This window comes from Nocardia abscessus, assembly GCF_015477775.1.
GTDB lineage: Bacteria > Actinomycetota > Actinomycetes > Mycobacteriales > Mycobacteriaceae > Nocardia > Nocardia abscessus_A.
In genome coordinates, this window is record NZ_JADLQO010000009.1 from 1 (window position 1) to 56,724 (window position 56,724).

Annotated in this window: 54 protein-coding genes (1 of these 54 only partly in view); 34 read left to right on the plus strand and 20 right to left on the minus strand. The window is 68.7% G+C overall.

What is annotated here, in order from left to right:
• On the plus strand, positions 1-350 hold a 350-nt coding region (locus tag IU450_RS22150), incomplete at its 5' end, for an alpha/beta hydrolase-fold protein (protein ID WP_267470585.1).
• Positions 351-443: 93 nt separating this feature from the next.
• Here the strand turns inward: IU450_RS22150 and IU450_RS22155 are convergent.
• On the minus strand, positions 444-929 hold the full coding sequence (locus tag IU450_RS22155; RefSeq protein ID WP_195151663.1) for a DUF2505 domain-containing protein: 486 nt from the start codon (positions 927-929) through the stop codon (positions 444-446).
• A gap of 195 nt (positions 930-1,124) precedes the next feature.
• Positions 1,125-1,331: a hypothetical protein gene (locus tag IU450_RS22160; RefSeq protein WP_195151664.1), complete on the minus strand. Its 207-nt coding sequence runs from the start codon at positions 1,329-1,331 to the stop codon at positions 1,125-1,127.
• A 189-nt stretch (positions 1,332-1,520) separates the two neighbouring features.
• Between IU450_RS22160 and IU450_RS22165 the strand changes: the two genes are divergently transcribed.
• Positions 1,521-2,189 (plus strand): cyclase family protein, encoded by a 669-nt coding sequence (locus IU450_RS22165; RefSeq protein ID WP_195151665.1) that lies wholly within the window; start codon positions 1,521-1,523, stop codon positions 2,187-2,189.
• Positions 2,190-2,308: 119 nt separating this feature from the next.
• Here the strand turns inward: IU450_RS22165 and IU450_RS22170 are convergent, their stop codons facing one another.
• Positions 2,309-2,503 (minus strand): hypothetical protein, encoded by a 195-nt coding sequence (locus IU450_RS22170; protein WP_195151666.1) that lies wholly within the window; start codon positions 2,501-2,503, stop codon positions 2,309-2,311.
• Positions 2,504-2,718: 215 nt separating this feature from the next.
• Here IU450_RS22170 and IU450_RS22175 point away from each other — a divergent pair, with 215 nt between their 5' ends.
• From IU450_RS22175 to IU450_RS22215, 9 genes are read left to right on the plus strand one after another with little or no spacing between them, the layout of a single operon-like run.
• On the plus strand, positions 2,719-3,696 hold the full coding sequence (locus IU450_RS22175) for an acyl-CoA desaturase (RefSeq protein ID WP_228834954.1): 978 nt from the start codon (positions 2,719-2,721) through the stop codon (positions 3,694-3,696).
• Positions 3,697-3,699: 3 nt separating this feature from the next.
• Positions 3,700-3,966 (plus strand): acyl carrier protein, encoded by a 267-nt coding sequence (locus tag IU450_RS22180; protein ID WP_043702863.1) that lies wholly within the window; start codon positions 3,700-3,702, stop codon positions 3,964-3,966.
• A 2-nt stretch (positions 3,967-3,968) separates the two neighbouring features.
• Positions 3,969-4,871 (plus strand): class I SAM-dependent methyltransferase, encoded by a 903-nt coding sequence (locus IU450_RS22185; RefSeq protein ID WP_195151668.1) that lies wholly within the window; start codon positions 3,969-3,971, stop codon positions 4,869-4,871.
• The gene (locus tag IU450_RS22190) at positions 4,868-6,127 is read left to right on the plus strand and encodes a cytochrome P450 (protein WP_195151669.1); all 1,260 of its coding nucleotides are present in this window, start codon (positions 4,868-4,870) and stop codon (positions 6,125-6,127) included. The genes IU450_RS22185 and IU450_RS22190 overlap by 4 nt, the downstream gene beginning before the upstream one ends.
• Complete coding sequence (locus tag IU450_RS22195) at positions 6,124-6,858, plus strand: thioesterase II family protein (RefSeq protein ID WP_228834955.1); 735 nt, start codon at positions 6,124-6,126, stop codon at positions 6,856-6,858. The genes IU450_RS22190 and IU450_RS22195 overlap by 4 nt, the downstream gene beginning before the upstream one ends.
• Before the next feature lie 9 nt (positions 6,859-6,867).
• Complete coding sequence (locus IU450_RS22200; RefSeq protein WP_195151671.1) at positions 6,868-8,601, plus strand: fatty acyl-AMP ligase; 1,734 nt, start codon at positions 6,868-6,870, stop codon at positions 8,599-8,601.
• 4 nt (positions 8,602-8,605) lie between these two features.
• Entirely contained in the window at positions 8,606-9,070 is a 465-nt protein-coding gene (locus IU450_RS22205; RefSeq protein WP_195151672.1) for a PaaI family thioesterase, read from the plus strand.
• Positions 9,067-10,275 (plus strand): cytochrome P450, encoded by a 1,209-nt coding sequence (locus tag IU450_RS22210; protein ID WP_195151673.1) that lies wholly within the window; start codon positions 9,067-9,069, stop codon positions 10,273-10,275. Before IU450_RS22205 ends, IU450_RS22210 begins: the two co-directional genes overlap by 4 nt.
• 16 nt (positions 10,276-10,291) lie before the next feature.
• Positions 10,292-11,116 (plus strand): alpha/beta fold hydrolase, encoded by an 825-nt coding sequence (locus IU450_RS22215; protein WP_195151674.1) that lies wholly within the window; start codon positions 10,292-10,294, stop codon positions 11,114-11,116.
• A gap of 48 nt (positions 11,117-11,164) precedes the next feature.
• Here IU450_RS22215 and IU450_RS22220 read toward each other — a convergent pair whose 3' ends face one another.
• On the minus strand, positions 11,165-12,016 hold the full coding sequence (locus tag IU450_RS22220) for a crotonase/enoyl-CoA hydratase family protein (RefSeq protein ID WP_195151675.1): 852 nt from the start codon (positions 12,014-12,016) through the stop codon (positions 11,165-11,167).
• A 239-nt stretch (positions 12,017-12,255) separates the two neighbouring features.
• Here IU450_RS22220 and IU450_RS22225 point away from each other — a divergent pair, with 239 nt between their 5' ends.
• Complete coding sequence (locus tag IU450_RS22225) at positions 12,256-13,017, plus strand: 3-hydroxyacyl-CoA dehydrogenase (RefSeq protein ID WP_195151676.1); 762 nt, start codon at positions 12,256-12,258, stop codon at positions 13,015-13,017.
• A gap of 206 nt (positions 13,018-13,223) precedes the next feature.
• On the opposite strand, the gene IU450_RS22230 is transcribed toward IU450_RS22225, so the two are convergent.
• Both IU450_RS22230 and IU450_RS22235 read right to left on the minus strand, forming a co-directional pair.
• Positions 13,224-14,108, minus strand: a complete 885-nt coding sequence (locus IU450_RS22230; protein ID WP_195151677.1) for a hypothetical protein — start codon at positions 14,106-14,108, stop codon at positions 13,224-13,226.
• Positions 14,109-14,205: 97 nt separating this feature from the next.
• Entirely contained in the window at positions 14,206-14,967 is a 762-nt protein-coding gene (locus tag IU450_RS22235) for a DUF4239 domain-containing protein (protein ID WP_195151678.1), read from the minus strand.
• 381 nt (positions 14,968-15,348) lie between these two features.
• On the opposite strand from IU450_RS22235, the gene IU450_RS22240 reads away from it, so the two are divergent.
• Positions 15,349-15,714: a hypothetical protein gene (locus IU450_RS22240; RefSeq protein WP_195151679.1), complete on the plus strand. Its 366-nt coding sequence runs from the start codon at positions 15,349-15,351 to the stop codon at positions 15,712-15,714.
• A gap of 189 nt (positions 15,715-15,903) precedes the next feature.
• Here IU450_RS22240 and IU450_RS22245 read toward each other — a convergent pair whose 3' ends face one another.
• Positions 15,904-16,389: a hypothetical protein gene (locus IU450_RS22245; protein ID WP_195151680.1), complete on the minus strand. Its 486-nt coding sequence runs from the start codon at positions 16,387-16,389 to the stop codon at positions 15,904-15,906.
• A 1-nt stretch (position 16,390) separates the two neighbouring features.
• Between IU450_RS22245 and IU450_RS22250 the strand changes: the two genes are divergently transcribed.
• The 5 genes from IU450_RS22250 (at position 16,391) to IU450_RS22270 (ending at position 21,435) form a co-directional block, all read left to right on the plus strand.
• Positions 16,391-16,987 carry a hypothetical protein gene (locus tag IU450_RS22250; RefSeq protein ID WP_195151681.1) on the plus strand — a complete coding sequence of 199 codons (597 nt, stop codon included), beginning with the start codon at positions 16,391-16,393 and terminating at the stop codon, positions 16,985-16,987.
• Positions 16,984-17,646, plus strand: coding sequence for a hypothetical protein (locus IU450_RS22255; protein ID WP_195151682.1), 663 nt, complete (start codon positions 16,984-16,986; stop codon positions 17,644-17,646). The genes IU450_RS22250 and IU450_RS22255 overlap by 4 nt, the downstream gene beginning before the upstream one ends.
• Before the next feature lie 347 nt (positions 17,647-17,993).
• The gene (locus IU450_RS22260; RefSeq protein ID WP_195151683.1) at positions 17,994-19,109 is read left to right on the plus strand and encodes a hypothetical protein; all 1,116 of its coding nucleotides are present in this window, start codon (positions 17,994-17,996) and stop codon (positions 19,107-19,109) included.
• Between the two features lie 250 nt (positions 19,110-19,359).
• The gene (locus IU450_RS22265; RefSeq protein ID WP_195151684.1) at positions 19,360-20,631 is read left to right on the plus strand and encodes a cytochrome P450; all 1,272 of its coding nucleotides are present in this window, start codon (positions 19,360-19,362) and stop codon (positions 20,629-20,631) included.
• Positions 20,632-21,054: 423 nt separating this feature from the next.
• A complete protein-coding gene (locus IU450_RS22270; protein WP_195151685.1) occupies positions 21,055-21,435 on the plus strand; it encodes a VOC family protein in 381 nt (126 codons plus the stop codon).
• 102 nt (positions 21,436-21,537) lie between these two features.
• Here IU450_RS22270 and IU450_RS22275 read toward each other — a convergent pair whose 3' ends face one another.
• The 3 genes from IU450_RS22275 to IU450_RS22285 all read right to left on the minus strand — a co-directional run bounded on the left by IU450_RS22275 (position 21,538) and on the right by IU450_RS22285 (position 25,582).
• Complete coding sequence (locus IU450_RS22275) at positions 21,538-21,972, minus strand: hypothetical protein (RefSeq protein WP_195151686.1); 435 nt, start codon at positions 21,970-21,972, stop codon at positions 21,538-21,540.
• 130 nt (positions 21,973-22,102) lie between these two features.
• A complete protein-coding gene (locus IU450_RS22280) occupies positions 22,103-23,674 on the minus strand; it encodes a serine hydrolase (RefSeq protein ID WP_195151912.1) in 1,572 nt (523 codons plus the stop codon).
• Between the two features lie 186 nt (positions 23,675-23,860).
• On the minus strand, positions 23,861-25,582 hold the full coding sequence (locus IU450_RS22285; protein WP_195151687.1) for a GMC oxidoreductase: 1,722 nt from the start codon (positions 25,580-25,582) through the stop codon (positions 23,861-23,863).
• A gap of 183 nt (positions 25,583-25,765) precedes the next feature.
• Here IU450_RS22285 and IU450_RS22290 point away from each other — a divergent pair, with 183 nt between their 5' ends.
• Entirely contained in the window at positions 25,766-26,464 is a 699-nt protein-coding gene (locus IU450_RS22290; protein WP_195151688.1) for a TetR/AcrR family transcriptional regulator, read from the plus strand.
• A 61-nt stretch (positions 26,465-26,525) separates the two neighbouring features.
• The gene (locus IU450_RS22295) at positions 26,526-27,512 is read left to right on the plus strand and encodes a nitronate monooxygenase (RefSeq protein WP_324197768.1); all 987 of its coding nucleotides are present in this window, start codon (positions 26,526-26,528) and stop codon (positions 27,510-27,512) included.
• Positions 27,513-27,515: 3 nt separating this feature from the next.
• Here the strand turns inward: IU450_RS22295 and IU450_RS22300 are convergent, their stop codons facing one another.
• Positions 27,516-27,710, minus strand: coding sequence for a hypothetical protein (locus tag IU450_RS22300; protein ID WP_195151690.1), 195 nt, complete (start codon positions 27,708-27,710; stop codon positions 27,516-27,518).
• A gap of 40 nt (positions 27,711-27,750) precedes the next feature.
• Entirely contained in the window at positions 27,751-29,067 is a 1,317-nt protein-coding gene (locus IU450_RS22305) for a family 1 glycosylhydrolase (protein ID WP_195151691.1), read from the minus strand.
• Positions 29,068-29,470: 403 nt separating this feature from the next.
• Between IU450_RS22305 and IU450_RS22310 the strand changes: the two genes are divergently transcribed.
• Positions 29,471-29,953: a nitroreductase family deazaflavin-dependent oxidoreductase gene (locus tag IU450_RS22310; protein ID WP_195151692.1), complete on the plus strand. Its 483-nt coding sequence runs from the start codon at positions 29,471-29,473 to the stop codon at positions 29,951-29,953.
• Between the two features lie 63 nt (positions 29,954-30,016).
• Complete coding sequence (locus IU450_RS22315) at positions 30,017-32,311, plus strand: molybdopterin-dependent oxidoreductase (RefSeq protein ID WP_195151693.1); 2,295 nt, start codon at positions 30,017-30,019, stop codon at positions 32,309-32,311.
• On the opposite strand, the gene dnaE is transcribed toward IU450_RS22315, so the two are convergent.
• Complete coding sequence (gene dnaE, locus IU450_RS22320) at positions 32,242-35,874, minus strand: DNA polymerase III subunit alpha (protein ID WP_195151694.1); 3,633 nt, start codon at positions 35,872-35,874, stop codon at positions 32,242-32,244. The genes IU450_RS22315 and dnaE overlap by 70 nt on opposite strands.
• 170 nt (positions 35,875-36,044) lie before the next feature.
• On the opposite strand from dnaE, the gene IU450_RS22325 reads away from it, so the two are divergent.
• The 8 genes from IU450_RS22325 to IU450_RS22360 all read left to right on the plus strand — a co-directional run bounded on the left by IU450_RS22325 (position 36,045) and on the right by IU450_RS22360 (position 43,408).
• Complete coding sequence (locus tag IU450_RS22325) at positions 36,045-37,043, plus strand: LysR family transcriptional regulator (protein WP_195151695.1); 999 nt, start codon at positions 36,045-36,047, stop codon at positions 37,041-37,043.
• A complete protein-coding gene (lexA, locus tag IU450_RS22330; protein ID WP_195151696.1) occupies positions 37,040-37,702 on the plus strand; it encodes a transcriptional repressor LexA in 663 nt (220 codons plus the stop codon). Before IU450_RS22325 ends, lexA begins: the two co-directional genes overlap by 4 nt.
• 71 nt (positions 37,703-37,773) lie before the next feature.
• Positions 37,774-38,745, plus strand: a complete 972-nt coding sequence (locus IU450_RS22335) for an NAD-dependent protein deacetylase (RefSeq protein ID WP_195151697.1) — start codon at positions 37,774-37,776, stop codon at positions 38,743-38,745.
• 145 nt (positions 38,746-38,890) lie between these two features.
• Entirely contained in the window at positions 38,891-39,733 is an 843-nt protein-coding gene (locus IU450_RS22340) for an ABC transporter permease (RefSeq protein WP_195151698.1), read from the plus strand.
• Complete coding sequence (locus tag IU450_RS22345) at positions 39,734-40,462, plus strand: ABC transporter ATP-binding protein (RefSeq protein ID WP_195151699.1); 729 nt, start codon at positions 39,734-39,736, stop codon at positions 40,460-40,462.
• Positions 40,459-42,048 carry an FAD-dependent oxidoreductase gene (locus IU450_RS22350; protein ID WP_195151700.1) on the plus strand — a complete coding sequence of 530 codons (1,590 nt, stop codon included), beginning with the start codon at positions 40,459-40,461 and terminating at the stop codon, positions 42,046-42,048. The genes IU450_RS22345 and IU450_RS22350 overlap by 4 nt, the downstream gene beginning before the upstream one ends.
• Positions 42,048-42,389 (plus strand): 4Fe-4S dicluster domain-containing protein, encoded by a 342-nt coding sequence (locus IU450_RS22355; protein WP_195151701.1) that lies wholly within the window; start codon positions 42,048-42,050, stop codon positions 42,387-42,389. Before IU450_RS22350 ends, IU450_RS22355 begins: the two co-directional genes overlap by 1 nt.
• Positions 42,390-42,406: 17 nt before the next feature.
• Positions 42,407-43,408 carry an ABC transporter substrate-binding protein gene (locus IU450_RS22360; RefSeq protein ID WP_195151702.1) on the plus strand — a complete coding sequence of 334 codons (1,002 nt, stop codon included), beginning with the start codon at positions 42,407-42,409 and terminating at the stop codon, positions 43,406-43,408.
• 8 nt (positions 43,409-43,416) lie between these two features.
• Here the strand turns inward: IU450_RS22360 and IU450_RS22365 are convergent, their stop codons facing one another.
• Complete coding sequence (locus IU450_RS22365; RefSeq protein ID WP_195151703.1) at positions 43,417-44,274, minus strand: aminoglycoside 6-adenylyltransferase; 858 nt, start codon at positions 44,272-44,274, stop codon at positions 43,417-43,419.
• Positions 44,275-44,391: 117 nt separating this feature from the next.
• Here IU450_RS22365 and IU450_RS22370 point away from each other — a divergent pair, with 117 nt between their 5' ends.
• Positions 44,392-45,162, plus strand: a complete 771-nt coding sequence (locus tag IU450_RS22370; RefSeq protein WP_324197769.1) for a 2-phosphosulfolactate phosphatase — start codon at positions 44,392-44,394, stop codon at positions 45,160-45,162.
• An 18-nt stretch (positions 45,163-45,180) separates the two neighbouring features.
• On the opposite strand, the gene IU450_RS22375 is transcribed toward IU450_RS22370, so the two are convergent.
• The 6 genes from IU450_RS22375 to thrS form a co-directional block, all read right to left on the minus strand.
• The gene (locus IU450_RS22375) at positions 45,181-45,798 is read right to left on the minus strand and encodes a TetR/AcrR family transcriptional regulator (protein ID WP_324197770.1); all 618 of its coding nucleotides are present in this window, start codon (positions 45,796-45,798) and stop codon (positions 45,181-45,183) included.
• An 83-nt stretch (positions 45,799-45,881) separates the two neighbouring features.
• The gene (locus tag IU450_RS22380; RefSeq protein ID WP_195151705.1) at positions 45,882-47,399 is read right to left on the minus strand and encodes a flavin-containing monooxygenase; all 1,518 of its coding nucleotides are present in this window, start codon (positions 47,397-47,399) and stop codon (positions 45,882-45,884) included.
• Positions 47,396-48,253 (minus strand): SDR family NAD(P)-dependent oxidoreductase, encoded by an 858-nt coding sequence (locus IU450_RS22385; protein ID WP_195151706.1) that lies wholly within the window; start codon positions 48,251-48,253, stop codon positions 47,396-47,398. Before IU450_RS22385 ends, IU450_RS22380 begins: the two co-directional genes overlap by 4 nt.
• Positions 48,237-49,142, minus strand: coding sequence for an alpha/beta fold hydrolase (locus IU450_RS22390; RefSeq protein WP_195151707.1), 906 nt, complete (start codon positions 49,140-49,142; stop codon positions 48,237-48,239). The genes IU450_RS22385 and IU450_RS22390 overlap by 17 nt, the downstream gene beginning before the upstream one ends.
• Entirely contained in the window at positions 49,139-50,482 is a 1,344-nt protein-coding gene (locus tag IU450_RS22395; protein WP_195151708.1) for a cytochrome P450, read from the minus strand. Before IU450_RS22395 ends, IU450_RS22390 begins: the two co-directional genes overlap by 4 nt.
• A gap of 73 nt (positions 50,483-50,555) precedes the next feature.
• Positions 50,556-51,794 (minus strand): threonine--tRNA ligase, encoded by a 1,239-nt coding sequence (thrS, locus tag IU450_RS22400; protein ID WP_195151709.1) that lies wholly within the window; start codon positions 51,792-51,794, stop codon positions 50,556-50,558.
• 285 nt (positions 51,795-52,079) lie between these two features.
• On the opposite strand from thrS, the gene IU450_RS22405 reads away from it, so the two are divergent.
• The 3 genes in view from IU450_RS22405 to IU450_RS22415 are tightly spaced (at most 49 nt apart) and all read left to right on the plus strand, a layout consistent with a single transcriptional unit that may run on beyond the window.
• Positions 52,080-53,369, plus strand: coding sequence for an ABC transporter substrate-binding protein (locus IU450_RS22405; RefSeq protein ID WP_228834956.1), 1,290 nt, complete (start codon positions 52,080-52,082; stop codon positions 53,367-53,369).
• Entirely contained in the window at positions 53,366-55,180 is a 1,815-nt protein-coding gene (locus tag IU450_RS22410) for a carbohydrate ABC transporter permease (RefSeq protein ID WP_195151710.1), read from the plus strand. The genes IU450_RS22405 and IU450_RS22410 overlap by 4 nt, the downstream gene beginning before the upstream one ends.
• A 49-nt stretch (positions 55,181-55,229) precedes the next feature.
• Positions 55,230-56,724: the 5' portion of a tetratricopeptide repeat protein gene (locus IU450_RS22415; RefSeq protein ID WP_195151711.1), read on the plus strand. Its footprint extends 194 nt past the window's final position; only the first 1,495 of its 1,689 coding nucleotides appear in the window; its start codon is at positions 55,230-55,232; its stop codon lies beyond the right edge, outside the window.

Consider the following 56,724-nt stretch of genomic DNA (forward strand, 5'->3'; position numbering starts at 1 on the left):
GTCCGCCGACGGATCCGGCGTGGGCGGCCAACGACCCGTATCTGCACGCGGACAAGTTGCGGGGTACCGCGATCTACGTCTCGACCGGTAGCGGGGCACCGGGACCACACGACACACTCCACGGCGCGAACGGCTCCGGGATACAACTGGCCTATCAGCTGATCTTCGGCGCACCGCTGGAAGCGGTCACCAATGTGTGCACTCGCCAGCTCCGGGATCGCCTGCGTGATTTGGCCGTACCGGCAACCTTCGTGCTACGTCCGACCGGAACCCATTCCTGGGGATACTGGCAAGACGACCTGCACGGTTCGTGGGAGACGATCGGCGCCGCCCTTGCCGAGGACCGGTGAGCGGCTCGGGGCGGTTCATCGGCGACGGGAAGCCTCCGAACGTAGCCGCTCTGACTGTGACGAGCGGCTGGCCGGGCGTCTGCCGGCACGGGATCAGTGATCGGTGATCCAGGTGTCGGTGAATTCCGCCTCCACCGCGAGCATCTCCAGCAGCCGGGCCACGACGGCGGCTTCGATCTTCTTGCCGAACAACGGGATGGCGACCTCCGCCGAACCTTCCACGACCGCCACCGTCGCGTTGTCGCCCTCGGTGAGCCGGACGGTGCCGCTCACCTGGGCGGGCACACCCTCGACGCGGGCGTGGAAGCTGCCGCCCTCGCGGGTATAGGTCTCGGTGCGTGCGATGACCAGACCCTCGGGTCGCACGGCGGTGACGGCGCTGGGCAATTCCGCCGCCGGAAGGGTCTGCACCAGCCGCACCTGCAAGCAGTCTTCGGCGGCGTCGATCTCGACGAGCTGGGCATCGACCCCACCGACCTCCTCGATGCGGTCTTTCCAGTACTGCTCGTCGGCGAGCGCGGCTCGAAGCGCGTCGGCCGAATGGGAATAGGTGGCCGTGTACGCCAAGGGGGTCGCCATACCGCCACACGCTACCTGCTGTCACGCTGATCGCAGGCGGCGAATCGCCGACACCCGCAACCCGGACTCCCTGAATCATGCTGGGGAACAACGGATTCGGTGGCGATGCGTGCGCAACCGCGACCCACGGGGGGAGAGAACCGATCGGCGCGGTGGCAGCTCGCGTGGTGCGGCGCATCCGAGGACGGCGGGCCGTCAGGGAAGACGCATCAGCTGCCGGGAGAGGCCGAACAGGCGGCGGGCGAGCTTCACGATGGGAATGCCCAGCGGAAGCAGGAGGATCGTCACGCACAGCACCGCGCCCACCAGCCACAGCACGGCCGCCAGGATTCCCAGCACCGTGCCGAGCACGGATGTGACAATTCCCAGCACTACGCCGAGCAAGCCTTTCAACAGTCGCATGATGACCTTTCCGATTCCATTCTGCGCCCCTTCGAGGCCACGCGCACGTGCCATTTCGCCGGAATTCTCCCCGGCGCGTCCGCACCTCACCTGCAGGTTTGCCGCCGTAGTACGGACGAGGTGGCTCGCCCGGCCGACTGGACGGCATGGGACTGCCCGTCCGGCGGACCGGCCGGTACGGTCCCAGGCATGAGCCGAGCGATTGTGGAGCTATCTCATCCGATCTCGGACGGTATGCTCACCTGCCCGGGACTGCCCGGACCGCGCATTACCGCGGAGACCTCGCATGAGCAGTGGTCGCTGATCGATATGACCTGCGACATCGCGCGCGTGGACATGGTCGGTGCTACCGGCACCTACATCGACGCGCCTTCCCAGTTCCACCCCGGCGGCGCCGACGTCGCCGAACTGCCCGTCGAGCGGTTGTGCAATGTGCCGATCGTGGTGATCCGCGCACCGGGGCTCCGCGCGGTGGGACCGGATGTGCTCGGCGATCCGGCGCGCCTGTGGGGCAAGGCGATCCTCGTGCACACCGGTTGGTCGGCCAAGTGGGGTTCGCCGGCCTACCGGGGCCCCGGGCATCCGTTCCTGGTCGGCGAGGTCGCCGAGGCGCTGGTCGCCGCCAACGTCGCGCTGGTGGGTATCGATTCGCTCGACATCGACGACACGTCCCTGCCGACACGGCCGTGCCACCACACGCTGCTCGGTGCGGGAATCCCCGTCATCGAGCAGATGACGAATCTGGACGCGGTCCCCGACACCGGCGCCAGGCTGATCGCACTGCCCGCCCCGATGCGCGGAATGGGATCGTTTCCGCTGCGTGCCGTGGCGTGGATCGAGTACCACGGTGGCAGATAACCGCTGAACGATGTCTTCCTCGGTTCAGTATCCGTCGGCGGGGACCGCGTTCGGGATCTCGATGACTCGGCCGGTGTGGGTGGTGACGTAGACGCTGCCCGCGGCGAACCCGGACCGGTTCACACCGAGGGTGATCCCGGCCGGGAGGGCGAGCCCGGTGGCGAGAGCGCACAGTGTGCCGTCGGTGTCGATACGCGGTACCAGCCGCGGGGCACCATGCCGTCGGGATCGACGCGATCGAGCGCGGGTACGAGGTCGTTGGAGGTGTACACGGTGCCGTCGGGAGCGAGGGCGACGCCGTTGCCCAGGGACAACCCGCCCGCGTAGGGGGCGAGCTCCCCGGTGGCGGGATCAGCTGCCGGTGGTCCCGGCGCGGGCTCGGACCCGAGGCACGGGCCCGCATGATCAGCGTTTTCGATCTTGCGATCGGCAGCTTCGGCTCGTCCGGCGTTCGCCCGGACACCGAGGTTACGGTCGGGAAGTCCCGCTGGCGAAATCCGGTCCCGGACCGATGAGGTGTTGTCGAGTGATGGCCGAATACAGTGATCCGAACGGTGCGAACCAGCAGCCGCGCCGGAAGACGATCAACAGTCCCTATATTCATCGGCTGCAGCGCAGGCATTTCCTGCTGTTCGATGTCCTGCCGATTCTCGGCACGGCGGGCGCTTTCGCGTTCCTCGCGGTACACCCCTTCGGAATGACGGAATTCGTGCTGCTGTTCTCGATGTGGCTGGTCACCGGCCTCGGAGTGACCGTCGGCTATCACCGGCTGTTCACCCATCGCACGTTCAAGGCGGCGCCGTGGGTGGCCGGGGTGCTGGCGGTCCTCGGCTCGATGGCCGGACAGGGCGGGGTCGTGTCGTGGGTGGCGCTGCATCGGCGGCATCACGAGTACAGCGATCGGGCAGGAGATCCGCACTCGCCGAACCTTTCCGGCGGTGGTCTCCGCGGCACGCTCCGGGGCCTGGCCCATTCGCATTTCCTGTGGATGCGCCGCCACGAGTACCCCAACGTCGTGTACTACGCGCCCGACCTCGTCAAGGATCGCGGCCTGGTGCGGATCGCCCGCCTCTACTACTACTGGGTGGGACTTGGACTGCTCATCCCGACGGTGATCGGCGGACTGGTTTCGCTGAGCTGGACCGGGGCGGTGAGCGGGTTGCTGTGGGGCGGGCTGGTGCGGATCTTCGTCCTCGAACACATCGTCTGGGCGATCAATTCGTTCCTGCACATGTTCGGTACCCGCCGCTACGCGTCGCGGGAGAACAGCCACAACGGTGGGATATTCGCCTTGGTGACGCTGGGGGAGTCGTGGCACAACAACCACCACGCGTTTCCCGAGTCGCCGTCCTTCGGTCTGGCCTGGTACCGGCTCGATCCCGGTTTCTGGCTCATCAAGACGCTCGAGAAATGCGGTCTCGCCTGGGATCTGAAAACTCCGTCCGCAGCGCGGATGGCCGCCAAACGTATTTCCGGAAAATCCGACCCGGTCGTCAACGCAGCGTGAGGAATGCTCAACGTGGATACGAGTAGAGAAGCCATCGTCCGGTGGTGCAGGGAATATCTCGGAAACTTGCTGGAGATTCCGGCGGACGCGGTGGACCCCGCCGCGGACTTCGACCGGTTGGGTGTGGACTCCGCTCTCGCCGTCGCGTTGCTGATCGAGGTGGAGGAGCGGTACGGCGTCGATCTCGCGCCGGAGGATCTCTTCGACAACCCGAATATCAACGCGGTGGCCGGCTATCTGCACGAGCAGAGCCGGCGGAGCGTGGCGTAGCCGTGTCCGCACCGACCGGCGCCGAGCGGGCCGCCGCGGCGGCGGCCGCGATCCGGCACCATTACGACGCGGGCAACGACTTCTACCGGCTGTGGCTCGATTCGTCGTTGAGTTACTCCTGCGCCTTGCGCGCGAGCGGCGACGATACGTTGGAAACGGCTCAGGAACGGAAACTGCGGTTCCATCTGGACGCGATCGGCGCCGAGAGCGCCGCGGCGGTGCTGGACATCGGCTGCGGGTGGGGCGCGATCTTGCAACGCCTGTCGCGGCAGCACGCGGTCGAGCGGTCGGTGGGGCTGACCCTCAGCCCCGAGCAGGCCGAGTTCGTGCGGACGCTCGATCTCCCGGGTGTCGAAGTGCTGCTGGAGAACTGGACGCACTTCGAACCGGACACCCGTTTCGACGGCATCATCTCCATCGGCGCTTTCGAACACTTCGCCCGGCCCGAGGATTCCCCTGCCGAGAAGATCCGGATCTATCGCGAGTTCTTCACCCGCTGCCGCGGCTGGCTGACCGACGACGGCCTGCTGTCGCTGCAGACGATCGCCTACGCGAACATGGGACGCGAGCAGGCGAGCACGTTCATGCAGCGGGAGATCTTCCCCGATGCGGACCTGCCGACGCTCGCGGAAATCGCGGCCGCGGCCGAAGGGATCTTCGAGATCCGCTCGCTCACCAACGGCCGTCTCGACTACGCCTGGACCTGCGAGCAATGGGCGCGCAGACTCCGGGCGAACCGTGCCGAAGCCGTCGGGATCGTCGGCGCCGACGTCGTCGCCCGCTACGAGCGTTACCTCAAGCTGTCCGCGTTCGGCTTCCGGATGGGCAAGATCGGCCTGCTGCGACTCGTGCTGGCCCCGTACGGCGACCGGTTCTTGGCCCGCCGAGGAGTACGAGCGGGATGACGGTGCAGACACGCGAGCAGGCGCACCCGGCTCCGGCGCGGGTGCGATTCAACCCCTTCAGCGCGGAGTTCCGCCGCGATCCCTATCCGCTCTACCGGCAGCTTCGCCAAGCGCAACCGGTGCACAAGACGCTGGGCATGTGGGTGCTCACCCGGCACGCCGATGTGCGCGGCGTCCTGCACGACCGCTCGTTCAGCGCCGGTCTGATCCCGCGCCTGGTCGGCGAGCGGGCCGAGCGATTCGGGCAGCGCGATGTCGCGCGCGTCGAGCGGCTGGGCCGCAAATCGTTGGTGTTCACCGACAATCCGGACCATGCGCGACTGCGCGGACTGGTGAATCGGGTGTTCACCTCCCGGGCTGTCGCTGACCTGCGCCCTCTGGTGACCGAGGTCGTCGAGGGGCTCATGCGGCGAGCCTGGCATGCGGGCGGCTTGGATGTGATCTCGCAGTTGGCCGTACCCTTGCCGATCACGGTGCTGTGCGAGTGGATGGCACTACCCGGCGACCTGCGCGACCAGGTCGGTCCCTGGACCCACGACATCCGGTTCCTGCTGGAGCCCGGGCTGATGAAGGCGGGCGACTTCGCGCGCGTATGCGCGGTGGTCGAGGAGTTCGCCACCGCCCTGGACGCGGTGCTGGTCGAGCGCCGATCCCGGCCCGGCGCCGACCTGATCAGCCGACTGCTCGCCGCGCGCACGGCGGGTGGCGACATGCTCAGCGACGAGGAGCTCGTCTTCGTCTGCATCATGTGCTTCGTCGCGGGCAACGAAACGACGAAATCCCTGATCGGCAACGGTGTGCTGGCGTTGCTGCGCCATCCGGACCAGGCCGCGCTGCTGCGGGACAAGCCGACGGCGGTCAGGCCCGCCGTCGGCGAGGCGCTGCGATACGACAGTCCTCTCCAGCTGACCAAGCGCCTGGCCACCCGCGATGCCGAGATCGACGGGAAACGGATATCGGCCGGCGACCAAGTGCTGGTGTGCCTGGGCGCCGCCAACCGTGACCCCGCCGTTTTCGACCGCCCAGACGAGTTCGACCTCACCCGCAGCACCGCGGGCCATCTCGCTTTCGGCCACGGCATGCACGGTTGCCTGGGCGGGCTGCTCGCCGAGCTCCAGGCGGAGGTGGCTTTCGACTACCTCTTCCGGCACTCGGCGGACATGCGGATGCCGGATGGCGAACTCGAATGGCAGGACCACAGCTTCATCGTCCGCGGGTTGAACCATCTGCCGGTCACACTGCGGAGCGTGCGATGACACGGGCAGCGACGAAGACGTGGCTGCGGTACGAGCGCGACGAAGCGCCCGTGCGGCTGCTCTGCATTCCGCACGCCGGTGCCGGCGCGTCATCGTTCAACCGCTGGCCGGACTTGTTTCCAGCGGACATCGCCGCGGTCCGGGTCCAATTGCCCGGCCGGGAGGATCTGTCCGGTGCGCAGGCGCTGCGCCGCGTGGGCGACGCGGTGGCGGGACTGCTGCCGCAGATCGAGCAGTGGGCCGGCGTGCGAGTCGCGATCTACGGCCACAGCATGGGCGCGTTGGTGGCGTTCGAGCTGGCCCGCGCGCTCGCCGCGGCGGGCACACCCACGGCGCACCTGTTCGTTTCCGGCCGCCGCGCCCCGCAGCTGTCCGCGAGCCGCACGCCGATCCATCACTTGCCCGACGACGATTTCGCGGCCGCGCTCGCCGCGCTGAACGCCTGGGGTCCGGCGGGACGCAGCCGCACCTTCCTGCGCTACGCACTGCCACTGACCCGCGCGGATCTGGAACTCTCCGAGGAGTACCGCTACCAGCCGATGCCCCGGCTGGGCTGCTCGATCACGGCGTTCTACGGCACCGAAGACCCGGTGGTCGACCATGCCGAGATCGCGGCTTGGCGCGCGTTGAGCGATGACGGCTTCGCGATCCACGAATTCCCCGGTGACCACCTCTTCCACCATCGGCATCGAGTAGCCATCGCCGCGGCGATGACCGCCGCGTTGCAGTGAGGACCCGACGTGCCGCCCACCATCCTGCTTCCCGACATCCTCGAGCGCCGCGCCGCCAGTGAGCCCGATCGGACCGCCTACCTGTTCCTGGACGAGAAAGGCTCGGAGACAACGACGCTGACCTACCGCGAACTGCGCGAGCGGGCGCTGGTGGTGGCGCGGGAACTCGGCAGCAGGTGTGCGCGGGGCGACCGCGCGCTGCTGATATTTCCCCAGAGCCCGGAATTCCTCGTCGCGTACTTCGGGTGCCTCTACGCGGGGGTCGTCGCGGTGCCGGTGAATCCGCCGCGCCGCGGCAAGGTGCAGGACGCGACCCGATCCATCGCCGCCGATTGCGGGCCCGTCGCGGTGCTGACGCTCGATGCGTTGCTCGAGACATTGCGACCTGCGCTGGAGCCGATCTGCGCGGCCCCGCAGTGGATCGCCGTCGACGGCATGCCCGCGACGGGCGCGGATGGCACCCCTGCCGCCGCCGGCCTCGACTCCATCGCGTTCTTGCAGTACACGTCCGGTTCCACTGCGGCTCCCAAAGGGGTCATGGTCACGCACCGGAACCTGATGGCGAACGAGGAGATGATCCGGCAGGCATTCGGGCACGACCGGCGCTCGACCGTGGTGGGTTGGGCGCCCTTCTTCCACGACCAGGGTCTGATCGGCAATGTGCTGCAACCGCTGTACGTGGGAGCGACGAGCATCCTGATGTCGCCGGCGACATTCGTTCGCAGGCCGCTGCTGTGGCTGGAAGCCATCTCCCGGTATCGCGCGCACACCAGCGGCGGCCCCAACTTCGCCTTCGACGCCTGCGTGGCGCGCGCGGCCACCGGGCAGGTGCCCGCGCTGGACCTGAGCAGCTGGAAGGTGGCGTTCAACGGAGCCGAACCGATCCGTGCCGAGACGATGACCCGGTTCGCGGAAACCTTCGCACCCTACGGGTTCGACGCGCGGGCGCTGTATCCGTGCTACGGCCTCGCCGAAGCCACGCTCTTGGTCGCGGGCAGCGCGAAAGGGCGTGGCCCGGTGACGCTGGACGTGGACACCGAAGCGCTCGAGCGCGGGTACTACGCCGAGGTCGTAACCGATCGGGTCCGCACCCTTGCCGGATCGGGACGGGTGCTGCGGAAGGAACACCTGCGCATCGTGGATCCCGATACCGGGCAGCTCTGCCCGCCGGACCGGATCGGCGAGATCTGGGTATCCGGAGAGCATGTCGCACAAGGCTATTGGCGAAATTCCGAGGCGACCGCCGCGACCTTCCATGCGCGATGCGCCGACGATTCCGGACGAACTTACTTGCGCACCGGCGATCTCGGCGTTCTGGTGGACGGTGAGCTGTACGTGGTCGGGCGACTCAAAGATGTCGTCATCGTCCGCGGCCGGAACTATTACCCGCAGGACATAGAGCACACTGCCCAGGGCGCGCATCCCGCGCTCCGGGCCGGTGGCGGCGCGGCGTTCTCGGTGCCCGGGCGCGACGGCGAGAAACTCGTCGTGGTCCAGGAGGTCAAGCGCGAGCATGCGCCGGAGACCGACACCGCCGACATCGTGGGCGCGATCAAGGCGGCGGTCCTGCAGGAGCACGAACTCGCCATCAGCGACGTGGTGCTGACCCCGGCAGGGCAGGTCCAGAAGACCAGCAGCGGAAAGACCATGCGGGCGGCGGCCCGGAAACGGTATCTGGCGGGCGGATTCGAGATCTGGTCGCCGCGCACGGAAGAACCCATCGAACTTCGTACGAGGAGCTGAGCGCATGCAGGCCTGGCAAGCGGAAAACCCGGACTTCGAAGCGGCGGTGACGGGCGCGGTGCTCAGTATGCCCGCCGCCGAGCACTTGGGCTTCGGGTTCGGCCGGGTGGCTCCCGGCAAAGCCGAGATCATTCAGCCCTATCGCACGGAATTGACCCAGCACGACGGGTTCTTCCAGGGCGGGGTGCTCGGCTCCCTCGCCGATTTCGCCGCCGGTTCCGCGGCGGGAACCCTGCTGCAGCCGGGATGGGTGAACATGACGATCGACTACACGGTGAAGATCCTCGCTCCGGCGAAAGGCCCGACGGTCGTCGCCCGGGGCCGGGTGATCAAGCCGGGAGCCCTCATCACGATCGCCGCGGCGGAGGTCTTCTCGGTCGACGGCAACGACGAAAAACTCTGTGCCACAGCACTTGTCACGATGCGCAACGTGAAGCTGTTCAGCGCGGACCGAGAGGCGCGGCCATGACTGCCGACGCATTCGTGTTCGACCCGTTCGCGGCGGGCTTCGCCGAGGACCCGTACCCGCACTACGCCCGGTTGCGCGCCGCCGCTCCCACGCACGAGCATCCGCTCGGGTTCTGGATCCTGTCGAAGTACGAGGATGTCGCCGGGCTCCAGCGCTCGACGCAGTCCGTCGACGAGCAGCACCTGACCCGGCTGCCGTCGTGGAAGAGCGACAGCGACCGGCTGGGCAAGGAAAACCGGATGATGCGGGGACTGTCCATGCTGGACCGGGACCCGCCCGATCACACCCGCCTGCGTCGTCTCGTCACCAAAGCGTTCACCCCGAGGGCGATCGAGGCGTTGCAGCCGAGGGTCGATGCCCTCGTCGGGGCGGCGCTGGATCGTATAGCGGAGTCCGGCACCGCGGATGTCGTCGCGGAACTGGCCTTTCCGGTGCCGTTCGGGGTCATCTCGGAAATGCTGGGCGTCCCGGTGGTGGAGCACACGCGGCTGCGTGAGCTCACCGCGATTCTCGTGCTAGCGCTGGAACCTCTCGCCGATCCTGCCCTGCAGGCCGCGATCCGGTCGGCGAACCAGGAACTGTTCGCCATGGTGGGCGAACTGGTCCGCTGGAAGCGCGCCGCTCCCGGTGACGATCTGCTGACCAGGCTGATCACCGCGGAACACGAGGGCGATGTCTTGAGCGAGGACGAGTTGGTCGCCCAGGTCATGCTTCTCTACATCGCGGGTCACGAGACCACCGTGAATCACCTCGCGGGCGGGATCCTCGCCCTGCTGCGCCATCCCGATCAGGCGCGACGGCTCCGAGAGGACCCGCGACTGGCCGACAACGCCGTCGCGGAACTGCTCCGATACGACACCCCGGTGCAACTGATGCGCCGGATCACCGTCGAACCCGTGCCGATCGGCGGGTCGGAGATCCCGTCCGGCAGTTTGGTGCTGGCTTGTGTCGCCGCCGCCAATCGCGATCCGCAGTTCTGGGGCGCGGACGGCGACGAGTTGCGCCTGGACCGGCCGAACGCGCAGCAGCACCTCTCGTTCGGCGCGGGCATCCACCACTGCCTGGGCGCGGCGCTGGTGCGGCTGGAAGCCCGAGTCGCCTTCTCCCGCTTCGTACAGCGGTTTCCCGACGCCGCCATCGAGACCTTGCGCTGGAACGGGCGGATCAATGTGCGTGGCCCCGCTGAACTGTCGATCTCGGTGTAATGCAGGAGGCGGACGAATGCCGACGATAACGGTCGATGGGGCGCCGATCGCCTACACCGACACCGGAGTCCCGCTCGGCCGGCCGGCGGCGCCGAGCGTGGTGTTCGGGCACGGACTGCTGTTCGGCGGATGGATGTTCCGGCCACAGATCGAAGTCCTGCGCGAGCACTACCGCTGTATCACGATCGACTGGCGTGGACAGGGCGCGACCGCGGCGACCGCCCGCGGTTACGACATGGACACCCTCACCGGTGACGCCGCCGCGGTGATCCGGCGTCTCGGGGTCGCCCCGGTGCATTGGGTCGGCCTGTCCATGGGCGGCTTCGTCGGGCAGCGAATCGCGGCGCGTCACGGTGTGCTGCTGCGCTCGTTGACGTTGCTGGACAGCAGCGCCGAACCGGAAGACCCCGGCAAGATCGGCGAGTACAAGCGGCTCGCGCTCGCGCTGCGACTCTTCGGAGCCGGACCGATCCTCGGCCGGATCGAACCACACCTGTTCGGCTCGCGCTTTCGCGCCGACCCCGCGAATCGACCCCTCATCGACGAGTGGGCCGCGCGCCTGCGGCGCTGTGATCGTGTGGCTGTGCGCAAGGCGGTTCTCGGCGTCGCGGACCGGGTGTCGGTGGAGCATGAGATCACCGCCGTCACGATCCCGACGCTCGTCGTCGTCGGCGCCGACGACACGGCGACGCCGCCTGCGCGATCCGAGCGCATCGCCGAGCTGATCCCCGCCGCTCGGCTGCACACCGTCGCGGATTGTGGGCATTCCAGCAGTTTGGAACAGCCCGCGACGATCACCGCCCTGCTACAGGAGTTCCTCGCCGCCGTCGACGGAGCCTGACCGGCCGGCTTCGTCGCGAACGACTCGGGTGTGCCGACCGCCGTGAACTCAGGGCCAGAACGGCGGGACCGTGAGATCGCCGCCGAAGATGTCCGGAAGGTCGCGCTGCACACTGTCCGGGAATCGGGCGGGCCGCTTCTCCAGGAAGGCCGTCACGCCCTCGCGGGCGTCCTCGCTCGTGCCCCGGTGGTAGATGCCGCGGGATTCGACGCGATGCGCGATCATCGGATGCTCGGACCCGAGATTGCGCCACAGCATCTGCCGGGACAGCGCCACCGAAACGGGTGCGGAATGCTCGGTGACGCGGCGGGCCAGCGCATACGCCTCGTCGAGCAGGTTGCCGGCCGGATGCAGCGCGTAGAACAAACCCGCTTCGCGCGCTTCGCTCGCGTCCACGAGACGGCCCGAATACACCCAGTCCAATGCGGTCTGCATCGGTACCAGACGCGGCAGGAACCAACTCGAGCAGGACTCGGGAACGATGCCGCGCCGATTGAAGACGAACCCGATGCGGGCGTCGTCGACCGCGAGCCGGAAGTCCGCGGCGAGCGTCATGGTGATGCCGACTCCGACGGCGGGCCCATTGACGGCGGCGATGATGGGCTTGCGGGATTCGAACATACGCAAGACGACTTCGCCGCCGCTGTCGCGGAACGACGCCGGGGCGTCCTGGTCGTCCGCGGCGAACGTCTCCGCGCCCGCCGACAAGTCCGCCCCGGCGCAGAATGCGCGTCCGGCGCCCGTGATCACCACCGCTCGGATGCGATCGTCGCGGTCACAGGTGTCGAACGCCTCGATCAGTTCGCGTCCCATCGCGGTGGTGAACGCGTTGAGCCGCTCGGGGCGGTCGAGGGTGAGGGTGGCGATGGCGTCGGAGACGTCCAGGCGAATATCGGCCATAACCCGACAGCTTGCCACCACGCCGATATCGCCGCTCTTGCAGGGGGTTCGCGCGGGCTCGAGTAACCGTGCGCCGCATTCGAAGAAGAATGGCTGTTTACTTAGTCTGCACTGGACGGTTAGCCTGTCGCCGTGTCTCGATTGGTCACGACACCTGACTCCCCGCCCAGGGGTGGCAGCGCAAACCCGTCGGCCGGCGTCTCGCGCCGTCGGTCGGCAACCCGGAGAGAAGGAGTGGGATGGAGATCAGCAACGCGGTCGCGGCGGTGACCGGTGGCGCGTCGGGACTCGGTTTGGCGACCGTGCGGGAACTGCACGGCAAAGGTGCGAAGGTCGTAATCATCGACCTGCCGTCGTCCTCCGGCGAGGCCGTCGCCAAAGAGCTCGGCGACGGCGCGGTCTTCGCGGCGGCCGACGTCACGAACGAGGACCAGGTCACCGCTGCCCTCGATGCCGCGCAGGAACTGGGCGAGCTGCGGATCGCGGTGAACTGCGCGGGCATCGGCAATGCCATCAAGACCGTGGGCAAGAACGGGGCGTTCCCGCTCGCGGACTTCACCCGGGTGGTCAACGTCAACCTGATCGGCACCTTCAACGTGATCCGGTTGGCCGCCGAACGGATCTCCCGAGCCGAGCCGGTCGGCGAAGAGCGGGGCGTCATCATCAACACCGCGTCTGTGGCGGCGTTCGACGGCCAGGTCGGGCAGGCGGCCTATTCGGCATCCAAGGGCGGAATCGTGGGCCTGACGCTGCCGGTGGCCCGCGACCTCGCGGGGCTGAAGATCCGCGTGGTGACCATCGCCCCCGGGCTGTTCCACACTCCGCTGTTCGCCACCTTGCCCGACGAGGCCATCGCATCGCTGGGCGCGCAGGTGCCGCATCCCTCGCGACTCGGCGACCCCGCCGAATACGCCGCGCTCGCCCGTCACATCGTCGAGAACCCGATGCTCAACGGCGAGACCATCCGGCTCGACGGCGCGATCCGGATGGCGCCGCGCTGAGCCGGTCGCAGTTCAGAGCGGCGCCGCGGTCACGTCTCCGCTGGTCGATCCAGCACCTCGAGTGCGCGGCGGGTGCGCGCAACTCGAAGCGAACCCCGCTCGATGCGGGCAACACGATCGCGGCGATGCCGGAGCGCAATCGACCGACCACATGCGGGATGCGCCGCGGCGACGAGATCGCGGGGCGGAGTGGGGCTGCACCCCGGTCAGCGGATTCGTCTCGGGCCGGTCGAGGAACGCACGCCCACGACAGTGATGACCGTGACCACCAATACCGTCATCAGCTTCATGAGGTTCCAGGCATCCGGGTCCGGAATCGGTTCGGCGACTTGCAGGTCCCTTACCCGTGGGCGGTTCTGCGCGGGCGGGCGGAACTCGGTGCGGGGCTGCACCGCGAGGGTCTGTAGCGGCGTGGTGACCAACGGAGCGAGCGTCACGACGGGGAATTCGGGGGCGGGCGGGCCGAGCTGGAGGGGGCTCATCGGCACGGGCGGCGGTGCGGTGGGGAGCAGGAGTAAGCAGGTCAGCACTGCGCTGCCGGTAGCGGCACTGCCCACGGCGGCGCTGCCGAGGCCGGATCCACTAGATCCCGGGCCGATCAGGCCCGGCACGAGGGAGCCGAAGCCGCTACCGGTCGCCAGGCCGAGCAGCAGCAGAGCGCTACCCGTCGCCGCGCTGCCGGAACACGCCGATTGGACACTGCCCGTGTCGAGCTTCGGTGCCGCGCCTGGGCTATCCGCGGTGACGTTGGAGTCGGCTGGTTCGTTTGCTGGGCTGGGCGAATCACCGTCGAGTTCCCCATGGCCGGTGGCGCGAAGGCCGCTGCCGGGCCTGTCGGTGGGCCGGTAACCGAGATCGGCGCTACCGGAAGGGATTCGAATCGGCCCCAAGCTCAAAGACCCGCCCTCGGCGGCAGGATCCGCGGCGCTGCCGGAGGGACCGAGGCTCGAACCACTGCCCGGGAAAGCGTCCGCTCCGCCTGCGCCCGAACTCCCGGTGGCGAGGTCGCCGAGCGGCAGCCATGGCGGCGCCTCCGCGGATGCTTCCAGGGGCCGGGCCGCGAGCGTCGCTATGGTCAGGGGGAGCAGCACGGTGGCGAATCCTCGGGTCAGCCTTCGTGTTCGAATCTCGCCTCGGTTGCGTTGCATGGACAGTCGCCTCGTCGTTGTCGAAACTGGGCCGGAACGGTCAGGTCGTGTGCTGGTAGCGGGAGAGCGCGAGTTCGAAGGCGTCCTTCGGCACCAGGTTCCCGCCGGAGAACGGTTCGTCGAGGTTGTAGATCGCCCGGATCACCACGCCGACGATGGCGCCGAGCAGCGCTGTCGTCACCACACTGCGTTTGCTGACCTGGACGCCGGAGAGGACCACGCTGAGCAGCAGCAGGACCGTGCAGATCCACATGGCCAGGTAGAGGAAGCCGGGTACGCGGTAACCGGCGTCCAGCGCACGGTCGGCCCGCGCCTGGGCGACCGCGTCCAGGCTGGTCAGCGCGTTGCTCCGGAGCGTGTCGACCTCGGGGTCCGCCGCGTTCACCGCGGCAACCGCGTCACGCAGCGTGTCGAGGGTGTCCTGGGTGGACTGGCTGAGCCTGCTGTGGTCGGCCATGACCGTCCATTCCTCGTTGAGGACCTGCTCGGTGTAGTCGCGTACCAGGCCCTGGATACGGGCGTGGTCGGGCTCGGGCATCCCGTGCGCGGCCCAGTAGGTATCGATGAGCGCCTTGGCTTCGGCGATGGTGTGATTGCGGGCGTTGTCGTACTGCTGCCAGGCGATCACCACGATGAACGCGACCACCGCCATGAAGATCGTGTTGATCAGGTTGAGCACCAATGAGCCGACCGTGTCGTCGTCGGTGTGCCGCCACGCTTTCGGATGCAGGCGATCCCCGGCCACGAAGACGACTACCGCGACGAGCGCGGTCAGAGCAGGCACGAGAAATTCCAAGGCCATGCGGGGACTCCGTTCTGTCCGGATGGTTCTCGATCGCGGTCTCGGCGACAGACCGCTGGGCGGTCGCACGCACTACGGGTGCTGGTCGCAGGGATCGCTCGGCGCGCGCCATCCCGAGTCGAGCAATTCTTCGATCTTCGATCGCGCTGTAGCGGTACGGATTTCACGATCCGTCCCGGATCCGGAACGGCTCTCCGGGAGACGGCGCAGCTGGTCGAGAACCGTGGGTGCCGACTTGCGTCGAGCCGAGATCAGCGGCCCACGACGCCTCTCAACACAAGTCGATGCGGTTACCGTGGTGCCGGTTCGGTAGCCGTTGTGAGCCGAGACGTAGTCCCGGGTACGCCGGCGCTGTCCGGACGGGCATTTCGTTGGTCATGCGTGGTCCTCACCCCCGAGATGAATGCCGAGACGGTCGACGATTGCGCTGTCGACAGCCTGCGTTGTTCGGATCTGATCAGTGGTGCACAGCAAATCGGTACGCGACGCGCCTGTGCGAACCAGGCGCTGTTGAATCGTCCTGGACGGCAAGCCGATCTGGACGACACCGATAGTAGACCGCGAATCCGCCTGCACGTGGCGAAATTTCGGATTGTGCTGCCGAAATGGGTCGACGCGGTCGGTCGGGCATCGTCGCGGCGCGAAGATGTTCGCCTCTCGCCATCGCGTGCTGCCCACAGCGCACCGGCCGATCAGGCAACCGTTCGGTCCGGGCGATCGCAAGGAACTCTGATGGATGCCGCTTGATTGCTGGTTGGGCGACATCGGCGGGTGGCCCCAGGGCGATGCTGTGGTCCATCGGAGGTTCGTACGGGGGACATGATCGTTGAAAGATCACTGAGCTGCTCGAAGGGGCAATTTCCGGCCGGGGTCATCCCTAGTGCCTCGACAATTTCGAGTGCCCACACGGCCGAAACGAGTAGTTAGCTACTCGCGTCACAAGGTCGGGGGCGACGCACACTCGACTGGATCCCCGGGAATTGCGATCTCGGAGGAGGTGATCATGAGAAACGACTCGCGAGCATTCCTTGTCTCGGCGGCCATCGCTGGACTGCTCGGCGCCATATCGGTACCGATCGCGGCGACGGAGCCGGCTACCACCGTGCCTGCCCCGCCGGCAGGCACGTCGGAACCGGTGTGGCCGACTCCCGCGCCGCCGAAGGTCTCGACGACCACGACGACGTCCCCGGTGTCGACGACTTCGGCGAGAGTGCCTGTCGCGACGAGCGCCACGACGCCACCCGCCCCGACGACGCCGCCACCGATCTCGACCACGACGCCGCCCCCGATCTCGACCACGCTGCCCCCGATCTCGACGACTACACCGCCACCGAGCTCCCGTCCGTCCCCGGTGACACCCGAGAGTTCTGCCCCGCTTCCCGCGCCCACTCTCGACGCGCCTGGCACCGCCCAACGTGGCACCGTGATCACGGTGCGCGGCGAGAACTGGCCCTGCGACTCGGTGCGGGCCTTCCCGGACTGGTCGGAATCGGTGACCGCCCAGGTGCAGAGCGGCTCCTTCGACGCCCGCGTCGGTGTGCCCGCCGGAGCCGAACCGGGCCCGCACTCCCTTCTCGTCGCCTGCCTCGGAACATCCCAGCGAATTGCCGCGAGAGCCTCCATCGAGATCGTGTCCGCGCCGGTCGTCACGACCACCACGGACGAACCCACGACCAGCGCGGACGCTCCCGCGACCCCCGCGCCGACCGGTGGGCGTCCGACCACGGCGCAACAAGTCGACGACCGATCTCAGGAGACCGGAGTCGGGGATATGGTCGGCCTGGGCGGCTTCCTTCTCGCCCTCGCCGTGGCACTGCTTCTGCTGCGCGGCCTGCGCAAGAGTCCGGGCGGCAGGTCGCACCCGCCCGACGGTGATCCGCACCCGCCGCAAGTACACGTGCAGGTGGTCGCGGACTCCGCCCCAACGATCCACATTCGCCAGGTCGCTCGCGCGCCCGCCGTTCGGGTTCGGCTGCGCGCCGGCGAGCCGTGGCTGCACGTCGAGGAGGTGCTCGGATGACAAGTCCGGCGTCGATCAGGGCTCGGGCCGTACTGTTCCAGAACGCTCCGCACGAGGTCGGTGTGGGCGAGCTGGCCGAGCGCCTGCATGAGAGAGGTGTCGAACACTTGGCCCTGCGCCGAGTGCCGGGCGCCGCCGCGATACTGCGGTCCGCGGCGCTGCACGAGGTGGCCGAGACGATCGATGGGCTGCTCGAGGTCGACCTCGGCAGTGTCGCGATCGGGGGTTGGCGCCGCTACGACCGGCTGCGCAGAGCGGCGATACGTACCCGCTCGGGCGGAGTCGAGCAAGTCACGCTGTTCGAACACGAGATCACCCAGACCTACCGGCCGTGCCTCGATGTCACCGTCGACGGCAACCCGGTCGGTGAGTTCACGGTAGAGCTCTGCGTGGCGATGCTGCTTCAGCCGCTGGCCGCAACGGTCCGCACCGGCATGCTGGTGGCAGTGGGCCCCGGCGACTGCACCGTGACGGTATCGATCGGCGCGCCGGAACTCGGCCCGATCCTGAAGCGCGAACGCACACTGCACACCGCGACCATGATCGACCTCCGGTGGCCCATACCTCTGGTCGAGCAACCTCCGGTTCCGCCTCCCCCCTTGCCGTCCGGTCGCGTGCGCGGACCACGGCCGCCCGAATCGCGGTGGACCGGTGGGTGAGGGCGAGCCGGGCGCCGGACCCGGCACCGTCGAGCGGGCACGGCAGGGTTCGTCGGACACGGCGGCTTCGGACGATGCCTCGGCTCTGCTCCGGTGTGAGGGTGTTCCACTAAGCCGTTGGCGGACAACAGCTCTGGCCGATACACGCGGTGAAAGGCAGTCGGCCAGCGTTCGTCCAGCGCCTGCGGACGGGTCCGCTGGGAACCTCCGTCCGCTTCCTCGATAGCGTGGGAACATCAGGGGTGCCGGATCGCAGCGTGCCGTTGTACGCTTGCACAGCTACCGATCGGCGTAATGGGAATGCCCTGGATCGCGAAACCCGCGTCCAGACAACAGAAGAGCCACATATGACCAGACACGCGCATTATGTCGGCACCCTGCCCGCGGAACTGACGACGGGCGATCGCGCCGTCATGCAGTGGTTCACCGACCGCAGCGAGGGATGGCCGGTCACTGCCGTGCCGTGCGACCTCGACCCGCACTGGATTCTCGACTATCTGCGCACGCGCAAGCACCATACCGACGTCTTCGAGGTCGTCCGGGCAGGCGAGTACGCCGACTACGGCGATTTCCCCAGCTATGGTCTGCGAGCGGGCCGCACGTTGCAGCCGCGGCACGTATCGATGAATCGGACCGAGCGAATCGGCCGAGTCGTGGACGCGTTCGAGTCGCTCCGGAGCGAGCGGCCGGAGCTGGCGGAGACGAAAGTCCAGATCAGTCAACCCAACCCGCTGGATCTGGCGATGTTCGTCTTCGCAGGTGCCGCGGTCTCGGGTGGGCTTCCCGTCGGGCCCGCTCTGCGTCGCTTCGGTGTCGTTGTGGACGCGATCCGGCAGCTACCGGTGTTCACCGAAGCGGTGGTGCAAGAGATGACCGAGATCGTCGACCGGTACGGCGACCGGGTCGTCTGGCAGCTGGAGTCGCCCATCGCGCTGTTGAGTATGGTCAAAGCCGACCAACTGTGGTCGCAGTGGGCGCTCGCCCCGCTCGTGGCACGGCAGCTCGCCGGGTTCATCGGGCGGATGCACGAGATCGGAGCCGAGGTCATCGTGCACCTGTGTTACGGCGACTACCAGCACAAGAGCCTGCTGACGCCACGCAGTCTCGCCCCTGCGGTGAAACTGCTCGGCCGCACCGCGCGGCTGCTGAACAAGCAGGGGACGCCATTGCCTCCGGTACATATTCCCTGCGCTTACGGGGCCGAACCTGCTCCGCTGCACCCGCGATTCTATGCACCGTTGCGCAAGCTCGATCCGGAGTGGAGAGTGATCGCCGGTGTCGTGTCTCCGGACTCCGGTGAGGGCAGTGCCGGTGCGCTTGCTCTCTTCGAACAAGCGGCCGGTCGCGAGGCGTACGGTGTCGCCACCGCGTGCGGGCTCGGCCGATGCACTGTCGACGATGCGCAGCGGGCGGTCGCGACCACGGTCTCGACAGCCGCCGCTGGTGCCGGTCGCGAACCGTAGTCTGCCCTACGTCGGTCGGTGGCGATCCGGCGGAGGGCGAATTGCCTTGCCCGGACCCTTCTCTCGTGCCGAGGACGTCGCCGCCTAGGTCGGCACCACTATCGGAGCGTTGCTATGTTGCTAGCGTAAGCGGGTCGCCAAGCTCTGGACGACAGGACTTGGAAGGCACGTGTACCCGCTCACCGACCCGTATCCGCCGAATCCTGTTCCAGCACTTGGAGTCACATCCTTGACCAGACCACAGTCCCCGATGTCCGCGCCACACGCCACTGGATCCGGAGCGTGCCCCGTCCAGCACGGATCTCCCGCTGATGTGGATGTCCTACGAGTTCTGCTGTACACGAAGGAATTCGTCGCCGACCCGCATCACGCATACCGCGAGATGCGTCGCCAGTACGGCTCGCTCGTGCCGATCGAGCTGGCGCCCGGTGTGCCGGCCACCCTCGTGATCGGCTACCAGACCGCGGTGCGAATCCTCAGTGACCCCGACCACTTCCCAGCCGATCCGCGAACGTGGCAGAAGTCCATCCCCCCGGACTCTCCGGTTCGGCCGATGATGGAGTGGTATCCGGCCGCACGGTACAACACCGGACTCGCGCACGATCGCTATCGGAGCGCCTCCGTCGACGCCATCGACGGGATCGACTTGTTCGACGTGCCCTCCATGGTCGAGCAGATCGCTGTCCCGCTGATCAATGCCTTCTGCGAAGCCGGATCCGCCGACCTGGTGACGCAGTACGCGTTTCCGCTCGTCCTCGAGGTCCTCAACCAGATGGTCGGCTGCCCGGCCGAGATCGGTGAGCGGGTCGCGACCGGTATGGCCGCGCGCTTCGACACGGTCCGGGGGCCCGAGGGCATGAAGATGGTCAAAGAGGCGTTGATGCAGCTGATCCGGATCAAGCGCCAACAGCCCGGCAACGATGTCACCTCGCGTCTGGCGCATCACTCGACAGACCTCGACGACGTCGAGATCTTCGCCCAGCTCATGAGCTTCTACGGGGCGGGCTTCGAAGCGCAGCGCAATCTGATCACCAATGCCTTGCTGCTGATGATCACCGACGACAGGTTCCGCTTCGGCGATGTCCTCGGGCGGAATCTGTCCACCACCGACGCGCTCGACGAAGTCCTGTTCAACGACCCGCCGATGGCGAACTTCTGCACGACGTACCCGCGCCAGCCGATCATGGTGGACGGTGTCTGGTTGCCCGCGGACCAGCCGGTCGTCATCAGTCTCGCCGGCTGCAACAACGACCCGCAGATCCGCGGAAGCGACGAACCCGGCGGCAGCCGGATCGGCAACCGCTCCCATCTGGCCTGGAGCGCGGGCCCGCACGCCTGCCCGGCGAAGTCCGTCGCATACATGACGGTGCAGAACGCCATCGACCAGTTGCTCGATGCCCTGCCCGAAATACAGTTGGCCAAGCCACTGGCCGAACTGCAGTGGCGGCCGGGGCCGTTCCATCGGGCGCTGATGGCTTTTCCGGTCGTATTCCCCAAGTCCCCACCGGTGACCATCCGATAGGAGCCGCCCGGCGATTCGTGGCCATCGAAGCGGCGGCACCGATCCGGGCGGCCGTCGGTACGGCGTGGCTGCCGGAAACTACCCGCGCGGGCGCCTACCATGATCACGCTGTGTGACGTGGCGGCGCCGCACAGCGAACGGGGAAGCGGCCCGCTCGGCGTAATCCAACGCCGGGCGGGCCGTTGCATTCGAGCCTCCCGACCTGTCTGCCCCGTGAGTCACCGCGCGTTCAGCCCGTCGTAGCGGCCTCCCGGACCGCGCGGATATTTCCGGCGCCCGTCATCGAGCCGCAGTAGGCGGCACGAAAGACCGCGGATCGTCGCCGCAACAGGAATCCTTGTCGCGCAACAGGTGTGCTGAAGTGTTTGTCGTCGAGCGGCGCGGGTAGGCAACGACGAATGGCGTATGTCAGGAGGTCGGAGTATGGCAGCGAACAATAGGGTCGGGCAGTTGCGCAGTGTGGTGCTGGACTGCCCCGAACCGCGCAAACTCGCCACGTTCTATCGCGAGCTGCTCGGGGGAGACCTGCTCGAGGACGATGACGACGACTGGGTGGTGCTGGTCGAAACCTCCGGTAGGCGCATCGCGTTTCAGACAGCGCCGCAATACAAACCGCCGCGATTCCCCGACCCGGAGGCGTCCCAGCAGATCCATTTCGACGTGCTGGTGGACGACATCGCGAAAGCCGAGCCCGCGGCGCTCGCCCTGGGTGCGACGCTCGTGCAAGCCGAAACCGACGGTGCGTTCCGCGTTTACGCCGATCCGGTAGGACACACCTTCTGTTTGGTATGGCTGCCGGAGTGAGTTCAGCCCGGTCCGTCACCCGCCCGGCGATCGCGCCGGATCCGCGCGATTGCCGGACGGGGTGATGACGGGCCGGGCTACGGCGGGTAACGGCCGATCAGCTCATTCGGGCGGGGCCGGTCGACGGATCTCGTCGGCCACCGAACCGCCCGCGATGTCGGCCGCGACGCCGATCTCCTCTTCGTAGCGGTGGGCGACCTGCACCCCGTCGCTGTCGCAGGTGATGTCCTCGAGCCTCTCGGTCCTACTGGGCCGGGTCTGGTCGGTCTCCGGCGCTCGGTCCGGATCGACGTCGGGCTCCTCTTCGGCGAGCCGCTCTCCGATCGGCCGAGGATGAGCTTGCTCCCACGCCGTCACGCCGTACTTCGTGGCCCCGGTCCAGTGTTCCGGCGGGTCCATGCCTGCCTCGAGCGGGTCGGAGCGCAGCCGGTCCTCATCGAGGTCCTCGGCGCTGCTCAGGGCCGCCGGATCGGTTTCGACCGAGTCGGGCGCGCCCGTGTCCTGGGGCGGGTCGTAGGTCTCGTTCGGTTCGGTCATCGCCGCCTCCTTTCGGTGCACTCAGCGACTTCCCGCAACTCCCCTCGGCAAACCCTCGGGAAATGGGTGCGGCGACGGGCTGCGATCATCGACCGGAAGTGGGGCCGCGTGACCGGTACGGCGGAGATGGTCACTTCCGAGTGAATACGCCGAGGTGCTCGGTGTCGTAGTACTCGAGGATGAGCTTGTCGCCCTCGAAGGTCGCTTGTGAGACCGAACCCTGATTGGCGTTCTCGCCCGGGGGAGTGAAGACGAAAGTGTCGCCGTTCCAGTGTTTCAGAGGGAAGGTCATATTGTGCGGGCCCAGGCTGAGTGTCAGCGAATTACCGGTGGCGCTGACTGTCGCCGGTCCGTAGTAGGCGTTGTCGTAGGTGCCCGCATATGACGCGGAAGGTCGTGCGGGAGCCGGGTCGGCGGGCGGCTGTTCGCCGGCCAGTGCGCCCGCCGGCGCGCCGAGGGGCTCGAACGCCGTGCGATACAGCGAGCGCCAGTCCTGCTGGATCTTTCCGAACTGGACCAAGTCGGCGAACTCCGCATTGAGCGTTTCGGGCACCCCGATCGGCGCCGCGTTGGTCAGTGTCACGATGCCGACGTCCGCCGAGGGGATCAGGGTGAACGCCGTACCCGCACCGAGGCCGAACGCGCCCGAGTGACCGAGGACGACGCGGCCCGACGCGGAATCGGTCACGTTGAAGCCGAATCCGTAGAAGCCGGCTCGCGCGTCGGGCGTTGTCGGCGGCGACGACATGGCTTGCGGGGAGATGGCGGGCAGCAGATCCTCCGGTGGCACCAGGACGGAGCCATCTGCCGAGCCGTTCGCGAGCACCATCGTCATCCATTTGGTCATGTCCGCCACCGAGGAACTGACCCCTCCCGCCGGTGACTGCGCGTCCGGTTGTCGCTGCGGGTTCGCCACCTCGTACGTCCCGTCGATCAGGACGTGCCCCTCGGCCCGGTTGGGACGGGACGCGAAGTCGGCGTAGCGGGAACTGGTCGATTTCATGCCGAGCGGGCCGTAGATCGTTCGCTCGGACAACGTCTCCCAGTCGGTCCCGGCCGCGGCGGCCACGGCGACGGCGGCCGCGGTCAGTCCGAAGTTGGTGTACTCGTAGGAGTCCCGGAAGGCGTCCAGCGGCAACAGCCGAAGCCGGTCGAGTACCTGCTGACGGTCGTAACCGAGATCCTCCAGGAGGTCGCCCGCGTGATCGGGCAGCCCGGAGCGGTGCGCGTACAGGTCGCCGACTGTGACGTGCTCGGTGACGTAGGGATCGGCGAGCGCGAAAGAGGGCAGCAGCCGGCGCACCGGGGTGTCCCATTCGACGCCTCCGGCGGCGATCCGGCGAGCGACGACGGTCGCTCCGATCGGCTTGGAGACCGACGCCAGCTGGAAGACCGTATCCGGGTCGACCTTCTCCTTGGTCACGACGCTGCGGACGCCGAAGCCCCGGCTGTACACGACCTTTCCGCCGTGCACGACGGCGACCGCCATACCGGGGATGCCGGAGGAGGCGAGCAGGTCTTCGGCCAGTTGGTCCAGTTCGCCCACGGCGTCATCGATTCGTCCGTCCGGGATGGGCACACCCGCGACCTGATTGGGCATCATCGCGGAACTGGAGGGCGACCCGGCTCCGGCGGGGTCCGGCTCGCCGCCGCCGCACCCCGTCACGGCGAGAATGGTGGCCGTCGCCATCGCCATCGCCATCGGACCGAGCAGTGCGCGCCGCAGTGTGCTCACGGGTCGCCTCCTGGCTGTCGTAGCGACAAAAGACCAGATAAAGGCTAGTTCAGATGAGATTGCTGGGTGCAGGTTCGGTGGTCTTCGGTGTGTGGCGGGCGAGGCGTGGACGCGCTCGCCCGCCGTCGAATCAGGGCGACGCTCGGCCGGGAGCTACCCGGCGGCGGGCGTCTTGCGGATCTCCACGATCGGAAGCACCAGTGCGGCAGGCGAACCTGCCGGAACGGCCGGATGCACGGGCGCGATCGGAGCAATGCGCCGGTATCCCGTACCGACCGGCGGCCGGGTGTCCACTTCGCCTTTGTTCGGCCAGTACGCCGCCGCCCGCTCGGCCTGCGCGGTGATCGTCAGCGAGGGGTTGACGCCGAGGTTGGCCGAGACCGCCGCACCGTCGACGACGCTGAGGGTGGGATAGCCGTACACCCGGTGGTAGGCGTCGATCACCCCGTGCTCGGCGTCGGCTCCGATCGCCGCCCCGCCCAGGAAGTGGGCAGTGAGCGGGATGTTGAAGATCTCGCCCCAGCTGCCGCCCGCGATGCCGCCGATCCGCTGCGCGACCCGCCTGGTCACGTCGTTGCCCACCGGGATCCAGGTCGGATTGGGCTGGCCGTGGCCTTGTTTGCTGGTGAGTTTGCGGCCGAAGAGGCCTCGCTTGGTGTACGTGGTGATCGAGTTGTCCAAGTGCTGCATGACCAGCGAGATGATGGTTCGTTCGCTCCAGTTCTTGGTGCTCAGGAAGCTGAGCAGATCCATCGGATGCCGCAGCACCATGCCGAGGAAGCGCAGCCAGCGCGGAATCCGGCCACCGCCGTCGACCATGAGCGTTTGGAGCAGGCCCATGGCATTGGAGCCCTTGCCGTAGCGGACCGGCTCGATGTGCGTGTCCGGGGTGGGATGGATGGACGAGGTGATCGCGACGCCCTTGGTGAAGTCGACGCCCGGGCCCACCTTCTTGGTGGCCGCGCCGACGATCGATTCCGAGTTGGTGCGCGTCAGCACGCCGAGTCGGTCGGACAGATCGGGCAGCACGCCCTTGTCTCGCATGGCGAACAGCAGCTTCTGGGTTCCGCGGGTGCCCGCGGCGAGCACGACGTGCCCGGCGGTGAGCGTCCGCGGCTGCTTGCGTATCCAAGCGCCGGTGCGGGCGGTGGACACGTCCCAGGTGCCGTCGGGGTGCGGACGCAGTTCGGTGACGGTCGTCATCGGAATGACCTCGACGCCGGCCTGCTCGGCCAAGTAGAGGTAGTTCTTCACGAGGGTGTTCTTCGCGCCGTACTTGCAACCGACCATGCAGTCGCCGCACTCGACGCAACCGGTCCGCTCGGGCCCCACACCGCCGAAGTACGGGTCCGGCACGGTCTTCCCCGGCTCGCCGAAGAACACGCCGACCGGAGTCTGCACGAAGGTGTCGCCCACGCCCATGTCGTCGGCGACGGCCTTGAATACCTCGTCCGCGGGCGTCATGTGCGGATTGCGCACCACGCCGAGCATCTGCTGCGCTCGCTCGTAGTACGGGGTCAGCTCGTCACGCCAGTCGGTGATGTCACGCCACTGCGCGTCGCGGAAGAACGGCTCCGGCGGCACGTACAGGGTGTTCGCGTAGTTCAGCGATCCGCCGCCGACCCCGGCGCCGCCGAGGATGAGGACGTTGCGCAGCGGGTGGATGCGCTGAATGCCGTAGCAACCGAGGGCGGGCGCCCAGAGGAACTTCTTCAGTTCCCAGCTGGTCTTGGGCAGCTCGTCGTCGGCGAAGCGCCGGCCCGCCTCCAATACGCCGACTTTGTAGCCTTTCTCCACCAGCCGAAGCGCGGTGACGCTGCCGCCGAACCCCGACCCGACGATCAGCACGTCGAAATCCGTCGTCCGCTGGTCCATGTGGAACTCCTCGATCTGTCGCCAGTGACTCGGCTAACACTACTCCCGGGTAAGTAACGGTTCGCAACTCGTCCGGAACCGGCCGATCGCCCGCGAATGCCACAGCGAGCGGCTGCACCCGGACCGACAAGAGCGATGCTCTCCATAGTTGACATCGCTCTCTGAACCACGCATGGTTTTGCTATGCCGACGACCCCTCGCGCCCGAGCCCGGGCTCAGACCATGAACGACATCATCCGGATCGGGCGGGAGCACCTGGCGACCGACGGCGCCGCGGCACTGTCGCTGCGCGCGGTGGCGCGAGACCTCGGCGTGGTTTCCTCGGCCGTCTATCGGTATGTCCGCAGTCGTGAGGAGCTGCTCACCCTGCTCGTGGTGGACGGTTACAACGCCCTCGGCGACGCGGTCGACGACGCACTGGCCGACGCCCCGGACGACCCGATCGATCGGCTGCGTCGCCTCGGTCGCACGGTGCGGCGCTGGGCGCTGGCCGAGCCCGCCCGCTACGGGTTGCTGTTCGGCACTCCGGTCCCCGGCTACGACGCGCCGGCGGCCGAGACCGTCGCCCCGGGCACGCGCGTGATCGCGACGATGATGACGCTGTTCGCGCGCGCCCACCACGACGGTCGACTCGCGGCGCCGGCCGGCGAGCCGCGGATATCCGCACCCCTCGCGGGCAGTTTCGCGTCGATCCGAGAGGAGTTCCAGCTCGAGCTGCCCGACTGGCTGGTCGTGCGCGGGGTGACGTTCTGGGTCGGCCTGTTCGGGGCGGTGAGCGCGGATGTCTTCGACATGTACGGCGCCGACACCTTCGCCGACCGTGACGAAGTGTTCGAACTCCAGCTCGACGGTTTGCTCGACATGCTGGGCCACCGCGGGTGATCACCCGCCCGAATGGGGGAGCCCGCGCCCGGTCGAGATGGCGTGTGCTGCGATGGAACGCGTGACGACGCCCGGCGAAGAGTCTTCCGCACCCGACCTGACTGCCGCGACCGCATGGGCGCACCGGATCGGTGCGCGGATCCCACTGGTCAACGCGCCGATGGGCGGCGTGGCAGGCGGACGGCTCGCCGCGGCGGTCACCGCGGCCGGTGGACTCGGCATGATCGGGATGGGCAGTGCCGGGTCGGTCCTGGCGCTGGAGCGGGAGCTGCCGCATGTTCGCGGTATCGACGGCCCGTTCGGCATCGGCCTGGTCGACTGGGTCGTCGCCGGAGAGCCGCGGCTGCTGGACGCCGCTGTCGAGGCCCGCCCCGCACTGATCTCGGTGAGCTTCGGCGAGGACCTCGGCTGGGCGGCCCGCGTCGCGGACGCCGGGATCGTCCCGGCCACCCAGGTGTACAGCGCGCAGGACGCGCGGCGTGCGCAGGACGCGGGGATCGGCGTCCTCGTGGCGCGCGGCGTGGAGGGCGGTGGACACGGCGCGGTGAACGCGGCGCTGCTGCCACTGCTGGACGAGGTGCTGGACGTGGCGTCGGTCCCGGTGCTCGCGGCAGGCGGCATCGGCGCACCGGCGGACCTGGCCGCCGTACTCCGGGCTGGGGCGAGTGGCGCGTGGCTGGGCACCTGTCTGGCCGCCTGCACCGAATCGTTGCTGTCGGATGCTGGCCGACGAGCCCTGCTCGACGCACGCGGCGCCGACGCCGTGCTCACCCGCGCCTACGACGTGGGAATGGGATTGCCTTGGTCGTCCCGGTTCCCCGCGCGGGTGCTGCGCACCGAGTTCACCGACCGGTGGACCGGGCGGGAGGACGAACTCGCTGCGGACCCGTCCGCCAAGCAAGCACTCGCCGAGGCGATCGCGGCGGACGATCCGGCGGTCGCGCCGGTCGACGCGGGCCAGGGCGTCGGTCTGGTCACCGCGGTGGAGCCGGCCGCGCGGGTGCTCGAACGGCTCTGGCGAGGCGTGACCGGGCCGGTCGCGGCCTGAACTTCAGTCCTCGCTGCTGGTCCGATCGCCGAGGTAGCGCAGCAGCTCCGGATCGGCGGAGACCAGCCGATCCACTTCCTCACCACCGGTGCACTGGTAGAGCGCGACGGTGACCGAATCCGGTCTGCGTGCGGCCACCCGCCAGATCCCGCCCGAATCGGTCCAGCGCCGGAGAACCGCGACGGGATCGTCGGTCATCGTCTACCTCCATCCGGTGGCGTATCCGAATGCCTCGGTGTCACCGGGGCACGGTGACCGGGTCGGCACAGCTGGCGGGTACGTCGACGAACGAGCAATCCTTCGGCGCACGGGTCGGCCGATAATCGGGCGCGACGCCACCGGATCGGGTGATAGCCGTGTACGCGGCCACCGCGTCCGTCGGCTTGCGCGTCAGCGCCGGATCGGTCAGGACGTCGACGGTGTACACGCCGAAACGGGGGGTGTAGGAGCCCCACTCGTAATTGTCGGTGAGACTCCAGTAGTTGTAGCCGATCAGGTCGATGCCGTCGGCCTTGGCGCGCTGGAGCCAGTAGACGGTGTCACGCAGGGAGTCGGCTCGGCCGTATCCGTCCGCGCGTGGCAGGCCGTTCTCGGTCGGCATCCCGTTCTCCACGATGTAGAGCGGCTTGTCGGGGAACTGGCGCGAATAGTGTTGCAGCGCATAGTAGATGCCTTCCGGCTGCAGCGGGTTCTTCCACAGCTCCGTGAAATTCGCCGAGCTGGTGAGGCTGTCGGGGGAGAGGCCGTAGTAGTAGTCGATGCCGATGTAGTCGAGCTTGGCGCCGATCTTGTCCACCAATGGCTTGTTCACCACGTCCTCGCCGCCGGGAATGTAGGCGACATTACTGGTCACCATCGCGTCCGGCTGAACGCGGTGAATGTGGTCGTAGATGCTGTTGTGCGCCTGAGCGATCCGGTCCTGCATCGTCGGCGCGGCGGTCGGCGCCAGGCCGCCGTGCCGCAGTTCGTTCACCAGGTAGAAGGTCGGCTCGTTGAACGTGACCCACAACGGGTTGTACCGGGCGTATCGATCCACGACGGTGCGTGCGTTGGCCAGCCAGTCCGCAACGATTCCCGGGTTGTCCCAGCCGCCGCGGTCCACCGCCCAACCCGGGTAGACCCAGTGGTCGATGGTGAGCATGGGGCGCATCCCGGCGGCCGTGATCGCGGCGACGACGCCGTCGTAGAACCTCCACCCGTCGGGGTCCCATTTACCCGGCTCGGGCTGCAGTCGAGCCCACTCGATGCCGACCCGATACACCTTGACGCCCAGGTCGGCGGCCAAGGCGATGTCCGAGCGGTAGCGGGTGTAGAAGTCGATCGAATCCCGATAGGGGTCCGCTGTTTTCCCGGACGCGACATAGCGGGACCAGTTGCTGTCCGGGGCATGACCCTCCGATTGGTATCCCGACGCGGCCACGCCCCAGAGAAAGTCCGGGCCCATCGGCGCGACGACAGCGGGCGGCGCAGGCCGGGCGGCCGGGGCGGCGCTCCCGAGCAGGACCGCGGTGACGGCCGCGAGGACGGCCGAGACGCGGCGGCGGTGGAAACGCATCGAACTCCTGTTCCGAGACGGTGACGGGCGCTCGTGGACCTCCGGCACGCGGACCGGTTGGGGTGAAGTCCACGGGGGACAGGGTAATTGGTCGCTTGTCCGTTTCCTGAAGTCAGGGGAGGGAAGTGGAGTCCGGCGGGTTGTCGTTGTGCCCGGTGATGGCCGGAAGCTGTGTCCCGATGCGGGAATGACAGTCAGTCAACCCTCGATGAGGCCGCTTCGAATAAACATATAGTTACGTAGATATGCGCATCTAACAATCTATCTCTCACCTCTCACAACCACAGAAAAAACAAAAACCAGCAAAGAAGGGGAGGGGGTCGGACGAATGCTCGGTGTGACATGACCCTCTGTCACGGCGTGCTGATTCATCTCGGCCCGAGGGCCGTGTCAGGATTCGTCCATGGTCTCGAATCCGTTGCCGCGAGTGGCTCGACGGCTGGCCCAGCGGCGCTGGGTGATGCGGTCGGCGCCGCTCGTGCTCCGGGTGGAGCGGATGCTGCGACGGGTGAGCGGTGGGCGGATGGGCGTCCTGGACTTGGCCGGGCTGCCGTCGATCGAAGTCACCGTGGCGGGGCGCAAGACCGGGCTCCCGCGCACCACGTCACTGCTCTACGTCCCGCGCGGTGCCGACTTCATCGTTCTCGGATCGAATTGGGGAAGTCACGCGCATCCGGTGTGGTCGGCGAACCTGCGTGCCGCGCAGACCGCCTCGGTCCGGCACAAGGGGGAGCAGTTCCCGGTCACGGTACGGGAGATCACCGGTGTGGAGCGAAAGCCGTTCTGGGATCTCGCGGTCGCGTTCTGGCCCGGCTACGCGATGGAGTACGAACTGTCCGGCGGCCGGGTGTTCCGTATCTTCGAGCTGCGTCGGCAATCCGCTTGAGCCGGTGTGGGATCGGGAATCGAGCGGCCGTCCGGTGTCGGTGGGGGCGGTTACGGTGGGCCGGTGACCACGCATCTGACTCATTGGGGCGCGTTCGAGGCGGACAGCGACGGCGAACGGCTCACGGAGGTCCGGCCGTGGCGTGGTGATCCGGAACCGACGCCGCTGATCGAGAACGTAGCGTCGGCGCAGCATCATCCGACTCGGATCGACCAGCCGTACGTTCGCCGAGGTTGGCTGGAGAACGGGCCGGGCCCCGGTCCGCGCGGTTCGGAATCGTTTGTCGCGGTGTCGTGGGAGCGGGCGTTGGACCTGCTGGCCGGCGAGCTCCGGCGGGTGTACCAGCGGTACGGTGCGGAGTCGGTTTACGGCGGCTCGTACGGTTGGGCCAGCGCGGGACGCTTTCATCATGCGCAGAGTCAGCTGCACCGGTTCCTCAACTGTCTCGGCGGCTATGTCCGGCATGTGAACAGCTACAGTCTGGGCACGTCGACAGTGTTCCTGCCGTATGTCATCGGCGATATCGGCTGGGTGACGCAACGAGCGACGGCCAAGGCGGTGCTGGCGGAACACTCGGAGCTGGTGGTGGCTTTCGGCGGTCTGTCGCCGAAGAACGCGGCCGTGTCGCCGGGCGGCGTCTCGCGGCACAACACACGCGGCTGGATCGCGGCGGCGCGGGTGCGCGGCTGCCGGTTCGTGTCGATCAGTCCGCTGCGCGACGACACCCCGCCCGAAGGCGACGCCGAATGGATCGCCCCGTTACCGGGAACCGACGTGGCGTTGATGCTGGCGCTCGCGCAGGTGCTGGACGCGGAAGGCTTGACGGACCAGAAGTTCCTGCGCGAGTACACGGTCGGTTTCGACCGCTTCGCGGCGTACCTGCGTGGCACGGTGGACGGCGTCGCGAAGGATCCGGAGTGGGCTGCGGCGATCACCGGTGTGCCCGCGGGCCGTATCCGGGCGTTGGCGCGCGAGATGGCCGCCGTGCGGACGCTGGTGACGGTGAGCTGGTCACTACAGCGTGCGCAGCATGGTGAGCAGCCGTTGTGGGCGGGTGTGGCGCTCGCGGCGATGCTGGGGCAGATCGGGCTGCCCGGCGGCGGGTTCGGGCACGGCTACGGCTCGGCGGCGAGCGTGGGGGAACCGGCCCGTGTGCCGGTACCGCGACTTCCGCAGGGGCGCAACGGCATCGATGTCTTCATACCGGTCGCGCGGATCGCGGATATGCTGCTGAATCCCGGTATGCCCTACCGGTACGACGGCCGGGAATTGGTGTATCCGGATGTACGGTTGGTGTATTGGTGCGGCGGAAATCCGTTCCATCACCATCAGGACCTGGCCCGTTTGCGTGCGGCGTTCGCGCGGCCGGACACGGTCGTGGTGCACGATGCGTTCTGGACGGCTACCGCGCGGCACGCCGATATCGTGCTGCCGTCGACGATGTCCATCGAGCGTGACGACTACGGCGTGGGTGAGGGCGACAGGGTGTTCTTTCCCATGAAGGCGCTGACCCGTCCGCGTGCGCAGGCGCGCGACGACTACTCGATTTTCGCCGCGGTGGCCGATCGGCTCGATGTCGGTACCGAGTTCACCGAGGGGCGCCGCGCCGGTGAGTGGCTGCGGCATCTGTACGAGCAGTGGCGGGTCACGCAGTCACGGGCGGGCCACGAGCTGCCGGATTTCGACACGTTCTGGGCGGGCGAGAGCCTCGAGCTCCCGGTGCCCGATCCGCGGCAGGTGCTGGCCGCGGATTTCCGGGCCGCACCGGGCCGGTACCCGCTCACCACGCCCAGCGGGAAGATCGAGATATTCTCCGCGACCATAGCCGGTTTCGGATATGCCGATTGCCCGGGGCATCCGGTGTGGTTGGAGCCGGCGGAGCGACTCGGTGGTCCGGCGGCAGAGCGGTACCCGTTGCAGCTGGTGGCGAATCAGCCGCGGACCAAGCTGCACAGCCAGCTCGATGTGGGGGCCTACAGCCGGTCGGTCAAAATCCGGGGGCGGGAGCCGATTCGGATGCATCCTTCGGACGCCGCCGCCCGTGGTCTGCGTGCCGGTGCGATCGTGCGGGTTTTCAACGAGCGGGGTAGTTGTCTGGCGGGACTGGTGGTGGACGACGGTGTGCGGGCCGGTGTCGTGCAGCTGTCCACCGGGGCGTGGTACGACCCCGACCCGGTCGACCCGACGTTCTGCCGTCACGGCAATCCGAACGTGCTCATCGCCGACCGCCCCTCCTCCACGCTCAGTCAGGGGTGCGCCGGGCAACTCGCGCTGGTGGAGGTCGAGCGCTATGCGGGTCCGATCGCGGAGGTTGACGTGATGCGCCCGCCCCGGACAGATGATGTGCCCGGACCGTAGGCACCGTTCACCGCGGTTACCGTTGATCCCGCCGCGACCGCGGCGGGGCCCAGGAGCGCTTTGAGGTCGCCGAGCAGTCCGGAGGAGAGGTGGACGCGCAACGCGGGATCGAGGCCGTAGCGGGCCGGGCCGGTTCGGGCGTGGTACAGGATCTGTACTTCGGTGTTTCCCGGATGACGTTGCAGGATCTCGCGCAGGGCCCGCACGTTGTCGCGGGTGCAGGTGTCGGTTCGCAGCGAGAGCGTCAGCGGCGTGCCGCCTGCTCGGGCGAGTTCGGGCACGGTGAGCGCGTCGGCGATCAGTGACCGGCGGCCGTCGCGGATGTCGACGCGTGCGGTGACGAGCACGACGGCGTCCTCGATCAGCGTGGTGGCCGCTCGGGCGTAGGCGGCGGGGAAGAACAGGATTTCGGTGCTCGCGTCGAGGTCTTCCAGGCGCACGACCGCCCACGGGTCGCCTTTTTTGGTGATCCGGCGTTCGACTTGGGCGATCATGCCGCCGAGCGCGACGGTTCGGCCGTGCGGCACCGAGCCCGCGAGGACGGTGGCGATCGGGGCGTCGACGGCGGCCGCGAGCGCACCGGCGACGTCGTCGAGCGGGTGCCCGGATACATACAGTCCCAGCATTTCCCGTTCGAAGGCGAGCAGTTGCGGCTTCTCCCATTCTTCGTCGGGGACGGCGATGTGGAAGACGGACGCGGTTTCGTCCTCGGCGTCGTCTGCGGCGAACAAGTCGAATTGGCCGCGTGCGGCGGCCTTCTTGACGCCGAGCGCGGCCTCGATCGCGTCGTCGTGGATGCGGTGCAGGCCTTTGCGCCGATGGCCGAGGGAGTCGAACGCGCCTGCTTTGATGAGTGATTCGGTCACCTTTTTGCTGCACGCGGTGGCGTCGACGCGATCGAGATAGTCGGAGAAGGTCGTGAACGGCCCACCGGTGTCGCGGGCGCGGGTGATCGCTTCGACCACCGGGCCGCCGACGTTGCGGATGGCGCCGAGGCCGAAGCGTATGTCGGTGCCGACGCTGGTGAACGTGGCGGCGGAGGAGTTGACGTCGGGAGGCCGGACGCGGATGCCGCGTTTGCGGCAGTCGGCCAGGTAGAGGGCGGATTTGTCTTTGTCGTCGCCGATGGAGGTGAGCAACGCGGCCATGAATTCCGCCGGGTGGTTGGCCTTGAGGTAGGCGGTCCAGTACATGATGAGGCTGTAGCCCGCGGCGTGTGACTTGTTGTAGGCGTAGCCCGCGAACGGCAGCACGGCTTCCCACAGCGCGGTGACGGCGGCGTCGCTGTATCCGTTGCCGCGCATGCCGTTGCGGAAGTTCTCGAATTCCATGGCCAGGACTTCCGGTTTCTTCTTGCCCATGGCTCGCCGCAGCAGGTCGGCCTGTCCGAGGCTGTAGCCGGCGACGTGCTGGGCGATCTGCATGATCTGTTCCTGGTAGACGATCAGCGCGTAGGTTTCGCCGAGAATGTCGCGCAGCGGTTCGTCGAGTTCGGGGTGGATGGGGGTGATGGCTTCGCGGCCGTTCTTGCGGTCGGCGTAGGCCCAGTGCGCGCCGACGCCCATGGGTCCGGGCCGGTAGAGGGCGTTGGAGGCGACGAGGTCGTTGAATTCGGTGGGGGCCATCCGCAGCAGCAGTTCGCGCATTCCGGTCGAATCCATTTGGAAGACGCCGAGGTTGTCGCCGCGGGCGAGCATGGCGTAGGTGTTCGGGTCGGTGTGGGTGAGGGTGTCGAGGTCGATGTCGAGGCCGCGGTTGGCGCGGATGTTGTCGAGGCAGTCGCCGATCACGGTGAGTGTCCGCAGGCCGAGGAAGTCCATCTTCAGCAGGCCGATGGCCTCGCAGGACGGGTAGTCCCAGCCGGTGATCAGCGCGCCGTCCTGCGGTCGTCGCCACAGCGGGACGACGTCGATGAGCGGCTCGCTGGACATGATGACGGCGCACGCGTGGACGCCGGCGCCGCGCACCATGCCCTCCAGTCCGGCGGCGGTGTCGTAGATGCGCCGGATGTCGGGGTCGGATTCGATCAGGGCGCGAACTTCTGCGGCTTCGGCGTAGCGTTCGTGAGCGGGATCCATGATGCCCGCGACGGAGATGTCCTTGGCCGCGATCGCGGGTGGCAGAGCCTTGGTGATTCGGTCGGCAACGGCGAAACCGGCTTGGCCGTAGTTGACGCGGGCCGCGTCCTTGATGGCGGCTTTGGTCTTGATCGTGCCGAAGGTGATGACCTGCGCGACGCGGTCGGCACCCCAGCGGTCGGTGGCGTAGCGGATCATCTCGCCGCGGCGGCGGTCGTCGAAGTCGATGTCGATGTCGGGTGCGGAGGGGCGTTCGGGGTTGAGGAACCGTTCGAACAGCAGTCCGTGTTCGATGGGGTCGATGTTGGTGATGGCGAGGGCGTAGGCGACCAGTGACCCGGCGGCCGAGCCGCGTCCGGGTCCGACGCGGATGCCGACCGCGCGGGCGTGCGCGACGAGATCGCCGACCACGAGGAAGTAGGCCGGGAATCCTTTGTCGCGGATGATGTCCAGTTCGTAGGCGGCGCGGTCGCGGTAGGTGTCGGGGACGGTGCCGGGGAATCGCCTGCGCAGTCCGGCGTCGACTTCGTGGCGCAGCCAGCTGTCCTCGGTGTGTCCGTCGGGGACGGGGAAGACCGGCATCCGGTCGCGGAATCGCCAGATCTCGTCGTAGGGTTCGATCCGTTCGGCGATCGCGAGGGTGGCGTCGCAGGCGCCGGGGACTTCGTCGTCCCAGAGGGCGCGCATTTCCGCGGCGGATTTGAGGTGGTAGCCGTTGCCGCCGAAGCGGAAACGCGTAGGGTCCGACAGCGTCTTGCCGGTTTGCACGCAGAGCATCGCCTCGTGCGCGGCGGCCTGGCCCGGTAGGACGTAGTGGCAGTCGTTGGTGGCCAGTGGCGGGATGCCGGTCTTGTCGCCGATGGTGAGCAGGTCTTCGCGCACGCGGCGTTCGATGCTCAGGCCGTGGTCCATCAGTTCGAGGAAGAAGTTGTCGGGGCCGAAGATCTCGCGCCAGCGTCCCGCCGCTTCGTAGGCGTCGTCGAACTGTCCGAGCCGCAGCCTGGTCTGCACTTCACCGGAGGGGCAGCCGGTGGTGGCGATGATGCCGTCGGCGTGTGCGGCGATGAGTTCGGCGTCCATGCGCGGCCACTTGCCCAGTTGTCCTTCGATCGAGGCGAGGGAGGAGAGTTCGAAGAGGTTGCGCAGGCCGGTGGCGTCGCGCGCGAACATGGTCATATGCAGATATGCGCCGGAACCGGATACGTCGTCGGCGCGCTGACCGGGCTCGCCCCAGAAGACGCGGCGGGTGGAGAGCCGGGATTCCGGGGCGACGTAGGCCTCGATCCCGATGATCGGTGTGATGCCCGTTTTGCTTGCGTGGGTGAAGAATTCGGCGGCTCCGAACATGTTGCCGTGGTCGGTCATGCCGACGGCGGGCATGCCGAGTCGTTCGGCTTCGGCGAAGAGGGGGCCGATTTTCGCCATGCCGTCGAGCATCGAGAACTCGGTGTGGTTGTGCAGGTGGACGAAGGACGCGGTGCTCATTCGGTTCCCCTCGGCTATCTCTGGACCTACCGATCGAATGGACATCGAATGGTTGTAGGTTGGTCGCTGTCCGATCGTGATTTCTGGTTCATATGACCAGCGCAGATCGCGAATGTCGAACAAGTGACACCACGGTCGGGACAACGGTTGGTTGTCGATGGAGGTGATCTGTGGAGCTGGATCTCGCGGCGTTGCGCGCGTTCGTCGCGGTGGTGGAGGAGCAGCAGTTCGGCCACGCCGCGGCCGTGCTGGGAATCAGTCAGCAGGCGGTGTCCAAGCGCATCGCGAAGCTCGAATCGCAGCTCGGGGCGGAACTTCTCGAACGTGGGCCCGCCGGCAGTGTGCCGACCGGCGCCGGTGGTCGGTTGCTGCCGCACGCGCGGTCGCTGCTGGCGGGCGTCGAGGCCGCGGTGCGGGCGGTGCGCGCGGAGGTGCGGCCGTTGCGGGTAGCGGTGCTGGGCAAGCGTATGGCCGCGACGGAGTTGATGGAGTTCTATCTCGCGCGTCATCCGCACTGCGACACCGAGGTGGTGATCTCGAACATGATCACGACTTCGCGGGAGGCGTTGCGCAGCGGCATCGTCGACGCGGCCCTTGCTCGCGCGTACGGCGGCCCGGTGACGTTGCCTGATGACATCGTCGCCGCTCCGGCGTATCTGGAGCCGTTGTATCTGCTGGTGGGTAAGGATCATCCGTTCGCGGGACGGTCGACGATCGCGTTGCGTGAGATCGCCGGGCATCCGGTGTGGGTGCCGGGGGCGGCCGTGCCGTCGGAGTGGGCGGACTTCTATCGAGATCTGAGCGCGTTCAGTGGGATTCCCGTCGATACCAGGGGCCCGTTGCTGAATTTGGGGGAGATCGTCGAACGCATCGCGCATTCGTCATCGCTGACGACCTTCACCGGAGACGGAGGCCAGACGCCGTGGCATCCGAATGTGCGGCGCTTGATGATCGTCGATCCCACACCGGCCTATCCGCTGGCGCTGTTGTGGTCGGCGGGTAACCGGCATCCGGGACTGCGGCATCTGATCGCGCACGTCGCCGACAACTACAACCGGGACACCGCCGCCTCCTGCTGGGTTCCCGAACGCGATCGGGAGCTGTTCGCGGTGCCGGGCGCCGCGCCCGATCCGGATCGTCCGCCCGTGCCTCTACCATTCCCCAGGTGACCGGATACGACCAGCTCGACGCGTTCGAGCACCTCGATACCTCGACGTTGCCGCCGCGACAGCAGCGGATTCTCGCCACGATTCGGGACTGGGTCCTCCGGCACGGGTATCCGCCGAACACGCGCGAGATCGGTGACGCGGTGGGTCTGCGATCGGCGTCGTCGGTGTCCAAGCATCTCAAGAGCCTGGAGGAGCGCGGTTTTCTACGGCGCAGCCGAACGGTGTCGCGTCCGATCGACGTGCGGATGTTCTTGCAGCCGTCCGCGCGGCGGGAGACCGCGGACGACGCGGTGGCGGTGCCGGTGGTCGGCGATATCGCGGCGGGCGCTCCGATCCTGGCCGAGGAGCACGCCGAGGACACGATGACGTTGCCGCGTGAGCTGGTCGGGCGGGGCACGGTATTCGGGCTGCGGGTGCGCGGCGATTCGATGATCGAGGCGGCCATCTGCGACGGCGACATCGTGGTGGTACGCAAGCAGCACGAGGCGCATTCCGGCGAGATCGTGGCGGCGATGATCGACGGGGAGGCGACGGTGAAGGTGTACCGGCGGCGCAACGGTCATGTGTTTCTGGAGCCGCGCAACCCGGCCTACGCGGTGCTCGACGGCGACGAAGCGGTTGTGCTCGGCAAGGTCGTGTCGGTGATGCGGCGGGTCTGACCTGGTTGAACTCGCGCGGCGCGGAGTGCCCGGGGCGGCTTTCCCGCGACGAGCGCCGTACCCTGAACACCATGTCGGACGTTGCGCGGATGCCTCCCGGGGCCGGGTTCGAGCAGTTGGTGCGCTTGCTCACCGGGCGCCGGGTGGTCGCGTTGACCGGCGCCGGGATCTCGACCGACAGCGGGATCCCGGACTATCGCGGTCCGTCCTCGCCGCCGCGCAATCCGATGACCTATCAGCAGTTCGTCGGCGATCCGGTGTTCCGGCAGCGGTACTGGGCGCGTAATCACGTCGGCTGGCGGCGCATGGACGGGTCGCGCCCCAATCCCGGGCATCGCGCGCTGGCGCGGCTGGAGCGCATGGGGGTGGTCAGCGGGCTGATCACCCAGAACGTGGACCTGCTGCACACCAAGGCGGGGCATCGGCGCGTGATCGACCTGCACGGCACCTACGCGCGGGTGCGTTGCCTGGGCTGCGCGGCCCTGGTCTCGCGGATGTCGCTGGCCGATCGGCTGGAGGCGGTCAATCCGGGCTTCGCGGCGGCCGCGATGACCGACGGGCTCGAGGTGGCGCCCGACGCCGACGCGGTGGTCACCGACACCGGCGGTTTCCGGATGGTCGACTGCGTGCACTGCGGTGGGATGCTGAAACCGGACATCGTCTATTTCGGGGAGAACGTGCCCAAGGAGCGCGTCGCGGCGGCGTACGAGCTCGTCGACGCCGCGGACGCGCTGTTGGTCGCCGGGTCGTCGCTGACCGTGATGTCCGGGCTGCGATTCGTGCGGCACGCCGCGAAACGCGGCCGTCCCGTGGTCATCGTCAATCGCGGTCGCACGCGCGGCGACGAGCTGGCGGCGCTCACGCTGGACGCGGGGTGCTCGACCGTGCTGCCCGCCCTCGCCGAGCGGCTGGTCGAAACCGGCATCAAGGTAACGGTTCCGGGCCGCGAAGCCGGGATGGCCGAATCCGCTCGGCGCGACGCACTCGACCGGGACGACCGGTCGGGCAAAATCCGAGCCCAGGCAGCGACTCGGCGCGCGTAGCCCGCATCGTTGCTGATGGGGGCGGTGATGAGCACACAGGTGGTGCCGCGCACGGGTTCAGGATCGTACTGATCGCAATCATTCTGTGAACCGGCCGCGCGCCTTACTGTTCCGGACAGTACTTCTCGTGTGAGGACCGTGTCCGATGACGTTGCAGTTGGATCCGACCACATCTGCGCCCCCTTCCCCTCCGGCCGAGGCGACCGCCGAAAGCCCGGCTCCGTTCACCCGCAGACTGTTCGGCCTGGCTCGGGCCTCCTCCGGACTGATTCTGGCGGTGATCATCTGGCAGCTGGGCGCCCGTTCCTGGCTCGGCACGACCACGCCCGCGCCGACGGAGGTGCTCGAGGCCGGGTGGGAGCTGATCCGCTCGGGTGAGCTGTGGCAGCATCTGGCCGCCTCCGGGCGGCGGGTGGCGGTCGGGTTGACGATCGGCATCGGCATCGGCCTGGTGTGTGGCGTGGCGGCCGGTTTGTTCCGGCTCGCCGAGGATCTGGTGAACGGCCCGTTGCAGGCGTTGCGGATGCTGCCGACGCTGGCGCTGGTCCCGGTGTTCATCATCTGGTTCGGCATCGGTGATTCGTTCAAGATCGCGCTGATCATCGTCGCGCCCATCTTCCCGATCTACCTGAACGTGCTGGCCGGTATCCGCGGGGTGGACCGGCGTCTGGTGGAGGCGGCGGAATCACTGGGGCTCAACCGGTTCGAGCTGACCACGAAGATCATCCTGCCCGGCGCGTTGCCGCAGATCTTCGTCGGACTGCGGCAGGCGCTGGGCATCGGCTGGCTCACCTTGGTCGTCGCGGAGATGCAGACGACGCCGGTCGGTCTCGGCTTCTTGATGAACGATGCCAAGGAGTTCCTGCGGACCGACCAGATCTTCCTGGTTCTGGTGATCTACGCGGTTCTGGGTTTGCTCACCGATCTGTTCGTGCGTGTGCTGGAACACCGGTTCCTGTCCTGGCGCACCGGATACGAGGGGAAGTAGATGACCGCCACCATCGGGACCGGTGTCCGTATTCGCGGCGCGGCGCGCGCCTTCGGCGGCCGCACGGTACTGCGCGAGGTCGACCTGGATATCGCGCCGGGTGAATTCGTCGCCCTGCTCGGCGCCAGTGGCTCGGGCAAGAGCACGCTGTTGCGCGGGATCGGCGGCCTTGACCGCGGGTTCAGCGGATCGTTCGAGGTGCCCGGATCGAAGGCGATCGTGTTCCAGGAGCACCGGCTCATTCCCTGGAGCAATGTGTGGCGCAACGTGGTTCTCGGTGTGGACGGCGCTACCAAGACGCGTGCGCTGACGGCGCTGGAGGAAGTGGGACTCACCGCGAAGGCGGATGCGTGGCCCGCGACGCTGTCCGGCGGTGAGGCCCAGCGTGTGGCGCTGGCCAGAGCGCTGGTGCGCAATCCGGAGCTGCTGTTGCTCGACGAGCCGTTCGGCGCCCTCGACGCGCTGACCCGATTGAAGGTGCAGGCTCTGGTGGCTCGCCTGTGGACGCTGCACCGGCAGTCGGTGCTGCTGGTGACCCACGACGTGGAAGAGGCGCTGCTGCTGGCCGACCGCGCGCTGGTGCTGCGTGACGGCCGCATCGCCGAATCCTTCGACATCACCGTCGCGCGCCCGCGTTCGGTGGTCGATCCCGAATTCTCCGCACTCCGCCGCCGGCTGCTGCTCGCACTCGGCGTGAATCCCGAGGCACCGACAGGAGCAGACGTATGAGTGAACCGTTGCAGATCAGCACGGATGTCTTGGTGATCGGCGGCGGGCCTGCCGCCTGCTGGGCCGCGATCCATGCCCGTGAGGCCGGCGCCGAGGTGACACTGGTGGACAAAGGCTACTGCGGTACCAGCGGCGCTACCGCCCCTTCGGGCACCGGCGTGTGGTACGTCGCGCCGGAGGCGACCGCGCGGGCGAACGCGAAGGCCAGCCGGGAGGCGCTCGGCGGGCATCTGGCCGACCACTACTGGATGGACCGGGTGCTCGATCAGACCTACGCGAACATGAATCGGCTCGCGGTCGAGGGACGGTACCCGTTTCCTGTCGATCCCGGTACCGGTGAGCAGATCCGTACCGGCGTGCAGGGCCCGGAGTACATGCGCCGGATGCGGGCGTGGGTGAAGCGGATCGGGGTGCGCATCCTCGACCACTCGCCCGCGCTGGAGTTGTTGGTCGACGACGACGGCGTGGTGCGCGGCGCCGCGGGCTACCAGCGCCAGGCCGACCGGGATTACCGTGTCGTGGCCGGGGCGGTGGTTCTCGCGACAGGTGGCTGCGCGTTCCTGTCCCGGGCGCTGGGCACCAATGTCGACACCGGTGACGGTGCGCTGATGGCGGCCGAGGTGGGCGCTCGCTTCTCGGGTATGGAGTTCTCCAACGCGTACGCGATCGTGCCGAAGGGCTCGACTATCACCAAGACCGCCTACTACGGTTACGCGACCTTCTTCCACGAGGACGGGCGGGTGCTCGAGGGCGCGGGCTCGACCAAGGGTCGTTCGGTGATCGCGCGGACGCTGTTGCGGGAGAAGGTGTTCGCGCAGCTCGATCGGGCCGACGCGACCGTTCAGGCGCAGATGCGGCTGGGACAGCCGAACTTCTTCCTGCAGTTCGACCGGCGCGGCATCGACCCGTTCACCGACCGGTTCGAGGTGGACCTGCTGGCCGAGGGCACCGTCCGCGGCACCGGCGGTATCGATGTCGTGGACGACGACTGCGCCACCACGGTTCCTGGCCTGTACGCGGCGGGTGACGCGGCGACCAGGGAGCGGATCTGCGGTGGATTCACCGGTGGCGGCAGCCACAATTCGGCGTGGGCGATGTCGTCGGGCAGTTGGGCCGGTCGCGGCGCGGCGGCGTTCGCGGTGCGTTCGGCGCGCGGCGTGAGTGCGGCTCTGCGCGGTGCCGGGCGCACCGGGTTGCGGCCGGACAACGCCGAGTCGGTGCGGGCCGGGGACGTGGTCGAAGCCGCGCAGCACGAGCTGATTCCGTTCGAGAAGAACTACCTGCGCCACGGCGACCGGATCCGGCCCGCGCTGGCGCGGTTGGACAGTGTGTGGGAGGACGCGGCTCGCGGGCTGGGTGGCGGCACCGGGGAGGAGCGTGTGCGGGCCAGGCAGGCCGCCGCGATCACCGCTGTGGGCCGCCTGATGTACCGCTCGACCCTGGCTCGCACCGAGACGCGCGGGATGAGCAAACGCGTCGATCATCCTGATCTGGACCCGCGCCAGCACCACCACATTCTGTCCGGCGGGCTCGACGAGGTGTGGACCGCGACGGCCGCGGCGACCGAGACACGGGCGGTGGCGTGATGATCGAGATCCTGCGCGGGGGCGACTGCATCGCCTGCGACAAGTGCGTGGACGTGTGCCCCACGAACGTCTTCGACCGCACCGACAGCGGCATCCCGGTGATCGCGCGGCAGTCCGACTGCCAGACCTGCTTCATGTGCGAGGCGTATTGCCCCACCGACGCGCTGTATGTCGACCCGGAATCGACTCCGCTGGCCGATCACGACGCGGTGTGCGACGACCATATCGGCCGGTACCGCGAGGAACTCGGCTGGGGCCGCGGCCGCAAGCCCGGCAGTCTCGTCGCGGTGGGGCCGCGTCTTCCGCACGGCGCTCCGCCGCCGCGGCTGTCCGAACTGTGAAACAACGAAAGCGAATCATGCGCACTCTCAGGCTGATCGTGCCTGCCGTCGTGTCCGCGCTGCTGCTGGCTGTCGCCGGCTGCGGGTCCGACGATGCGGGCTCGGCGTCCCGCGCCGAGATCAAGACCCTCCGGATCGGCACCATCGGCACCGGTAACGTGCTGACGGGTCCGGTCGGCTTCGCCCATCAGCGCGGCGCCCTGCTGCCCGCGCTGAAGCCGCTGGGGGTGAACGACATCGAGGTCTACAGCTTCCCCAACGGCCCCGACCTGAACCAGGCGCTGGTCGGTGGCCGCCTCGACGTCGCCACCTACGGTGATACGCCCGCCCTGGTCGCGCGGGGCAGCGGGTTGAAGACGCGACTGCTGGCCATCGCGGCGGTCAACTACAACGCCGGTGTGGTGGCCAAGGATCCGGCGATCCGGACGCTGAAGGATCTGGCGGGCAAGAAGGTCGGTGTGCAGTCCGGTTCGTACATCGATCGCTACCTGCAGGGTGCGTTGAAGGCGGAGGGGATTCAGGCCCAGCTGGTTCATCTGCTCGCCACCGACGCGGAAGCCCCGCTCAACGGTGGTGATATCGCGGCGGTCGCGCTGCCGGATGTGAACCCGTCGTCGTTCTTCCAATCGTTCCTGGCCAAGGGCTTCCACCAGGTCGACTCGATTCACGACAATCATCCCGATCTCGCGGGGACCAGCTCCTCGGTGAGCAGCCAGGAGTTCCTCGACAGCCATCCCGATTTCGGCCGCGCGTGGCAGTCGGTGCTCGTGGAGGCCAACCGGTACGCGAAAGAGCATTGGGACGACTACGTGAACTACGAGGTCTCCCAGTCGAAGTCGCCGGAATCCGCGGTGCGTGCCACAGCGCGTCCGGGATACATCCCCGACGAGATCTTCGCGCCGATCGGCGTGCAGTTGCTGACCGGGACCAAGCAGTTCCTGGTGGATCAGAAGAAGATCCGGGAGGACTTCAGCCTGGAGGAGTGGTTCTACCGGCCGGATCGGCCCGAGCAGAGCTGAAGCGCGGGTCAGTCGATGGATGCGTCGGGCCGGGCGGTGCTGATCCGCTCGGCGTCGGCGAGCACCCTATCGCGCAGATCCAATTCCGGACAGTTGGTTTCGCGGCAGACATCGGCGGCGAGTGCGCTGAATGTGTGGGCGAGGGCATGGACTGCCGTGAGGATCTCGCGGCCGGTGTAGCGGGGGAAGAAGTCCGGTGGGGCGTCGCGGAATCGGAGGTCGAGCCACTCGTGGAGGTGATGGCCGTTGTGCCAGTGGTCGATGCGGCCGCCGGAGCGGGCGGTGGTGTGCCATTCGGCCATCGTCAGCAGCGATTCGCGCAGCTCGGCGAGGCGCAGCATCGCGGGCCACAGATCGCCGCGCGCGACGTAGACGGGGATCTGCGTGGCCTCGAACCAGAATTCGCGCTGGGTGGCCTCGATTTCGGCGGCGGTGGGCCGGGCCGGGGTGTGGCTGCCGGTGGCGGGCGGAAGGGCGGTGGTACTGCCGTCCTTGTCCAGCAGCACGCGGTAGCCGCGCTGATATAGCTCGTCCAGACCGTCGGCGATCAGGTCATCGAGCCGGCCGGGACCGGCCAGGGTGAAGTCGACTTTGCGGCCCTCGGCCAGGACCACCAGGCAGGTCGGCCAGTGCGGCTCGTCGTTGTCCAGGTGGATGTTCACCAGGACCGGGCCGATCGCGCGCAACCAGTCGTCGGCGCCGACGAACTCGCCGGTGCCGGGGCCGATGAGTTCGATGTCGAGATCGGAGAACTCGTCGACTCGGGTTCCGCGCGCCCGCGATCCGGTCTGGATCACCGCCGAGATGCCGGGGTGCGCGACGGCGAACTCGATGATCCGGTCGACGACGAGGTCGGCGTCCTCCATGCGTTCGGTTCCCTTCGAAGGAGCGTGTCCGGTGTGACCGTCATCCTTCCCATCGGGTAGCGGGGACGCCATAGATTTTCCAGATGATCGGAACGGCCGGTTGTGGGAGGGATGTGCGTGCAGGAGATCGCCGAGTGGGCGCGGCAGCGGCCTTGGGGTGTGGGGCTTGAGTGGGGTTCGGCGGGTGCGATGGCGCTCGGGCCGGGCAGCGCGTGCGTGGTCGTGGTCGACGTCCTGTCGTTCACGACGTCGGTGTCGGTGGCGGTGGAAGCCGGGACACGCGTGCTGCCCTATCCGTGGCGCGACGGTGGAGCCGCGCAGTTCGCGGCCCGCCGCGATGCGGCGCTGGCGGTGGGGCGGCGCGATGTCTCCGAGCGGCAGCCGTGGTCGCTGTCTCCGGCGGCGTTGCGGGCCGCGCCCGTCGCGGCGCGGCTCGTGTTGCCCTCACCCAATGGTTCGGCCATCGCCGCGGCCGTCAGCGGGGTGCCGGTGGTCGCGGCGTGCCTGCGCAACGCGAGCGCGGTCGCCCGCTGGATCGTCGAGCAGGGATGGGGCACCGTGCAGCGGCCGGTGGCGGTGATCGCCGCAGGCGAGCACTGGCCGGGCCGCGACGTCCTGCGGCCCGCGGTCGAGGATTGGCTCGGTGCGGGGGCGGTCGCCGCGGCGCTGGCGCGCGAGGGAGCCGGGCCGCTGTCGCCGGAGGCCGGCGCGGCCGCGACCACGTGGGAGGGGATCACCGACGTCGCGGCGTTGATCCGCGAATGCGCCTCCGGCCGGGAACTGGCCGACGGCGGATTCGCGCAGGATGTCGCGGTGGCCACCGAACTCGACGTGAGCTCGGTGGTGCCGGTGCTGACCGAGGGGGCGTTCGCCGACGCCGCCGGATGATCGTGGGCGCCGCGGCGGCTAGACGTGCGGGCCGACCAGCGCGATCGCGGATTCGACCGCCACGTCGACGATGCCCGCGATGTCGTCGCCGTCTTCCACGGTGGTGGCGATGAGTTCCCGGAAGCCGCCGAACAGGATGGTCGCCACCTGGCGCGACGGCGGACGCAGTCCGGCAGCGGCGAATTCCGTGGTGTCGACGAGCTTCTGGATCAGTGCGACGAACGCCTCGCCGACCTCGCGCTGCAACTGGCGCGCGTCGTCACCGAGGGAGGGCACGACACGGATCCAGCTGAGGGTGATGGACAGATCGTCCTGTGACGTGCGGATCCAGGCCTCGATGGCTTGGCGCACCTGGGTGCGCCACGGCATGTGCGGGTCGACCGCGGCCTCGATCTGCTGGATCGTCTCCTTGTTCCGCTCGGTCAGCAGGGCGATGAAGCAGTCCTGTTTGCTGGTGAAGTGCTCGTAGAAGGTGCGGCGGGAGGTGCGGGCGTGGCGGACCACATCGGCGACGGTCGAGTCCTGGTAACCGCGTTCGCGCACTGCGACGGCCATGCCGTCGAGGAGGCGGCGGCGAAACCCCGAATCCGGGCCGTCGTCGGCGGAGGTGCGGGATACGGGCTCGGCGCGTGTCACGAGAATCAGGTTAGTTACTCCGGTCGGCTTATCGCGTCCCGCCCGAGCCCCGCACCGGGACGCGGCCCCGCGCAGCAGCGCTGTCAAGCTGTGACCTGCTCGGAATCGTGTCCTGGTTCGGCGTGCCCGCTGCCGGTGGCGTCGTCGGACGGGGCGCCTCGGCGGGTGAAGCGGATGGTGCCGTCATCGATGCGGCCGTAGCGCAGCGCGATCACGTCGTGGCCGTAGCTCATTCCCAGCCGCCACGGGGACCGGGACCCCGCCTTGGGGAATCGGTCGATGTCGCGCAGCACATAACCGGCCTGGAAGTCCAGCAGCGGCGCGGGTGACACGGCGGGGTCGGGCCACGGTGTGATTTGCTGGTAGCCGCCTGCGTCCATGTGCCGCAGCAGGCGGCAGACGAATTCGCTGACCAGGTCGGCTTTCAGCGTCCAGGACGCGTTGGTGTAGCCGATGGTGAAAGCGAAGTTCGGCACTCCGCTGAGCATCATTCCCTTGTAGGCCATGGTGTCCGGCAGCGCGACCTGCTGCCCGTCGACGGTGAGCCGGATACCGCCGAGTGCGAGCAGACGCAGCCCGGTCGCGGTGACCACCACGTCGGCCTCGAGTTCGCGTCCGGACGCCAGGCGCAACCCGGTCGGGGTGAATCTATCGATGTGATCGGTGACCACGGTGGCGTGGCCGTGGCGGATCGCGCGGAACAGATCCCCGTCCGGTACCAGACACAGCCGTTGATCCCACGGCTGGTAGACCGGTTTGAAATGGGTGTCGACGTCGTAGCCGTCGGGCAATTGCCTGACGGTCAGGTCGCGGATGAATTTCCGCATCCGCTGGGGGCGTCGTCTGCTGAATTGGTAGATGAGGGTGCTGATCAGCACGTTCTTCCAGCGGACGATCGTGTATGCCCGCCGTGGTCCCAGCAGTCGGCGCAAGCGGTTCGCGACCGCGTCCTCGGCGGGGACGGGGAAGATGTAGGTCGGTGATCGCTGCAGCATCGTCACGTGTGCGGCGGTCTCGGCCATGGCCGGGACCAGGGTCACCGCGGTGGCGCCGCTGCCGATGACGACCACCCGTTTGCCCGTGTAGTCCAGCTCCTCGGGCCAGTGCTGTGGATGCACCAGGCGGCCGCGGAATTCGCCGAGGCCGGCGAATTGCGGCGTGTACCCCTCGTCGTAGCGGTAGTAACCGCTGCACACGAGCAGGAAATCGCAGGTGATCTCGCGGGTGGCGCCGTCGTGTTCGACGAGCACGGTCCAGCGTGACTCGCTGCTGGACCACGCCGCCGCCGTCACGCGGTGCCCGTACCGGATGAACCGGTCGATTCCGGCGTCGGCGGCGGTGTCGCGGATGTAGCGCAGGATCGCGGGACCGTCGGCGATGGCTCGGGCCTGGGTCCACGGACGGAAGCGGTAACCGAGGGTGTGCATGTCGGAGTCGGAGCGGACGCCGGGGTAGCGGAACAGATCCCAGGTGCCGCCGAGAGCGTCGCGTGCCTCGAGGATCGCGTAGGTGCGGTGGGGGAATGCCGCCTGCAGGTGGTGGGCCGCGCCGATGCCGGACAGCCCGGCGCCGACGATCAGGACGTCGAGATGTTCGCTCATGCCCGCGCTCCCGTCGTGTCGCGGGTGCGCAGGCTGCGTTCCAGCAGCGCGACCACGCCGTAGTAGTGGGTGGGTGTTATCCGGGCCAAGAGGTCGAACAGGTAGGCGTCGGGGCCGACCAGGATGCGGGACTTGCCGTGTTCGACGCCGCGGCAGATGATTTCGGCCGCTTTCTGTGGCGTGGTCAGGGTCAGCGCCTCGAATTCCGCCGCCATCTGCTCGTGCGTGCGCCCCCGGCCCTCGGGGTCCTTGCGGACGCGGGCGTTGCGGGCGATGTTGGTCTTGATGCCGCCGGGGTGGACGTTGACCGCGGACACCCCGGTGCCGCGCAGTTCCTGCCGCAGGGCGTCGGTGAATCCGCGCACGGCGAATTTCGCCGCGCAGTAGGCGCTCTGGTTGGGCATGCCGAGCAGCCCGAACACGCTCGAGGTGTTGACCACGACGCCGTGATCCTGCTCGACCAGGATGGGCAGGAACGCGCGGGTGCCGTTGACGACGCCGTCGAAATTGATCCGCCGCAGCCATTCATCGTCTTCGGGGACCGCGTCGAGCACCGAGGAGGACGTCGCGACGCCGGCGTTGTTGAACACCGCCGCCAGCGGCGCGGTCAGCCAGTCGCGGACTTCGTCGGCGAAGGCGAGCTGGTCGGCGGCGTCGCGCACGTCCAGGACGCGGGTGAGCACCGGGCCGGTCAGCGAGGCCGCGGTCTCTTTCAACCCGACCTGGTCGATATCGGCGATCGCGACGGGCGAGCCGCTGCGGGACAACAAGTGGGCGAGGCTGCGGCCGATTCCGGAGGCCGCGCCGGTGATCATGACCGGGCGGCCGGACAGCGGCCTACGGGTGCGGGGCATCGGTGCTCCTGCTTTCGGACGTGCGGATGTGTTCGTGGATGAGGTCGGCGAGCGTCGGCCACACCGCGGCGGGCAGGTCGTGGCCCATGCCCGCCAGCGTGCGCAGGCGAGCGCCCGCGATGGCGCGAGCGGTCGCGGCCGCGCCGGTCGGGGCGACCATGAGGTCCCGGTCGCCGTGCAGGACCAGTGTCGGCGCGGTGACCGCGCGCAGTTCGCCGGTCCGGTCGCCGGATTTGAGGATGCCCGCGAGCTGCCGGGCGACGCCCGCGGCGGGGGCGGGGTCACGGTCCCAGGTCATGGCCGCGGTCGCGCGCACCGCGGCCTCGTCGAACGGGTATCCGGCCGAGCGGATGTGCCGGTATATGCGCACGGTCCGATCGATGTGCTCGTCGCGGGTGCGGGCCGGTCGGCCGAACATCAACCGCCAGGTGGACCAGGCCGGGCGGCCGATCCCGGCGGCGCCGGTGGTGGACATGAGCGAGGTCAGGGACGCGACCCGGGAGGGGTGGCGGGCGGCGACGGTCTGGGCGATCATTCCGCCCATCGACATGCCGGCCAGATGCGCCGAAGGCAGGTCGAGCGCGTCGAGCAGGCCGACGGTGTCGGCGGCCAGATCGGCCAGCGTGTACTGGTCGGGATGCCAGCGCCTGCCCAGCATGGCCAGCGGTCCCGGTGGCGGGAAGCGGCAGTGCGTGGAGCGGCCGACGTCGCGATTGTCGAAACGGATGACGTGGTAGCCGCGTGCCGCCAGCAGCTCGCACAACCCCTGCGGCCAGTCGTGGAATTGCTGCCCCAGCCCGGAGATCAGCAGCAGCGGGACGCCGCCTTCGCCGTGCTGGGTGTAGGCGAGGGTGATGCCGCGGCCGACTTCGGCGAACTGCTCGGTCATGCCGTCACCTCGGCGGCGCGCTCCAGGGTGGGCGTGCTGTTGCGTGGTGCGCGGCGACGCACCACGGCACGGCCTTTCTTCGCCGGGACGAGGGCGACGCCGCGGAAGTGTGCGCGTTCGTCGCGGGCGTCGGTCGGTTCGAGGGTGAAGTCACGCAGCAGCGTGCGCAGCACGACGTTCATCTCCATCGTGGCGAACGCGGCGCCGATGCACCGGCGGCTGCCGCCGCCGAACGGGATCCAGCTGAACGTGCCGGGCCGGACACCGACGAATCGGTCGGGGTCGAAGACGCGGGCGTTCGGGAACAGCTCCTCGTTGTCGTGCATCAGGCGGATGCTGACCACGATCTTCTGCCCCTTCGGCAGCGTCCACCGGCCCAGCCGCAGCGATTCCGCCCGGACTTGGCGGGCCGTCGCGTCGATGACCGGACGCACCCGCTGCACCTCCAGCAGCGTCGCCTCGCGCAGCTGCGATCCACCGGCGTCGGCTTCGGCGACCAAGCGGCGCAGCACATCCGGGTGCCTGCGCAGTCGCTCGATCGTCCACGACAGGGTCGTCGCCGTCGTCTCGTGCCCCGCGGTGAGCAGGGTCAGCAGTTCGTCGGCGATCTCACCGCGCGACATGGCCGAGCCGTCGTCGTAGCGGGCTTGCAGCAGCATCGCCAGCACGTCGTCGCGTTCGTCGATCCGGTCGTCGGCCGCGCGGTCGATGAGCCGGCCGACGATGTCGTCGTAGCGGCGGCGGTAGGCCGCGAACCGAGCCCAGGGGCCGAACCGTCCCAGCGCCCGTTTTGGCACCGGAATCGCGGCGAGGGCCGATCCGACCAGGACCAGTTTCGGCAGCAGCTCGCGCAATTGCTCGAATTCGGCGCCCTCGGCGCCGAACACCGCGCGCAGGATCACGTTCAGCGTGATCCGCATCATCGAGTCCATCGTGGCGAACTCCTGCCCCGACGGCCACGTCGCCATCTCGCGGACCGTTTCCTCCTCGATCAGCGACTCGTACACGGTCAAGCGGCGGCCGTGGAACGGTGGGGTGAGCAGTTTGCGCTGCTTGCGGTGTTCGGCGCCGGTCAGCGCGAACAGCGATCCCGGCCCGAGGAATTCGCCGAGGTTGACGTCGATGTTGTCGACGACGTCGGTCCCCGCGGTGAACAGCGCTTTGATCTCCGCGGGGTCGGCGAGCACGACCGACCGCCCGAATCTGGGCATCTGGATGGTGAAGGCCGAGCCGTAGCGGGCGTGCATGCGCCGCCACGTGCGGGTGCGGCCGGTCAGGATCTGCATGCTCTGCACGATCGGCGGGGTGGATGGACCGTCTGGCAGTCTGACAGCGGGCATTCGCCCACCTCCTCGCGTGGTACTCCGATGTACCACTCGTACGGTACGCTCACGTACCACGATGTGACAAGGGTTACACCGGCCCTTCTTCGCCCGCGGCATCCCACAGGTCGACGCTGTGCGCGGCGAGAAGGCTCCCGACGCGGGCCAGCGCCTCGGCGACGGGCAGTGGGCCGAGTCGGCGGCCGTCGCGCAGCCGCAGCGCCACACCGTCGGTGGCGGCCTCCTGTGCGCCGATGACCGCCTGATACGGCACCAGGCGATGGTCGCGGATGCGTGCCCCGAGGCTGCCGCGATCCGGTGGCGAGACCACTACGCGCAGCCCGAGATCGCGGCAGCGCCGCTCGAACTCCGCGGCCGCCGCCTCCTGGGCATCGGTGACCGGCAGCACGACCAGCTGGACCGGCGCCAGCCATGCCGGGAACCGGCCGCCGTGACATTCGATCAGGTGGGCCACGGCTCGCTCGACGCTGCCGATGATGCTGCGGTGCACCATGACCGGCCGGTGCGCGGCGCCGTCGGCGCCGGTGTAGTGCAGGTCGAACTGCTCGGGCTGATGGAAATCGATCTGCACGGTGGACAGGGTGGACTCCCGTCCGGCGCTGTCGCGGACCTGCACGTCGATCTTGGGGCCGTAGAACGCCGCTTCGCCTTGCGCCGCCTCATAGGCCAGTCCCGAGTCGTCCAGGACCTCGGTGAGCACCGCGATCGAGCGCTCCCACATGCTCGGTGCGGCAACGTATTTCCCACCCGGCCCGGGCAGCGACAACCGGTAGCGGGCCGCGCGGATACCCAGCGCGGCGTAGGCGTCACCGATCATGGCCAGCGCCGCGGCGACCTCGGCGGTGACCTGATCGAGGGTGCAGAAGATGTGCGCGTCGTTGAGCTGGATCGCGCGCACCCGGGTCAATCCGCCCAGCACGCCGGAGAGTTCGGAGCGATACATGCCGCCCAGCTCGGCGATCCGCAGCGGCAGCTCGCGGTAACTGTGCGGGCGGGAGCGGAACAGCAGCGCGTGGTGCGGGCACAGACTCGGGCGCAACACCATCTGCTCGCCGCCGAGATCCATCGGCGGGAACATATCGTCGCGGTAATGCTGCCAGTGCCCGGAGATTTCGTAGAGCTCGCGCTTGCCGAGCACCGGCGAAGACACATGACGGTAGCCCGCGCGGCGTTCGGCGACGCGGATGTAGTCCTCCAGCGCCTGGCGTACGGCCGCGCCGTCGGGCAGCCAGAACGGTAGTCCCGCGCCGATCAGCGGGTCGGTGTCGAACAGATTCAGCGCACGGCCGAGGGTGTGATGGTCGGGCATGGTGGTCTCCTCGTGAACAGCGGGCGAGTGACCACAAGCCGAAGCCCCGGGGCACTCGCCCCGGGGCTTCGATGAAAGCGTCGATCAGCGCGCCGGGACGGATTCCGGCGTCGTCGTCACAGCAGCGCGCTTCACGCCGGCGACGTTAGCAGGCGCGGCGGCCGCGGCGCACGGGGAATTCCGCGGGCGGCGGCGAGCCGGTCGCGAAGATCGCCGAGTGCCCACCAGCGCGACGGATTTGACGCATAATCGAGTTCGATTGGCACGCAATGGCATCGGGGGACGATGGGGACGCGCAGAGCGCTGCTGCGAGCGGGAATGGTCCTGCCGCTGACCGCCGCGTGTGCGCCGGACCTGCTGCTGGGCAGCTCGGAGGCGGTGCGTGTCGGGGTGTCCTGGAGCGGATCGGAGCTGGCCGCCTTCCACGCCGTACTGGACGGACTGGATCTCGCCTACGACGTCGAAGTGATCCCCCTCGGGGACAACACCGACACCGCCTTCACCGCAGGGGGCCGGTCCGCCCCGGACGTGGTGCTGCTGCCGCAGGCCGGGCGGGTGCGGGAGCTGGCCCGGCGCGGCGAACTGCGGCCGATCCCCGAGACGGTGTGGACCGATGAACGCGGCGCCCGCTACGCCCAGCACTGGCAACTGTTGCTGCGCCACGAGGGCCGTGCGTTCGGTGTGCCGTTCAAAGCAGCCGACAAGTCACTGGTGTGGTTCGACCGTCAGCAGTTCGCCACCCACGGTCTGGGTGATCCGACGGGATGGACCCTGTCCGATTGGGTGGACCGGATGGAGGTCCTCGCACAGTCTCCGATCCGCCTGCTCGCCCTGGCCGCCGCCGACGGATGGGTGCTGACCGACTTCTTCGAAAACGTCCTGCTCGCCGAATCGCCGAGGTTCTACGACGACTTGGCCTCGAAGAGCAGTCGGGAATGGGACAACCCGGCAGTGCGGGCGGCCCTGAAACATCTGGGCATTCTGTGGGGACACCGGCACGCCTTCCCCGGAGGCGTCGGAGTCGCGTTGACCCGGCAGTTCTCCGACGCCGTGCGGGACGTGTTCCAGCATCGCCGCGCCGCGGCCGTCGTCGCCCCCGATTTCGCGGAACCGATCGTGCGCAGCGGGGTACGCGCGTCCGGCCGCGCGGTCCGGGACGTCGGTGTGGTGCCCTTCCCCGCGGTCACCGCCGTGTCGGGGCGGCCGAAGATCGTCGGCGGCGACGTGCTCGTCGTGACCCACGAAGCGAACCGTCGCGCGGAAGACCTGGTCGAGAAATTGGCCGGGGCCCGCGCCCCGCTGCCCTGGATCGAGCGCTACGGCGGCTTCCTCGCCCCGAACCTGCGCACCGAAGCGGAGTACTCGCCGCTGCTGGCGTCCTCGGCGCGTGAGCTGAACGCACGCAGCGCCTTCGACCTGTCCGACCGGATCGGCGCGGTGGGCGGACGGGCCGGATTGTGGCGGGCGCTGACCGAGTTCCTGATCGCGATCGGCGACGCAGCGCCGACACCGGTGGCCGAGGCCACCGACCGCGCTATCGCCGCGCTGGATGACTTCGAGCGGCGGCGCCGATGACGCCGCCGCCGGATTTCGAGGTCAACGGGCTGCGCATCGAGCTGGCCACCCGCCGCATGCGCGGACCGCTGGTCCCCGGCGGCCGGCCGCGGCGCTGGCTCGGCCGGCTCACCGGACTGCCCGCGGTGGTGCTGACGGTAGCCCTGCTGGTCCTGCCCGCCGCGTGGACCGTGGTCATCGCCACCCGGGCTCGCCCGGCGGAGGTGCTCGCGTGCGCGATCGTCGCGGTGAGCGCGCTCCTGCCTGCCGTGCTGCGCAGGCGGGCTGCGCCGCCACGGATACGGATCCCGCTCTGGCTGACGGCGATCGGTGGTACGGCCGGCGGCCTATGGTTGCTGGCCGGCACGATGAGCCCCGACGGGAAAGGCGCGTACCTGCGCACACTGTTGTGGGTGGCGTTCGCGGTCGGGCTACTGCTGCTGGCGTTGGCGATCGCCTGGTGGGGGCGGGCGGCGCGATGGCTGTGGCTACCGCTGATCGTGCCCTTCGGAGTGTCGGCGTTCGTGTCCGGCGTGGCGTTCCGGGTGATCTTCGGTTCCGGCGCACGATGGCTGGACATCGAGGACGCCGGGATCTACCGATGGTGGCTCGCGGCGATGCTGGGATCGGCGTTCCTGTGGACCTGGCTGGGTTTTCTCACCGCGCTGTTCCGGGCGGGAATCCATGCGATAGAAGCCGATCCGGCCCGCGCGGGATACCTCTATCGCGACGACGGCAGGCCGCTGGCGTTGCGGCTGTACGAGTTGCTGCGACCGGTGCTGCTGATCGCCGGGCTCGCGGTGGGGGTCGCGGCCGCACGTGTCTTCGACGTCGTGCTGATCGGGGTCCCCGGGGCACTGGAGTACCAGGTGGACAGCGCCACCGTGCACTGGTGGCGCCTGTCCGCCGACACCGAACCCGGCGCCGCGGCCGCCTACGCGCTACCGCTGGCGGTGCTCGTCGGCGCGGTCGCCTGGCTGCTGCAGGTGGACGTGCGCAGACATCGCGCGAGCTGGTCGGCGGTGCGCGCGATGACGGTGCCGGGGCGCCGCCGCATCGGCGCGGTGCGGGCGGCGGGCATCGGACTGGTCTCGGTGCTGGTGCTGTTCCCGATCGGGGTGCTCGCCTACACCGGCGTGCGTGGACACGACGGATTCGGATTCTCGGCCGTCGCTCTGGTGTGGGGCGACGACGGACTGTGGCGTTCGCTGCAGACCACCGCGTGGGTCGCGGGAATCGTGACGGTGGTCGTGGTGACCGCGGCGGCTCCGGTGGCCTACCGGCTGGCCGCGCTGCGCCCCGACGGCACCGCCGCGCGAGTAGCTGTGGTGGCGCTGGTGGTGCTGGCGGTGATCCCGGCGCAGACCTATCTCGGGCCGATCGATGGTCTCGTCGATACCTACGAACTGTCGGGGACGCGGATTCCGCTGATCCTCGTGCACGCCGCCGCCGGTTTGCCGATCGCCATCCTCGTGCTGCGCGGCGCGATGCTCGCCCCACCGGGCAGCGGCGCCGCCGACGCCCTGCACGGCCTGGCCAGCCCCGGCACCATCGCGCGGCGCTTGCTGGCCAGCTCGGGGCCCGCGCTGGGAGCGGTGGCGGTGCTCGAATTCGTCCAGGTGTGGAACGACTTCTTCATCGGCCTCGTCGTCAGCGGGGCAGGGGCCAGCCCGTGGTCGCTGCTGCTGTGGGGGGAGGCTCGGCAGTTCGGTGAGAACGCCGCACAAGTGGCCGCCGGATCGCTGGTCTCGGCCGTGCTGCCGGTGGCGCTGCTGCTGGCGACCTGGCGGCGCTGGGTGGTGCCGGGACTGACCGGGGGAGTGCTGCGGTGAGGCCGACCGAGCCGGCGCGGTCGCGCTGCGCGGCGAGCAAGGAGCCGCGGTGAGCGCGCCGACCGAACGCACCGAACCGGTCGGGCAGACCGCCACGCCGAGATCGTCGGTCTGGCTGGGGTTCCTGGGCACCGCGTCGGTGGTGGCCTACACGGTGCTGTTCGAATTGGTGCGCACCCTGGTGGTGAACTCCTTCGGTGAGAACAGCGTCGTGCAGTTCTTCAACGGCCCGCTGCGGTGGTTGTCGGTGTTGTTCATCGCCGCGGCGGCGACGTACGCGCTGTCCCGGTTCGCCGGCGGATATCGCAGCAGGCTGCGCACTGCCCGCGAGATGGATCTGATCGCGGGTCTGGTCGAACCGGGGCCCGCGCTGGCGGACCCGCGACCACGGGTAGCCGTGCCGCCGCCGCGGCCGGTCGCCTCCCTCGACGGGCATCTGATCGCCGCGGTGCTGCGCGATCTGCCGGTGCACGACTACGAGACGGTCGCGCTGTTGGCCGTGCTCAACGCCATTCGCGACACACCCGGCCGGCTGCCGGTGGCGCGGGAACCCTCGGCCCGCACCGCGCCGATGCTGCTGCAGGGCCTGTGCCGCCGCGGTGTCCTCGCGCAGGACGGCGCCCAGCGGTTCTGTGTGCGGCAGGTGCCCAGGCTGCCGGATCGAGCGACGGTCACGGCGGGCCCGCAGTGGGGTTCGGCGCTCACCGCGCTACTGCACCACTACGCGGACCGCGCCGGACGCTGGGCGATCGCGCTGGAATCGCGGCGCTTCGCCGTGGGCGCGCGCCGATGGTTCGAGATCGAGGAGCCGTATCTGCGCTCCCTGGTATCGGCGTGCGCGAATCCCGGCGTGGATTTTCCCGCCGCGGCGCTCGCGCATCTGATCGGCATCGGCAACGCACTGGACGTCTGGTATGCGCGAATCGGCTTGCGAGAGAATGCGCATGGCGTGTCCGAGGACCTGTGTTCGCTACCCGGGCTCGACGAACTGAACCGGGATCTGGTGAAGCTGCGGGCAGACCGGCTGGCCGAGCGGCCGCGGGGCTATCGGCCGCGGCGGCTGTCCACGAGCCTGGCCGCCCGCTGGGAACACCACGCCGCGCTGCGCGAACTGGGCGCCGCGCCGCCCGATCTGGACACAGTCGCCGACCGGCTGGAAACCGCGTGGTGGCTGTTACCCCGCGACGACGTCGCGGGCGAGGTGTGCGCACTGATCAACCTCGCCGTCGTCCACATCCGGCAGGGACGCCTCGACGCCGCGCAGGATCGTCTCGAGCTGGCCGAATCCCTCACCCGCACCGGCATCGATCCCGGCGGCCGCGCCCAGACCCACGAGACGATGGGCACCCTGTGGTGGGCCCGCGGCGAACCCCGCCGCGCCCTGCGCTGCTGGCAGCTCGCCCTCACCGCATACCGTGCCCTCGACGACGACCCCGGTATCGGCCGCTGCCTGCAACATCTCGGCTCCGCGATCGTCGTCGCCCCCGACCACGCCACCCTGCTGCTGCCGGACCCAACCCTCACCCGCCTCGAGGCCCTGCGCC

What these genes read in the sequence shown, in the direction of transcription:
- IU450_RS22215 (WP_195151674.1), top strand. Translation starts at nt 10,292, where the DNA reads ATGCCGACGATAACGGTCGATGGGGCGCCGATCGCCTACACCGACACC.
- IU450_RS22180 (WP_043702863.1), top strand. Translation starts at nt 3,700, where the DNA reads ATGCTCAACGTGGATACGAGTAGAGAAGCCATCGTCCGGTGGTGCAGG.
- IU450_RS22220 (WP_195151675.1), bottom strand. Translation starts at nt 12,016, where the DNA reads ATGGCCGATATTCGCCTGGACGTCTCCGACGCCATCGCCACCCTCACC.
- IU450_RS22405 (WP_228834956.1), top strand. Translation starts at nt 52,080, where the DNA reads ATGGGGACGCGCAGAGCGCTGCTGCGAGCGGGAATGGTCCTGCCGCTG.
- IU450_RS22205 (WP_195151672.1), top strand. Translation starts at nt 8,606, where the DNA reads ATGCAGGCCTGGCAAGCGGAAAACCCGGACTTCGAAGCGGCGGTGACG.
- IU450_RS22155 (WP_195151663.1), bottom strand. Translation starts at nt 929, where the DNA reads ATGGCGACCCCCTTGGCGTACACGGCCACCTATTCCCATTCGGCCGAC.
- IU450_RS22255 (WP_195151682.1), top strand. Translation starts at nt 16,984, where the DNA reads ATGACAAGTCCGGCGTCGATCAGGGCTCGGGCCGTACTGTTCCAGAAC.
- IU450_RS22395 (WP_195151708.1), bottom strand. Translation starts at nt 50,482, where the DNA reads ATGCCCGCTGTCAGACTGCCAGACGGTCCATCCACCCCGCCGATCGTG.
- IU450_RS22285 (WP_195151687.1), bottom strand. Translation starts at nt 25,582, where the DNA reads ATGGACCAGCGGACGACGGATTTCGACGTGCTGATCGTCGGGTCGGGG.
- IU450_RS22385 (WP_195151706.1), bottom strand. Translation starts at nt 48,253, where the DNA reads ATGCCCCGCACCCGTAGGCCGCTGTCCGGCCGCCCGGTCATGATCACC.
- dnaE (WP_195151694.1), bottom strand. Translation starts at nt 35,874, where the DNA reads ATGAGCACCGCGTCCTTCGTCCACCTGCACAACCACACCGAGTTCTCG.
- IU450_RS22195 (WP_228834955.1), top strand. Translation starts at nt 6,124, where the DNA reads ATGACACGGGCAGCGACGAAGACGTGGCTGCGGTACGAGCGCGACGAA.
- IU450_RS22270 (WP_195151685.1), top strand. Translation starts at nt 21,055, where the DNA reads ATGGCAGCGAACAATAGGGTCGGGCAGTTGCGCAGTGTGGTGCTGGAC.
- IU450_RS22290 (WP_195151688.1), top strand. Translation starts at nt 25,766, where the DNA reads ATGCCGACGACCCCTCGCGCCCGAGCCCGGGCTCAGACCATGAACGAC.
- IU450_RS22310 (WP_195151692.1), top strand. Translation starts at nt 29,471, where the DNA reads ATGGTCTCGAATCCGTTGCCGCGAGTGGCTCGACGGCTGGCCCAGCGG.
- IU450_RS22365 (WP_195151703.1), bottom strand. Translation starts at nt 44,274, where the DNA reads ATGGAGGACGCCGACCTCGTCGTCGACCGGATCATCGAGTTCGCCGTC.
- thrS (WP_195151709.1), bottom strand. Translation starts at nt 51,794, where the DNA reads ATGCCCGACCATCACACCCTCGGCCGTGCGCTGAATCTGTTCGACACC.
- IU450_RS22305 (WP_195151691.1), bottom strand. Translation starts at nt 29,067, where the DNA reads ATGCGTTTCCACCGCCGCCGCGTCTCGGCCGTCCTCGCGGCCGTCACC.
- IU450_RS22260 (WP_195151683.1), top strand. Translation starts at nt 17,994, where the DNA reads ATGACCAGACACGCGCATTATGTCGGCACCCTGCCCGCGGAACTGACG.
- IU450_RS22160 (WP_195151664.1), bottom strand. Translation starts at nt 1,331, where the DNA reads ATGCGACTGTTGAAAGGCTTGCTCGGCGTAGTGCTGGGAATTGTCACA.
- IU450_RS22410 (WP_195151710.1), top strand. Translation starts at nt 53,366, where the DNA reads ATGACGCCGCCGCCGGATTTCGAGGTCAACGGGCTGCGCATCGAGCTG.
- IU450_RS22275 (WP_195151686.1), bottom strand. Translation starts at nt 21,972, where the DNA reads ATGACCGAACCGAACGAGACCTACGACCCGCCCCAGGACACGGGCGCG.
- IU450_RS22335 (WP_195151697.1), top strand. Translation starts at nt 37,774, where the DNA reads ATGTCGGACGTTGCGCGGATGCCTCCCGGGGCCGGGTTCGAGCAGTTG.
- IU450_RS22280 (WP_195151912.1), bottom strand. Translation starts at nt 23,674, where the DNA reads ATGGCGATGGCGATGGCGACGGCCACCATTCTCGCCGTGACGGGGTGC.
- IU450_RS22300 (WP_195151690.1), bottom strand. Translation starts at nt 27,710, where the DNA reads ATGACCGACGATCCCGTCGCGGTTCTCCGGCGCTGGACCGATTCGGGC.
- IU450_RS22265 (WP_195151684.1), top strand. Translation starts at nt 19,360, where the DNA reads ATGTCCGCGCCACACGCCACTGGATCCGGAGCGTGCCCCGTCCAGCAC.
- IU450_RS22355 (WP_195151701.1), top strand. Translation starts at nt 42,048, where the DNA reads ATGATCGAGATCCTGCGCGGGGGCGACTGCATCGCCTGCGACAAGTGC.
- IU450_RS22210 (WP_195151673.1), top strand. Translation starts at nt 9,067, where the DNA reads ATGACTGCCGACGCATTCGTGTTCGACCCGTTCGCGGCGGGCTTCGCC.
- IU450_RS22340 (WP_195151698.1), top strand. Translation starts at nt 38,891, where the DNA reads ATGACGTTGCAGTTGGATCCGACCACATCTGCGCCCCCTTCCCCTCCG.
- IU450_RS22360 (WP_195151702.1), top strand. Translation starts at nt 42,407, where the DNA reads ATGCGCACTCTCAGGCTGATCGTGCCTGCCGTCGTGTCCGCGCTGCTG.
- IU450_RS22345 (WP_195151699.1), top strand. Translation starts at nt 39,734, where the DNA reads ATGACCGCCACCATCGGGACCGGTGTCCGTATTCGCGGCGCGGCGCGC.
- IU450_RS22165 (WP_195151665.1), top strand. Translation starts at nt 1,521, where the DNA reads ATGAGCCGAGCGATTGTGGAGCTATCTCATCCGATCTCGGACGGTATG.
- IU450_RS22175 (WP_228834954.1), top strand. Translation starts at nt 2,719, where the DNA reads ATGGCCGAATACAGTGATCCGAACGGTGCGAACCAGCAGCCGCGCCGG.
- IU450_RS22380 (WP_195151705.1), bottom strand. Translation starts at nt 47,399, where the DNA reads ATGAGCGAACATCTCGACGTCCTGATCGTCGGCGCCGGGCTGTCCGGC.
- IU450_RS22225 (WP_195151676.1), top strand. Translation starts at nt 12,256, where the DNA reads ATGGAGATCAGCAACGCGGTCGCGGCGGTGACCGGTGGCGCGTCGGGA.
- IU450_RS22350 (WP_195151700.1), top strand. Translation starts at nt 40,459, where the DNA reads ATGAGTGAACCGTTGCAGATCAGCACGGATGTCTTGGTGATCGGCGGC.
- IU450_RS22390 (WP_195151707.1), bottom strand. Translation starts at nt 49,142, where the DNA reads ATGACCGAGCAGTTCGCCGAAGTCGGCCGCGGCATCACCCTCGCCTAC.
- IU450_RS22190 (WP_195151669.1), top strand. Translation starts at nt 4,868, where the DNA reads ATGACGGTGCAGACACGCGAGCAGGCGCACCCGGCTCCGGCGCGGGTG.
- IU450_RS22235 (WP_195151678.1), bottom strand. Translation starts at nt 14,967, where the DNA reads ATGGCCTTGGAATTTCTCGTGCCTGCTCTGACCGCGCTCGTCGCGGTA.